Raw genomic sequence first — 57671 nt, 5'->3', positions numbered from 1 at the left:
CGCGGTAGGAATTTACTAAGTATCAGATTGCCTGCAAGAAATTTTTTGCTGACTTATATGAATAGTGAAGTGCGTTTTGTGCTCCCTCAGACTAAGAGTTTGAGGGATTTTTTATTATGGTTCAGCAGAAGTAAGTTAAAAAATAGTTTATAATGGTGTTTAGACTTTCCAGAAGGAGGGCTATTTTGGAAAAACAAGGAGTTATATCATTAGGAGAAGCTTTTATAGATTATATTTCAACTGATAGTACCAATACCAAATTTCGGCAGCTGTTAGGAGGTGCTACTGTTAACCTGGCAGTCGGTACCAGCAGACTTGTGCTCCCTACTTATTATTTGTGTAAATTGGGGACAGATTCAATCAGTCAATTTGTGGAACAAGAGTTTAATAAGGAAGGAGTCAATCTTGAGTTTTCTGTTCGTACTGATACGAAAAAAATTTGTGGGGTCTATGTTCATCTGACAGAAAGTGGCGAGCGAAACTTCCATTCTTATATAAACACTACTCCGGATGAAGTATTAAGAGATGATGAATTAAGAAGAGATGTTTTTGAAAAGACAAGAATTTTTTATTTTGGCTCCGGCACCCTTTTTCAACAAAAATCCAAAAAGACAACCGAGACCGCACTAAAATACGCAAAAGAATTTTCCAATCTGATCGCTTTTGATGCGAATCTTCGTTTAAAGCGGTGGGAAAGCGAAACACATTGCCGTCAAACAGTTGTTTCGTTCCTTAAACATGCTAATATCGTCAAGTTGGCTGAAGATGAGTTGAATTTTTTAATGGAAACAAATTCACTTGAGGGTGGATTGGAAAAAATATCAAAATGGGACATTCCTTATCTATTTATCACGATGGGAGGGAAAGGTGCTTGTGGAGTGATGAATGGAAACAAAGTTTTCATCCGCGCTCCGAAGGTAGATACAATTGATACAACCGGTGCAGGAGATGCTTTTATGTCCGGACTTTTGTATTGCTTCCACGAAAAGGGAATGCCTGCAGGGAAAACGGAATTAACGGAGTATCTTCAGTTTGCCAATCGTGTTGGTGCTGCAGCAACAACCGAAATTGGATCGTTAACTTCCAGCATGGATTTAATGGAGTTGAAAAAACATTTTAAGAAGTGGAGTTTTTAAAAGTGAACACCATTTCTTTGTTAATCTTTCATTGTGTCTCGGAACTCATTTTAAAGGAAGGCAAGCGGCAGATTCCCGATAAGGGATTCCTGCCGCTTTTTTTGTGCTCCAAGCATGGGTGCAGTCAATAGGGTGCAAGTCCCGAACTGTGAAGGCAGAAGTAACAGTAGCTCAACGCAAGGGTGTCCGCGGTGACACGGAATCTGAAGGAAGCGAGCGGTAAACCTCCGGTCTGAGGAACACGAACTTCATATAAGGCTAGAAATAAAATCATGTAAGGCTAAAAGCCTTTTAAAGACAATTTAAAACCCCTGAAGACATCGCTCCAAGGGTTAAATCCATTTTGAAAGTTAACAACAGTACCCGTGATGAAATCCATGATGATGGTGAAAAGGATAGCCACCGTATCCGTGATGGAAAGGATAGCCACCATATCCATGATGATGGAATGGATAACCTCCATAACCCATGCCGTAACCAGGATAGCCTCCATAACCCATGCCGTAACCAGGATAACCTCCATAACCCATACCGCTACCAAAGAATTGTCTTTCCATTATATATCTCCTCCTCAAATTGTTTCAAAAATAGTGTATGTGTCCATATTCAAAGAGGAATGGATATTTGCCTATTTGATAGTGTATTCTTGATTGTTATTTGTTGAAACAAACATATCTATAGCCACGGCTGTACCCATAACAGCCGTATCCGCCGAAAAATAAAAACAAATCTATTCTAGACTAATCATGTTAGTTATCTTTCCCTGGCTTGTAGTAAAAAGGATTACTTTTATAGTCCTTCTCTTCATTATTATCAATAAATAACTTTCCATCATCTAATAGAGTTGCCAAGGTAATATTTTCTACTAGTTCTCCCTTGTTTTCAAGCTCATTAATTAGCCATTCACGGTCTAATTGTAGATATTTTAAATTATGGTAAATGATCTGTCCGTCCATTATCAATGGTATTGGAATAAATTCTTTCTTTACTTGTAAATTTAAATCATTTGGTTGAACAGGACGATATTCCGACTTAGGGATAACACTAATATTTCCTGTTTCCTCCATCACTGCAATAGAAATACTTTGAATATCTGTATACCCTTTTACTCTTAATTGTGATAATAATTCATTCATAGGCATCCGTACCCTCTTTAAGCCTTTTCGATCAATATCACCATTATGAATTAACACTGTAGGACTTTCATATATAATCCATCTCAATTTATTATGTAACGATAATCGAATAAAAATTTTATATAAAATTACTGTTATTCCAGCATAGATAATGGCTTTACCAATATTATTATCTTCTACAGGAGCACTAATAATATTGGTAAGAATGAGGATATATAATATATCAAATGTGTGCATCTGAGCAACTGCTTTTTTCCCAGTAAATCTTATAAACAAATAACCTGCCACAAAAACCAAGAAAGTACGGTATAATGCTTCCAAATTTGCACTCCCTTAAAAGAATGTTCTAGAAATAATATATAGTATTTGACATTTAACTCGAGCCTAAACCACCATTGAATATAAAAACACACAGATGTTAAGAAAAAACTGTGTGTTTTCCTAGCTGCTTTTTTGAGATACTAGCTGTACCAACTCATCATTATTTATCTATTACCTGGGGCTGGCTGGTCAACCCCTCTTACATGATGCCTATGCCCATTATCTTCGGTAGTGTAAAAATCATAATAATGAACATGCATCCCATTCCCTACTGGTATAGCAGGACCTGAATACGCCTTATAATGATGGGTATGCCCATCTTCAAAAACAACATATCCCTCTGTGTAATGAATGTGATTTTGATCCTCCGTTGGTATTGGAGGTGAAGTGACATCTAAACACTGGTGGACATGACCCGCTTCCACCGAGGTATAATCAACAGAGCCATGATTATGATGTGGTACAAAGCCATTTACAAAATCATCTTTTCCTACCTTAGCCATAAACCACTCCCCCTTTAATACATTGCATTCATCTTTTTTGCATGTAACCTCTCTTCTAAGACATGGAGCAGGTATAAGAAATGATCAGCTTCTCTTAATACATGGTCGGCCAATTACGGATTAATAACATTCCTGATTTGGCATGACTTAATTAGGTCTAGTACCGTCTGCTTAAACGCACGAATTTCTAGTGCAGTATTTTCACTATCTTTATTCATTTTTCCGATTATTGACTTCCCCCTCCTTTATTCCCCTTCTTTACACATGATATTTTCTCAACTATTCAGTTATGTTATAGAAATGTTAAGTATTTATAAGAAAACTAAAGACAATTTATAGACATTCTATTTAGAATATAATGAAAATTGTGTAGAGATACTTTAAAGAAAGGGGTTTTTTTATGAAGAAAAAGAGATTTTCTCGTATTCTTTCAAGTCTACTAAGCTTGGTACTGATTGTGTCGTTACTACCAATCAATACCTATGCTGAATCTGAAGAGCAAGTTGTTGCGAAGTTAAATAACAGGGGCTTTAAGGAAGTAGTAGAATTGGGAGTGGGTGCGTCAGATGTTGCGTTAACTAGTGCTGTTTTTGGGAAAGAAAACGGTCGAGATGTTGTTTACTCAACAGCAAATGGCGGAAGATTTAATGTTGTAGATGTAAAGGATAATAAACTGATTTTTTCTGAGCAATTAGGAGATGTCAGTCAGGTCTGGTCTCATTCCATTGCACCAGATGGAACGGTGTATATAGCGGGACTTGGAGTCGGAAATGTAGGAGAATTATGGAGCTATTCTCCGAGTACAAAAAAGGTTGAGAAAATTGGTGTCCCCGCTGCTGGACATCAGCTTTGGAGCAGTACGACTGATGAACTAGGTAACGTCTACTTAGGTACCTTTGCTGACCGAGATGGAAGAGTCGTTAAATATGATGTGGCAACTGACAAATTTATTGACTATGGAAAAATTGATGATGGGAATGGCAGCTATGTACGTTCCTTAGCGTATCATGATGGCTATCTATATGCCGGCTTAGGTGTAGCAGGTAAGGTATATCGTATTAATGTAGAAACGAAAGAAAAGGAAGACATCACAAAAAATGTTCCGGATATTATTGGGAAACCCATCGACCAAGTGAAATTTGCTTATGATATGGCAGTTGTTGGTGATTATCTTTTCGTAAAGTTCGATGAAGGTGGGGAAAATGCTCTCCTATTTTATGATCTTATGACGCAAACGTGGGTGGATAAACAGCTAGGGAAAATAGGTGACGGTTCTGCCGATGACTTCGGTACATTTGGTTTCATCCAGCTCCCTATTAATGGTGACAAAGCATATGTTATATATAATCGCCATATCCTTGAAATCGATATCAATACCCTTGAAACAAGAGAAACTGGAATCCGATACGCAGGTGGATGGAGAGGTGGAGCGTTTGTTGATTTAGGCAGACAGGATCTACCTGGTCCATCTTTAGTTACAATGACGAGAGCTGGACAAGTTTTCGTAGCAAATTTAGAGACGAACAAGACGACGAACCTGCCAACCGTTATGGAAGCAAAACCACTTACCTTGCACAATCTTGGAAAGGGTCCAGATGGAAATCTGTATATGACCACTTATCCAGGGGGACCTAAAGGGGCAAAATTTAATCCGAAAACAGAGCAATTTGTTTCGTATTCTCAAGGACAAGCAGAGGGAATGGCAGCGGGAAATGGTTCAGATATGTATTTTGGAATTTATCCCGGTGCTGTTATTCAAAAAATGAACACTGACACCCTTGGAACAGAAACACTCTTTAACTTAAAAGATGAATATGAACAAGATCGTCCATACATTATGGAATTTGAAAATAATAAATTATTAATTGGTACAATTCCAGATTATAAAAAATTAGGTGGCTCTCTTACAATCTATGACACTAAGACAGGGGAGAGAGAAACGTACCGAAATGTTGTTCAAGATCAAAGTGTTGTTGGACTTGCCTACAAAGATGGTAAGATTTACGGCTCTACCTCCATTCGAGGTGGGTTGGACATCCAACCAACAGCTCAAAAGGCAAAAATGTTTGTTTGGGATGTTGAAGGGAAACAAAAGATAACTGAATTTGAACTCAATCTGCCAGGGCTTGATGCTCCTCCAATGATTAGTGGACTTACTTTTGATAAGGATGGTCTTTTATGGGGGGCAGTTGATGGGATCTTGTTTGCGATGAACCCAGAAACGTATGAGGTTGTTAAATATAAGAACTTTTATCCCAACGTGAAAAATAGAGGAATGTGGAGACCAGTCCACATCGAGTTTGGAAAAGATGGGCTTCTTTATACAGACCTTGCAGGCAAGCTAACCGTTGTTGATCCAAATTCTGAGAATCTCAACCATGTTACCTTAATCGATACTGCACCAGAGGTCGACTTTATGGTCCTAGCAGAGGATGCCAATGGAAATGAAAACATCTATTTCCTTGATAACAGCACTACTATATTAAAAATGGTACCTGTAATCGAAGGTGGAACGGTTGTAGATCCAGAAGAACCAGTAGTAGAGGTTGTTGAGGTACCAATTGCAAATGGAGGATTTGAAGAGGCTATAGTGGATAGTACCATTCCAGGCTGGTCATCCCTGTTTGGAAATTTCTCGGCTAATGTATCCTATGCTGTTAGCGGTGAACGAAGTAAGACTGGGGAAAATAGCTTAAAAATAGTAGACACAGCCGGAAATGAAACGGTATTTGCGCAATCTGATTTGATTCCGATTGAAGCAGGGATTGAATATACAGCATCGTCTCAACTCTTTTTAGAGGATGGAAGTGTGAGCTTCTTCTTACGTTATTTTGATGATGCAGGAAAACAGGTTGGCACTGATAAAGATGGTGTCAATATCATTCATGTCCGTGGTGGGCATAAAGAGTGGCAAACGGTAAAAGCGACCGTAACGGCCCCTGAGGGAGCAAAATATGCTCGTGTGTTTGCGGGAGCATCCAATTTTTTTACAACAAATGGCGCGTATTTTGATGACTTTACATTAACGTATGAAAAAGTAGTGGAAGAACCAGTAGATCCAACAAAGGAATATTTGCCGATAGCAAATAATAGTTTTGAAGATTCAACAGTGAATGGAACCATTCCAGGCTGGTCGTTCTTATACAAGGATACAACACCAGGTACTTCATTTGGAGTGAGCGAGGAACGAGCAAGGAAAGGTACACATAGCTTGAAAATCGTGGATACAGCAACAGCAGGTCCTGTGCATGTACAAAGTGCTGCCATTGAGATTGAGCCAGGAGTTGAATATACGGCTAATGCCGATATGTATTTAGTAGATGGTAGAGCGAGCTTTTTCTTGCGTTTCTTTAACGAAGCAGGTACTCAAGTAGGAACAGATGATGCCAATAGTCTGATCCATGTAACAGGCAATCACGGACAATGGCAAACAGTAACAGCAAAAGCAACTGCGCCAGAGGGTGCTTCATATGCAAAGCTGTTTGCGGGAGTATCGACTGCATGGACTACAAATGGCGTATATTATGATAATTTTACCCTGAGCTTTGTAAAAAAAGATGAACCAGAACCACCAATTGAAACGTGTGAACCAAGTGATGGAAAAAATAATGAAAAAGCAAAAACAATTGTGGTGAAACCAGTTATAGAAGGTGGCATTGCAACAATTTCAGACAGTGATGTAGAAAAGGCAGGGAATGGCGAGCGGTTAGTTATTGTCCTTAAAAAGACATCTTCCGTCACAGTAAAACTAACAAAAGAACAGATTCAGATGCTAGATGCCAAAGGAGCATCGTTCGGAATCAAAAATAAATATGTCGAGCTGTATATACCGTTATGTATATTACCTAAAGATAAAGTAATAACAATCGAACTAAACAAATTGGACGATTTAGCAAACTCAGTTAGTAGTGTATATGGATTTGCGATTTATGCAGATGAGGATGCAGTAACTTCGTTTGAAGAGCCAGTAAAAGTTGTGTTTGATATCGAGCGAAATGAGGTAAAAAACAGAGATACTCTTAATGTTCACTCTTTAAATGAAGAAACTAAGAAATGGGAGACTGTTTTGGACGCGGTGTTCACAAACGTGAAAGCAACCTTTGAAACAAACACCGCTGGTACATTTGCAGTATTTAAATGAAATCTCAAAAGCATCCCATGTGTGCCACATACTCTAGTGTTTTGAAGTAGATCATGAAAAGCCTATTCCATTTTGGATTAGGCTTTTTTGAATGATGTCCATTATGAATCTTACTCGTGAGTCTGCTAGGCACCTGTACCTTTCCTTGATAACCTTTGGGCGCCTACCCGATAACCTTCACGATTCTATTAATTATCGGATTGTATTTTAGAAGGAAAAAACTAACTTAATAGATTTCTAGTTCCTCCACTTTTTCTTAAGTGGAGGATTTTTTTAATAGATAGGGTCATCACCAGATTTTTGTCGGTTTGAAAACTCATCAGCATTCCAGGTGTTGCCACATATACGACTGGATACGTAAAACAGTTGCGAGGATGGTATTGAAAATTTTTAATTATAGGTAAAAAAGGAATCTGACCTAAAGATAGAGAAATACTTACATGATAGAAACTTCTTATGAGAATACTTAGATGATATATGGAAATAATGGGTTATTATTACTTGAAAAATAGGAGGAAATCATGGGAAGATTAGTTCATTTCGAAATTCATGTGAGTGACATGGATCGGGCAAAGAAATTTTATGGAGAGGTATTCGGATGGTCATTTCAAGATTGGAGTGATTATGCAGGAATGCCTTACTTTGGTGCAGTGACTGGCGATGAAAATGAACCAGGAATCAATGGTGCTTTGATGCAGCGTCAAAGTGCTCCGCCTGAACAAAACCATGCTTTAAATGGATTTGCTTGTACAATGGGAGTGGAAAATTACGATTTAACGGAAGCTAAAATTATTGAGAATGGCGGCAAGGTCGCAATGGCCAAATATGCCTTGCCTGGAATGGCGTGGCAAGGATACTATATTGATACCGAAGGAAACGTATTCGGAATTCATCAACCAGATGCGAATGCAAAATAGAATCCATGATAGGTGAATAAAAACATGAAATCACAAGGCACGGAGGCCATGCTTGAAAATGTACGCAAGATCTGTCATGTGCTGCCCGAAGCAGTTGAACTTATCGACGGTTTTGGTCACAATACTTTTAAAATCAATGGAAAATCGTTCGTGATATCAGGTGAAGGCGAGAAAGGGTTCAGCTTGTCATTCAAGTCAGACAGGGAAACCTAAGAATAATTTTGATGGCAAAGTTGATGCAGCGGATATGGTTTATGTAGTAAAGAACTTTGGTTTGCAAAACCCGACTGCATCAAATCCACCAAAAGCTAAAAAGACTTATAAAGAGACAAGTCTGGATGAGATTCTTAACCAATTAGGAATAAATTAATCTGCCCTCTGTGTTGAATAATTCTCATATAAGAAAATAGTAAAATTCTTTAATAATAATCATTAAAAAGAACAAAGAAGGTGTGAGATTTACCTTCTTTGTTCTTTTTTTGTTAACAGCATCTTGAAATCTTACCGTCTTTGGCGTTGTAACGGGCTTCTTGTGCCTCACAGAAAAATTCTTTCCTTGATTTAACAGAATCTCCGGGGTGGTGCTTTTTCATATGCTCGACGTATGTTTCGTAGCTGGGAACGCCGACAAGAAGACTGAGGAATTGCTTTCTGTACGAAATGATTTCCTTTAATTTGTTAAGCATAATGTTTCAAATCTCCTCCGTCACGAGGCACTGGTGGTGTCTCATGCAATGGTAATTTGTGGTTTTTAATAATTTTAAACCAAATCTTAATCGCAGAAATTAATACTACAATGACAACCGCCATAAAAATAGCACATAGCGTGGCATCAACATAATCATTGATTAGAACTTGTTTCATTTGTACCGGTGATGTTGCAGGTGCTAGAACTTTTCCATCATTATATGCCTCTTTAAAAATGTTAGCATGGGCAAGGAAGCCGATTTTTGGATTTTCATGGAATAGTTTTTGCCAGCCTGCAGTTAAAGTGACAATTAGCAGCCATGTTGTCGGAAGCAGTGTTACCCAAACAAATGCTTTTTTGCCCATTTTATAGAGAATAGTTGTACCGAGCAGGAGGGCAATCGCAGCCAACATTTGGTTTGCAATACCGAACAGCGGCCATAGTGTATTAATTCCTCCAAGCGGGTCAATTACACCTTGATATAAAAAGTAACCCCAAAACAGTACACATAGCGCCGTTGCAATAATATTTGGAAGTAAAGCATCCGTTCTAGCAAACGGCTTATAAGCAGTACCGATAAGATCCTGAATCATAAAACGTCCAACACGTGTTCCTGCATCAATCGTAGTTAAAATAAACAGTGCTTCAAATAGGATGGCGAAATGGTACCAAAATGCCATTAGCGCCTTTCCGCCAATTACATTCGAAAAAATGACAGCCATACCAATTGCAAGAGTCGGTGCACCGCCAGTTCGTGAGAGAATGGTTTGCTCCCCAACGTCGGATGCGAGTGTTTTTAAATCATCAGGTGTTATGGTAAAGCCCCAGCTAGAAACCGTAGTGTATGCTCACTCCGGTCTTCCTTTTTGGAAAAAACTATGGAATTACGTTAAGGATCAACCCAATATATTTGTTGACACATCAAGTGATTATCTTAATCCATTTATTGTAAAGAAGGCAGTGGAATCTTTAGGGTATCGTAAAGTTCTTTATGGCTGCGACGGACCATATGGTATGAAAAAATTTAATAAATATGACTATTCAGCTAAGAAAAGTTGGATTGATTCACTTCAAATTCCTGATATCCAAAAAGAATTTATACTTGGAAAAAACTTTTTAGGATTGATTAGGTAATAGGGGAAATATTCATGGAAACTAATAGGCACTGCAAAACACAAGCTATGATTCGAAAACACAACATGCAGGAAAACAGAAAAAGGATGAAACACTTGGCCAATTACCATTTATAGTTGTGATTTTACCGAACTAATGTTCTTGTATAAGTGAAAAAATAGCGCTCATGCATGAGCGCCATTTTAATTTGCTGAGCATTTAGTTAGATAGAAATCCCCTTCCTATGTATCGAAGGATCTCATTCTTTTCCATTTTTCCAATTAAATTTGTCTCTATTTCCTTTGTATTTAATGGTGTAAAAAATGGAGCATTATTTTTTAAAGTAGATGGCTGAAAAACGATTAGTTCCCCTTTTTCGGCTCCTTCTTTCACTTCTTGTACTTGGTTTACATGCATGCCTGTTTGAATGCTACGCTTTTCAATGGTTCCATTTTGTTGCAATACATAGATGTAGGATTTAGCCTCTTTGTTTTTGATAGATTTATATGGGACGGTCAATACGTTATTTACTTCTTGTTTAATTATTTTCAGATCGACATGGGCGCCGTTGACGATTTCTTCTTCAGAATCTTGGTTTAATTGGACAGAAAAGCGGTATTGACTTTTCCTATTTACTTTTGGTTGTTCAATAGGGTTAGAAGATATCTCCGTGATGGTACTTTCTTTTTTCTTTTTTAGTGCAGGTGAAGTCACAAAGACCTTCATTCCCTCCGTAATTTCAAGAACTTCTTCCTCTTCAAGGATTCCTTCGACCTGTTGTTGATCCGAAGAAATTGTGATGAGCGGATTTTTTAAATTACGACTTATTTCTTTGACGACTCCTGAAACATTGCTCTTTATCATGAGATTGTCCAAGCTTTTACCATTGCTGTCAATAAGGGTATTGTATTTTTCTATTTCGCTTTCAATTCTGCCCATTTGTAATTCTTTATCATATATTTCTGCTTCGATAAGCATCAGGTCATTAGAAGCAACTTCCTCTTCATTTTCTAAACCAGCTGAAAGATCGGTTTTTAATGATTCCAATTGAGTTATATTTTCTTCAATACTGCCTAATTCACTTTCTAATCTAGTGATTTCCGCCTCTAGATTTGCTTTGCTTGACTCAATATCGGTAGAGGAATATGCAAACAGCGGCGTTCCTTCTTGAACTTTTTCTCCTTTTTTTACAAGAAACTCTTGAAACTGCCCATTTTTGTCATCGAAGTAGACATATTGCTCTTCTGATGGGGTAATGACACCCGCTTTCTTTTTGGCTAGGATCAAATCTTGTTCCTTTACAGCTGTCCATTCATCTATGTAATTAGTTTTTATTATTTTGCTGTCTTTTTTGTAGGTCAGAAAAAAATTCACGGCCAAAAATAATGTGATGAAGATAGTAATGGTCCATTTCTTCCAATTCAATGGGGGGCACCTCCTTTAAAGTAATACTTTTATGTATGGAAAAAGAGCCATAATAATCCAAATAAATAGATTGATAGGGATGACAATGAGCAGACAAATCTGTGTACTTTTTTCAGAAAGAACTTTTATATAATGAGCTTGAAGAATAACCGACCAAATTTTAAAAAGAGTGATAGTTGAAAAAAAGTTTATGATCAGCTCGTTTTCCGTTAAATATTGAGCGATAACTCCAAACGAAAAAGGTAACGAAACCTGATCGATTCCAAGTAAATGAAAGGGTATACTCAAAGCTTGTTCGATTAGATAGATTGTCAAAATAAACAGCTGCATGATAACTAGTTTTTTATAAACCACAGCCGTAAATACCCAGAAATATAATGCTTGAAGATATAGTAATAGAATTGAAATGAATACCCCTTGGATTACTTGTCCTACTCCAAATAACACTTTGATGGTTTCAAACTCAATTGGTGATAATTCATAGATTGTCTTCGAAAGAGCTTCATTTCCGATTCCGAAAAAGGCGCTAATACTGAAAATAAGCAAGCTAGTAAACAATAAGAGTGCTAAGCGTTTCCAAATTCCCTTGATATGCTCTGCTTCCTTCATTTGATGAGAGCATATGTCCGGTTGAAAAAGCCCCCGAAGTAGCTGAACGCGAAAAAACATGTAAAATCCTCCAAGAATTTGTCGTAATTTTGTGAACATATACTATATTAACCGATAACAAATTTTTGGGAAACGTAAATTCTTCCTATCTTTTAACAAAGTTTGGTTTGGAGCAGCATTAGCGCTGAAGAACGCGATTCCAAATTTTAAAGGAAAATCGTTGTTCTCGGAACGCCAGCAGAAGAAGTTTCAAAATCATTATTCTTCTTGAAGGTTACCAATTCTGAAGCGGTACTTCATTTTTCTATGGAAAGCGGAGTCTACCAAACTAGTTGGGAGGGAGAGGTAGTTTTATATGTTGTAATTGGAAGGGGCTGATATCCCGTTTCCTTTTTTTGCTTTTTTTAAAATATGCAAAAGCTGACATTTTTATGAGATTATTCTACATTAAATTACAATTTAATTACAATTCCGACTCATTTATTGTTTTTAGTCCTTTTGGAATATAAACTAGGAATATATAAGAAATTTGATTAAATGATAGGTTACTAGAGGAGACTTTGTGATGATAAAAAAATTTATTAAATATACGGTAGCGGCTGCTATCCTCGCCACTACGATTCAAGTAACACCTGCTTTTGCAACTCCAGTGTCAAAAGAACAAATTGATGCTACTAAAGAACAAATCAATAACTTTGAAACAAAGATTCAACAATTGGACAACCGAATCACCCTATCGATGGAGAATAGTCAAAGACTTAACGAACAAATCATAAGTCAACAAGGAAAAATTGAAGAAACAAAAATTGAAATGGAAAAAGCTGAAAAGGATTTAGAAAATCATAAACAAGTCTATTCTGAACGACTGAAAAGCATTCAGTTAAAGGGAAATCAGTCAGTTGTTAATTACGCAGAACTTTTGCTTTCATCTGAAAGCATATCTGAGTTTTTTAATCGATTTACTGCTATTTCGCAAATTATTGAAAATGATACAGATTTACTAAACGGTTTAAATGAAAAAGAACAATCGTTAAAAGATGCAGAGGTACAATTACATACTCAGATCAACCAATTAAAACAGAGCCAAGTGGAATTAGCCTCTGAACAAAAACAGATTGAGGAAGATAAAAAACAAATTGAAAAAGATTTAGCCGATGCGCAAGGCACATTACAAAATCAACTGGCACAACAAGAGGCTGAACAACAGGCTCAAATAGCCCTTGCTCAACAAGCCCAACAACAGCCTCAACAGCAATCTTCTGTAAACATTTCAACACCATCAACACCATCAACACCATCAACACCATCAACACCAACTTCTGCAACGGCAAATATGGTTATTGCCAATGCTAAACAATATTTGGGTGTTCCTTATGCTTGGGGGGGAACTACGCCAAGCGGGTTTGATTGTTCAGGATTTGTTTCATATGTGTATCGTTCCGTTGGCATTAGTCTTCCAAGAACGTCTAGTGCTCAGCAAAATGTCGGAACAAGAATCTCACTGAATCAAGTACAACCAGGAGATTTAGTATTCAGGGGTTCCCCTGCCTATCATGTCGGCATATATATTGGTGGCGGGCAATATATACATGCTCCGCAAACGGGAGATGTTGTGAAAATTGCTCCATTTAATCCGTCTCAATTTTCTACTGCTTCTAGAATCTTACGTTAGGCTCAAGATTTTTGACAAAGCCTACTAATATAAAAAAAAGGCAACGAACCCTGATCTGCCCCGTAAATGTTAGACACTAATCTAACATTTACGGGGTGTTTTTTATGTAACCGCAATTATATAGATTTGGCTTTACTCGTGCCCTTAGAAGTGAGTATTCCTTTGCCAGGTCTTTGCGAAAGATGAAAAAGTATGATTATTTGACAGCTCCGTATGCGTTTACTTTTACGTTGACAGAAACATTGATATCGGATTCAGCCAGTGCTTTACCCCAGTCGTTATCCACTTTTTTAAATTGCTCATAATGGTAGGCACGTGCGTAAAGCCCAAATCCGATGGGATCAATTTTTTTCTTTTGAATTTTCTTAATGAGATCTGTAAATTGCTTTTGCAATTCTTTTTCAATTAACTTTACTAGCTCTGCTTTTTTGACCTTGTCCTCTGGAAATATACGTTCCATAATATTTACGGTCATATTGACTTTAACGTCAAAATGGAAAGCGTTCTTTTTATATCCTGTTTTTATCTTCGTTTTCACTCTACTGGCCTGGAAGCTCAGCTCGTTTTTATGGAAGATGTTGTTCTCTTTTTCGATTGGGAAAATCGGAATCGTCATGGTGACTTCATGCCTCTTTTCATTCTTTAACACAAGAAGTAATGTCGATTCAGGAACATCCAGGGAGGCAGCATATTTCCCTTTATTATAAAGGAGAGCCATGCCCGATAATTCCAGTTTTTTTTCCTTTTTCACTTCGGAAATAATGGGAGTCATTCCCTTCTCGTAGACCTCCCTGTGTAATTCTTGAAGAGTACCTTTTACTGCCCTCGTTCGATCATAACTTTTATCAATCACTGCTTTTAAGTGCAAAGATAATTCCGGTTTTTCACCAGGATTGTAAAAGACAACATCTGAAACAGGACCCTTAACCGCTACTACTCGTGTATTCATAGAAAAATTGGGATTCCGGTAGACGCTATCCAGAATAGAAAACCAGCCAGCATGTTCCAGGACACGTTCGCCAACTAGTAAGACTTGGATTTTTCCAGCGACAACTTCTCCAGTTGTTAATCCGTCAAATATTCTTCTGGAATCTCGAATCGTTTTCGCCCTTACTTCATATGCCTCCAATCCTTTCTTGGAACCTTTATGAAAAACTGGATTTAATTCATAAAAGGTCAGATTATTTTCATCATCTAAATCCACACCAAGGATAAAGGCAAGAGTCAAATCCTCTAATGGAGCTCTACCTCCACAACTAGAAAGAAGGAAAATGAGGAGGATGGAAACCAGCGCAAGTACCCAACGTTTCATAGATTGGCCCTCCCTTTAATACGGTCATGAATCGAAACATAAATTAATAAACAAATTGGAAAAGCGTAAGCAAGGAATAGACTTATTGGCTGAACTAGTTTTGAAAGCTGATCATTTCTATCAAACGTTTGAGTGATAAACATAATATATACAAGGTTTAAAAGGAGATACCAACCTACAAATTTACTGTGATTTTGTGCGCCAAATAATTGACTTAAACAGAAAACAGTTGAATACATTAAAGGCAAGACTGTCGTAGAGATGACAAATATATAGAAGGAGAGGAAGACAATTTCCACTCTTTCCAAAAACTTAAATTCAACGATTTTTAACACACTAATGGTTGGTTCTTTAAATTGAGTAATTTCGTCTGGACTAAAAAAAGCAAAGATGACTATTGTGATCGTCAATAGAATAAGGAGTGTAAGTGTATTCGCAATGATAAACCCTGCTGATGCCTTTTGTTTTTTCTGCAGTGAAGGATAGAGAAAAAAGGCGATTTCAAAGCCTATAAAGGAAAAAATCGTTACCTTAACTGCTGTGAAAATGGGTATCCAGCCTTCCTTTACAACAGGAAGGAGATGGAGCCAGTGGGCTTCCTTCAAAGGCGAAAAATAGAAGAAAATCATCCATGTCGTCATAAAAAAAACTAATTGGGAGTACCTGGCGATTACTTTAATATTATTCCGCACAATCAGGTAAGTAGGAATGGACAACAATAACATCAAGATAAACATGTCTGTTTGCGGTAGAATCCAAAATTGGATAAAGAGACATTCCCTAATAAAAATGATCGATGCTAAAAAGGCAAAATACAAGCCAAAAACGAGAGCAGCGATCTTTCCGACCCACTTTCCAAAATAATGGGTGATGAGATCAAGGATGGTTCCATTTGGGTGTTTTTTCATTACCTGAATGATGAGTAAACCAGCAACTGTTGATAAAAAATAGCCAATAATAATCGAGATCCATCCGTCCGTCCCTGCTATTTCTGCTAATTCACGTGGTAGTGTTAATAGTCCAACCCCTACTTGGACACCATGAATTAAAAAGATATATTGCATAAGCGTTATTTGATTTTTATTATGTTTCACCAATTTTCTTCACCTTCTGGAAGTTTGGGATTCGCTTTTTTCCTTTGAATGGCCCTAGTACTTTCAGGGCGTTTTACGGTAGACCACATCGGAAAACGAATAAATAGATCCTTCCAATCAGTGAATCGTAATGGAGCGATGGGACTGCCATAAGGGGTGCCTAATGATTCAAGGGCAACAAAATGGGCAATTAAGGTCATTAACCCCACTGTGAGTCCAACGAAACCAAATAATGAAGCAGCAATCATCATCGGAAAACGGAGCATACGTATCGCCGATCCCATATCATAATTAGGAATAATAAATGAAGCGATCGCTGTTAAAGCTACGACAATCACCATAATATTACTAACGATACCTGCTTGAACAGCTGCTTGGCCAATAACGATACCACCAACAATTCCCACTGTCTGGCCAATTTTGGCAGGAAGACGTACCCCTGCTTCGCGCAACATTTCTAACGTGATTTCCATGATGATGGCTTCAATAAATGGTGGAAATGGAACTTTCTCCCTTGAGGCACCAACAGATAAAAGTAGCTTTAAGGGTATGATTTCAAAATGAAAGGAAATGACAGCAATATAGGTAGCCGGCAGAAAGATCGCAGCAAAAAAGCCAAAATACCTCATGAATCGTAAAAATGAGGCAGCCATCCAGCGAACACTATAATCATCCATACTCTTAAAAAAAGTTTCAAATGTTACCGGTCCAATGAGGACGTTAGGCGATCGGTCTACAACGACAGCGATTCGCCCTTGAAAAATTTCCGACGCTGCAAAATCAGGACGTTCTGTTAGAAATAATTGCGGGAACGGAGAATACGGGTTGTCCTCAATATATTCTGCCAAGGCAGCCGTATTTATGATGAAATCGACCTTTAGTTTGTTGATTCGGTTAACAAGCTCTTGCAATACTTCAGGATTGGCAACATCGGCTAAGTACATAATAGAAATTTTGATTTTCCCTCTTTCACCAATCGTCATTTCTTTTATTTTCAGCTCACGGCTTGGAATATGCCTGCGAATCAACGCAATATTAGAGCTTCCTGTTTCTGTAAACCCTTCATGTGCCCCTCTTAAAGAAGACTCAATTGAAGTATCTTCTATTCCACGTTGAGGCCATCCTTGTGTATCAAATTGGTACGCCACAGTCCGTCCATCTATAAATAAGACACTATTTCCTTGTAGAATGGCATCTTCAATATTCTTCCATGTATTCGTTTCTTTTATTTGACCAAGTGCCACTTTTACTTCAAGGTCTGCATTCTCCTTATCAACTTCAAATAATAGTGGCTTTAACACATCATTATTAATAGCATTTTTATCCGTTAGTCCGCTTAAATAGACTAGTGTTGCAGGTCTATTTATTTGTTTGATTACGAAGTTTTTCACTACCAGGTCAGGGGTATCGCTAAAAATGTCCTGAATTTCTGCAATGTTCTCCACAATTTCCGAACTTATTAAATTTTGGGAGGGCATATTTTGCTGTTTTGGAATTGAAAGTTGGTTCTTCTTTTCTTTCTTGTATCTTCGAAAAAAAGGCATAGGAGAATCCCACCTATAATGGAATATGATAGGATAGTTTGTGTTTCAAAATGAATGGTTATGCAAGTCCTAAACAAATAAGGCCTTCAGGCATTTTTCTCCCATTCAATGGATAGACACGCGATTTAAATTTTATTCGTATTCCTAAATAACATGCGATAATAAAGACTGTTTTTATCCAAATTGATAGAAAGGTAAGGTTTATCCATATAATGTTTAAGAATAGTAATGCTTTCCTAAGCTTATTGTTAGTTTCTACATTGCTTGAAAATTATTGCTTTAGTTATCACAACCTTTTGATTTACAAAAATATGTAAAAGTGAGATAATAAAGAAAATTTTGAAGGAGGAAAGTAAGTTTATGGAACCAACAACTAATTGCTAATATTAATTTATTTTAAAATTAATATCGATTTTGTAATGAGTGTCAATTCACCTATAAAAGTTAGGTTTATTTGTTATGCTCTTATGGAATTAAGGCAATTTAGAAGGTAACTTACTTTACTGAAATCAAAATTATAATTTACTACCATACTACTAGTATGAGTTTATTGGCATAATAATGTGCTTTTTCTTACTCTACTTAAAGTAAATTATATTGACTGATTATTTAGACTGTGAGAAGAAACCATCTTCTTATGGTCTTTTTTATTTTACAAATAAATAAGGTAATGCAGGTTCTTCTTTGTCCTGTCCATAAAGTGCGTAACTTAGATTATGGAGGAAAGAAGGCGATTTTATGTTAGAAATGAAATTACATGGCGTGAAAAAATTTATGGAAGCTACCCTTGTGATTAAAAATATAACGTTTGAAGCTTATGAAGGAGATAAGGTTGGTATAGTCGGTGCCAATGGAAGCGGCAAAAGCACGATTCTTAAACTAATCGCAGGAATCGTGAAAATGCATTATTATCCAGGTTACCCGCAAACCTCAAGCCCTGGTTATGATGAAGGTCTGATTAACCTGCCAAGAGGAGCGACTAAGGCATATCTCGAACAATCCCCTGTGTATCCGGAAGGTCTAAAAGTTATAGATGTACTAAACCTTGCCTTTGAAGAGATTGTCATCATAGAAAACCAAATGCGGGAATTAGAAGAGCAAATGAAAACACTGGAAGACACTGCCCTAGAAAAAGCCTTAAATAAATATAGTGATCTGGTTCAATTATTTGAAGTAAAGGGAGGTTACGAACGTGAGGAAAAATTAAACAAGGTTTGCACTGGGCTAAATTTTGCAGAAAGGTTTTTAAACCAGGATTTTGATTTATTAAGCGGCGGGGAAAAAACGACTGTCGTACTTGGAAAGCTGTTGATTCATAACCCGGATATATTGCTGCTCGATGAACCGACCAATCATCTAGACATGAAGGCAATTGAATGGCTTGAAGGCTATCTTAAGAGCTATAAGGGAATTATCATTATTGTTTCCCATGATCGCTACTTTCTGGACAATGTAGTCAATAAAATTGTCGAAATTGAGGATATGGAATCAATCTCCTATAAGGGGAACTACTCCTCATTTGTTAGTCAAAAAGAAGAAAATATGCGGATTCAATATGAGCATTTTCGAGAACAGCAAAAAAAGATCAATAACATGGAAAAGACCGTTACGAGTCTGAGAGACTGGGCGATGAGGGCTGATAATAATAAGTTCTTTAGAAGAGCTGCCAGTATACAAAAAAAGCTCGATAAAATGGAGCGAATAGATAAGCCCGTTTTTGAAAGAAAGAATATGAGGTTGGACCTAAAAGTAACACAACGCTCGGGAAATGAAACCATCAAATCGATTGGACTCTCAAAAAGGTTTCACGAAAAGATTATATTTAAGGACACTAATTTAATGATTCATTATGGTGAGCGAGTAGTGATGGTTGGTCCTAATGGCAGTGGAAAAACAACCTTTTTAAAAATGCTTCTAGGTGAAGAACAGCCGGATAAAGGGTTAGTAGAATTAGGTTCTAATGTGATGGCAGCCTATTTACCTCAAAAGATTACTTTTAATAATGAAGAGCACACTGTGCTAGAGGCTTTTAGAGAAGATATATCAATTCTGGAGGGAAAAGCTAGGGAATATCTATCAAAATTCATGTTTTATAAAAAGAGCCCCTTCAAAAAAGTAAAGCATTTGTCAGGTGGGGAGCGAATCAGGCTAAAGTTAGCTATGCTATTATATCAAGACATAAATTTATTAATCCTGGATGAGCCGACGAATCATCTTGATATTGACTCAATAGAAACCCTTGAGGAAGCCCTCGAGGATTTTAAGGGTACGATTATCTTTATCTCTCATGACAGATATTTTATTAATAAAATCGCTGAAAGAGTAATTGCTTTGGAGGATTATGGCTTTAAAAGCTATCAGGGAAATTACGATTATTATAAAAGTCAGCAACCAAAGGAAGAACCCATCGTAAATAGTGAAAAAGGTAAGAAACAAAGAATTAAACCCGAAGGTATAAACCAAGAAGAAGTAAAGGCTAATGCTCTAGCAAGGATTGAAAGTCTGGAAAATGAAATAAAAACAATAGATTTAGCGATGGCTGATGATCAACTCGATTATGAGGAACTTAATAAGCTTTATTCTAAAAAAACACATTTAAGTCAAGAACTTGATTCAGTTATAGAATTGTGGATAAGCAAATGATGCAATTGAACAAGCAAATGCAGCTAGAGGCGAATAATAACATAATAAAGTAATATATAAGATAGAGGATAAGGCCAAGCAAACAGCATTATTCTCTATTCTACTTTAACCAAAGGAAGTGGTTATATGGAAAAGACTAAAATTTATGGTCATCGCGGCAGTATGGGGGATTTTCCTGAAAATACACTATTAAGTTTCCAACAAGCTATTGAACAAGGTGTGGAAGGTCTTGAGTTAGATGTTCATATGACAAAAGATTTGGAAATTGTTGTTATTCATGATGAAATGCTTGATAGAACGACCGACGGAACTGGGTATGTAAAGGATTTAAGTTTAGATGATATTAAGGGATTTAGCGCTGGAGTGAAGTTTTCTCATTTTCGGAACTACGAAGAATCTCTATGGAGATTAGAAAGTGTGCCGACTTTAAAGGAGGTACTAGAATTAATATGGCCATATGATATTGAATTAAATATAGAATTAAAGACAAATATCATTCCTTACGAAGGGATTGAAGAAAAAGTATTATCTTTAGTAAAAAAATATGGGAACGATAGAAAAGTGATTTATTCATCTTTTCATTTACCTACCTTGATTCGAATTAAAAGGATAGATTCATCAGCAAACATCGCTTGGCTGCTCGACCAACAGATTACACTTGCACAAGATTACATTCACAGTCTCGAATTGGAAGGATTACATCTATCTAAAGATATTGTATTGATGGATAATTGTAATTTGAAAGAGATAAGCAAAAATATACGGGTATGGACGGTTAATGATAGTAAAGAAATCAATCAACTTTTAGATTTTGGTGTCAATGCTATTATGACGAATTTTCCGGAGAAAGCATTGTTAATAAGAAATGAGCGGAAATAATTTGCATATAAAGTTAGCGGGAATTATTCTTTCTCGGTAATTGCCCGATAATAGGCATGGAATCAACGGATGTAACAATGAAAAATGTTAATGAATTACATCGACAAGGGAAAGAAGTGCATGTCTTTTCAATAATCCAGATACCCAAAAAGAGGAGCAGGAAAGAGTAAAAGCACTTCACGTAGATGGATATTTTACGGATCATATTCCTTTTACAAAAGAATTATTAATGGGTTTGTGACTGGCATACTTTAATATGGGTAAAGGATAAACTAGGTAGAAAGATAAAAGAAGAAAAGGGGATACGATGACAAAAGAAATAATCGAAACAGTATGGAACTATGATAACAGTTACGCACGTTTGCCGAACATATTTTTTAAAAGGACCAATCCAACCTCTGTACGTTCTCCAAAGGTGGCTATTTTCAATGAACCTTTGGCAACATCCCTTGGATTGAACATAGAGGCTTTGAGAAGTGAGAATGGTACTGCGGTCTTTGCCGGCAATAAAATACCAGAAGGAGCCTCACCTCTTGCACAAGCTTACGCGGGGCACCAGTTCGGGCATTTTACGATGTTAGGGGATGGCAGAGCAGTGCTGCTCGGCGAACAGGTAACACCTAATGGTGAGCGCTTTGATATTCAACTCAAGGGTCCTGGAAGAACGCCTTACTCCCGCGGGGGCGATGGCCGGGCGGCACTTGGACCAATGCTGCGTGAATATATTATCAGCGAAGCCATGCATGGTTTAGGTATTCCTACCACCCGGAGTCTTGCAGTGGTATCAACCGGGGAGCCTGTCATTCGCGAAACGGATCTGCCCGGTGCAATTTTAACTCGTGTAGCTGCTAGTCATCTGCGTGTTGGTACCTTTCAGTATGCGGCAAGATGGGGCAGCGAAGAGGAACTTCGGGAGCTGGCAGACTATGCAATAAAACGCCATTATCCTGAAATTGAAGATGATGAGAACCGATATCTCTCGTTTCTTCAGGAAGTGATTAAACGTCAAGCGATGCTGATTGCTAAATGGCAGTTGGTTGGCTTTATTCACGGGGTGATGAACACCGACAATATGACGATTAGTGGAGAAACTATTGATTATGGACCTTGCGCCTTCATGGATACCTATGATCCCGCTACTGTTTTTAGTTCCATTGACAGAGAAGGCCGGTATGCGTACGGTAATCAACCGAATATTGGTGTATGGAATTTAGCACGGTTAGCTGAGTCTCTGCTGCCGCTGCTGCATGAGGATCAGGAGCAGGCAGTTACGCTCGCACAAGATAAGCTCTCTGACTTTGCTGGGTTATTTGAATCGAATTGGCTCGAGGGAATGAGAGCGAAATTAGGATTATTTAATGAGGATGAAAAAGATAAACCCCTTATTAGAGACCTTCTAGAAATGATGCAGAAGCACCGTGCAGACTATACTAACACCTTCAGAGCATTAACCTTTGATAAACCAGAAGAAACAATTCTGCAAGGAACAACAGAATTCACTCAGTGGCATAAGCGATGGGAGGAAAGATTAGGAAGACAAGATGAATCGGTGGACGCCTCCAAAAAGTTAATGAGGAACAGTAATCCTGCTGTAATACCTCGGAACCACCGTGTAGAGGAAGCACTGGAAGCAGCGAATAATGGAGATTATAGTGTGATGGAGAGGCTTATTGAGGTCTTATCCAATCCATATGCGAACTCTCCAGAACAGATAGATTACACTACTCTGCCAGCGCCATCACCTCGTCCATATCGAACCTTCTGCGGAACTTGAGAATGCTAAATTACAAAGTAAAAGCCTTTCAGCTGAAAGGCTTTTTGTCTTTGTATGGAATCTATCGATTAAAAATAGAAAAATTCACCATTAAAAACTATTGAAAATATTTCCAGTACGTTTATAGTTGATAGTAGATGAATAATAGAATTGACGGGGGTATATAAGTGAAGAAAAAGGTATGGATTTGGGTAGCGACTATTATAGGAATACTTGTCATTGCGAGTACGGGTACATATTTATATGCAAAAACAGGTACACAATCAGTTAGTAATGATAACGGTGTAATGAGTATAAGCGTTCAAAAAGTAAGTGAACAAGAATTGGTAGAATCCATTCTTGTTACGGGTAAGATTGTCCCGGAAAGTGAGCAAAAAGTCTTTTTAGAGCCGGAAAAAGGGGAGATTAGTGAATTTAAAGTGGCAGAGAACCAAGCTGTTAAAGCTGGTGACCCGCTAGTAGTCTATGACTCTTCAAAAATAGATAGTGAACTTAAAAGAGCCGTCCGTGAAAAAGAATTGCTGCAGAGTAGAGGAAAAACAGAACAAAATCAAATTGCAGATCTAAACAAGCGATTGGCAGAAGCTAAAAAGAAGATAGAAACACAAACTCCAGAAACAGAAGGTGCCGCTGAAGGGCTTGTTACACAAGAAGACGTGAACCAGCTTTCGAACGACAAGATCCAACAAGAGATGCAATATGAAAATACAAAGTCGGAAATTACAACTGCCGAAGACCGAATAAAAGAATTAAATGCACAGAAAAATGAAATGACGATTGTAAGCAAAATGGATGGGATTATTGTTAAGGTTAATCAAAATGTAGCAAAAACAGAAGCAGGTGCAGCAGAACCTGTTATCCACATTATTTCAAGTCAACCCTATAAAGTTATTGGTACGATGAGTGAATTCGACACAGTCAAGATAAAGGAAGGACAACCGGTTATTATCCGCCCAAAAGTTTTTAAAGATCGTGAATGGAAGGGTGCGGTTGAATCTGTTTCACAATTCCCAAATGCTGAAGGCGGCGGTGGGGAAGGATTTGAAGGCGGTGCCGGAGCTGGTAACGTGACCATGTACCCTTTTAAGGTTGTGATTACAGATGATACCTCAGAGTTACGTCAAGGCTTCCATGTTTCTTTAGAAATAAAAGCTGGTGATTCCACCAAAAAGATTGCGATCCCACATCCTGCTCTAATCGATGAAGCTGGAATTAAAATTGTTTATATTTTAAAAGATGGGCTGCTAGAAAGACGTGAAGTTCAAACGGGAGTTATGAACGATGCTTTCATTGAAGTTACATCAGGAGTTACGCCGGGAGAACTTGTGGTTATTACACCAACTGAAGAGATGCATGATGGAATGGAAGTGACCTCCTATGATGAAGTTGAGTGATATTACAAAAGTATACGGCAAGGGTTCGTTAGAGGTTCCTGTGCTTCATGGCATTGATTTAACGATTGAAGACGGGGAATTTGTTGCTATAATGGGGCCATCTGGATCTGGTAAATCTACTTTGATGAATATAATTGGTTTTTTAGATTATCCGTCTTCGGGTACATATGAATTAAATGGGGAACAAATCGCTTCGGCAAAAGAGAGTATCCTAGCTAGGCTAAGAAATGAACACGTGGGTTTTGTTTTTCAACAATTCTTTATGTTTCCAAGAGACAATGCCATTAAAAATGTGGCCTCACCGCTTGTATATTCTGGGGTTTCCAAGCGTGAAAGAACAGCGAGAGCAAAGGACCTCCTAGAAAAAGTAGGTTTAGGAGACCGAATGAAGCATTTACCCAATCAATTGTCTGGAGGTCAGAAGCAGCGTGTTGCTATCGCTAGAGCACTTGTCAATAATCCTACTATACTCTTAGCAGATGAACCGACGGGTGCCCTTGATTCGAAGACGAGTGAACAAATAATGAAACTATTTACACAGCTCAATGAAGAAGGAAAAACGGTTATCATAGTCACGCATGAAGAAGAAATAGCAGCATACGCTAAGCGGATTATTACGATAAAAGATGGCCTGATAACCGAAGACCGGAGGGTAACTTCATGAATATATGGGAGAGTTTCAAAATTGCCCTTTCGTCTATCTGGAATCATAAGATAAGGTCGATTTTAACCATGCTTGGGATCATTATTGGTGTGGCAGCTGTAATCATTATTGTAGCAATTGGACAAGGGACTAAGAAACAAATGACGGATGAATTGTTCGCTACTGATAAGAATGCTATTCAAATTTATTATGAATACATACCACCCGAAGGTGAGGAAGGGATGTTCTGGGAGGAACCTGAATTAACCTCTGAAGATATCCAAACACTCTCGGAGGTTCCTGGTGTTAAGGCTGTTCTTGCAACCAATCAGGGCTGGGGAATGATGGTGCATGATGAAGAGCAAGGGGAAATGCAAATAACCGGAGTGGGTCCAGAATTTTTCTCTGCTCGGGATATTAAGGTCGTAGAGGGACGAGCTTTGTATGCTGCGGATAATGATGGTTTGAATCGTGTATTACTGATAGATACGATTGCCAGGGAAAAGTTTTTCAAGGAAACCGAAAATCCAATTGGTGAGATTATTGACCTAAATGATAATCCCTATAAGATTGTGGGCGTGTATGAATCACCACTGCCCGAGCAATTTCGAAATATGGAAAGTGGAGAAATGATCATGCCGCGTTCAGTCATTTCGATGATGTTCGGCAACCGTGAAATTGAACAATTATCGGTGATTGCAAGTGATCCTGAAAGCATTTCTGAAACAGGCAGGCTGGCTGCCGAGACATTAACAGCAGAAAAGGGTCTTGAAAACGGCAAGTATTCTACAAATGACTTCGAAGATTATGAAAGAGAATTAAACACAATGATATCTTTACTAACATTACTAATTGGAAGTATCGCAGGTATTTCTCTCTTAGTAGGTGGGATTGGCGTCATGAATATAATGCTTGTTTCGGTAACTGAAAGGACAAGAGAAATCGGACTTCGGAAAGCGATTGGTGCGACTAGAAGAAAGATCCTGCTACAGTTTCTTATTGAGTCCATCACGTTAACCTCATTAGGAGGAATGATTGGAATTGGCTTAGCGGTGATTGGAAGTATCATCGTTTCAAAATTTTCTCCGATTACAGCCACCATTAGTCCGTTAATCGTTCTCATTGGTGTGAGTTTTTCAGCCTTTATTGGCATTATATTTGGGTTACTTCCAGCAAACAAGGCATCTAAACTTAGTCCAATTGATGCATTAAGATATGAGTAACATAATAGTTTATGAAAGAATTAAATTTTCCCTCAGATGAAAGTTCTGAGGGAATTTTTCATTTTATTTCGAGTTTGGTAGTTATAAAGCTACTGGTTACGTGTATTATTAATATACATACATACTAAAGTGAACATGAAGTTGAGGTAATGTTTGAATGAATAAGGAGTTATTAATAAACGAAGATACCTGCTATTTAAAGGCTGAGCAGAAGGCAAGCGATTATTTTCAATCGCTTTATCTGCAGGTTAGGCAAAAAAATTATGTTCCTACTCTGACAAGAGATATACAATCCTGGAAGCAAAACCATATTCACCATCATTCATTATTCTCTTTTTTTTCTCGTGGTAAGAGAAAATCAGATCCCGGTGATTATTACAATTATATTAAATATCTGGATTACACTGGCAAACTAGATAATTACCTGGATAGAAGCATTTCTTATATTTTCATGCGTGATTTGGGAAAGGCATTGGATTCAAATGAGACCCAGACCAGGATTCAGCAAGTAGTCAGCAATTTGAAAAATCATCTGCTTACTTCAAAAGCAGCAGAAACGGATACATTTAGTATGGTCGGAATGTATAGGTGGGCTCAGAAAGAAGGAATTGAATCAACTATAATCTGGCTGCTAAACAAACTTAAGATTGTATCCTCCCATATTCCCCAAGGGATGGATCCTGACCATGCACAGCGAAAATTGATTAAAATCATTGCTGGCGTATTGATGCACGAGATTGAAGAGATGGGCATTGAAATATCTCCTGAAGAACGTTCTCAAAAACTTGATAGAGCTATTAAGCTTGGCTATTCCTATGGCTTGACCTATCCGTTTATTGACGATCTTCTCGATGCCAACGTCTTATCAGATAATGAGAAAAAACAATATTCCGAATTAATCCGTACCACGCTCATCACTGGGGATGTACCGGAAGTAGGTGAGTGGGCAGAAAAGAACAAGAATCTGATTACCTATGTCCATTCGGAACTCCGTGAAGCTTTTGAGTTTATTAAGGCAAAACAGAGTCCAGAGACATTGAAGTCCTTTTTTGAGCAATCTTATGTATTCTTTCATTCGCAAGAAGTGGATCGTGTAAAGGATCTATCCAATGAAAATTATACTAATGAAGACCTTTATATCCCAATTATATTAAAATCCTCTTCTTCACGATTGATTGTTCGATCTGTTATCAATGCAACTGATGATGAGGGCTTTGACAACAGAACATTTTTTTATGGTATCTACAACCAGCTGGCGGATGATTTTGCAGATATGTATGATGACATGAAAAACGGTGCCGTAACACCTTATACCTATTATTTGAAATATCATGATAAGCGCACAGATCTTATTAATCCTTTTGAATTATATTGGACAGTGATCTCCAATTTGATCCATAACGTGTATCACTCAAATTCCAAGGCCTGTGAGGTGATTTTGGATCGTGCGATAAACGGCCTAAAAAGATTTAAAGAACGAATGGGTACAAAAAAGTACAACGAAGTAATGGAGTTATTTGCTTCTGGAAATCCCAAATTTAATACTGTTATTCAAAAAATGGTAAGTAAAGCAGATGATGTAGATTTCTTTGATAAACTGCTTCGGGACCATATGATTACCAATCTAAAAAATGATCGCAGAGAACAGGAAGAATTTCAAGAAAGTATTGAAAGTGTACGGGAACAGATAAACGAACTCTTACCTATCCCTAATGATGAAACGGCATCTTTGTTGAAAGAGCCGATTACTGAGGCTGCAAACTATAGTCTTGAAGGAGATGGAAAACGGCTGAGGCCGATCATTACGTGGATTATGGGTATAAACGAATATAAATTAAGTCAGTCGGCTATTGTCCCGCTGCTAAGATCATTAGAATTTATGCATACTGCTTCACTAATTTTCGATGATCTGCCATCCCAAGATAATGCGTCCATCCGCAGAGGACGGTCCACTCTTCACATGGTTTACAACAATGCGATAGCCGAATTAACGGGACTCTTTCTTACACAGAAGGCCATTGAAGAACAAGCATCACTTGACCAATTTGATTCGAATTCGGTACTTAGCTTGATTCAATACTCTGCTCAAATGACAGCAGAAATGTGTAAAGGACAGGCGATGGACTTAGGTTCCAGAGGTAAACCATTATCATTGGAACAATTGAATATGTTGTGCTTTTATAAAACCGGAATTGCCTTCGAAGCTGCTCTCATTATGCCTGCTATTCTTGCAAATGCAACAGAATTGGAAAGGCAAGCTTTGAAAAAATATGCTTATCATGCCGGAATAGCATTTCAAATTAAAGACGACCTCCTGGATGTTGAAGGGGATTTGAATACTCTTGGAAAATCTATCGGAAAAGATGCAGAAAATAACAATTCAACCTTTGTATCAATCTTAGGTTCTGACGGTGCTAAGAAAGCAATGTGGGAACATTATTGTCTTGCGATGGAAACACTAAAAGAGGTTCCACGAAATACCGCTTTTCTAAAGCATTTATTGAATTATATTGTACACCGGAATCATTAAGAAGTTTATTCAAAAGGAAGGTAACAATCCAAGGGCTGTTACCTTTTTTGTGTTACTACTTGAGTATATAAAATTTAAATTTCAAATAGTAATGAATATTTCTAGAATTTGTAATAAAATAATATTTCGCGAGGGGGATTATTATGAATTTATTAAAAACTACAGTGGATCATTTTAAACCATACTGGAAAAAACTACTGCTCGCTCTTACTTTTTCATTAATAGGCGGAGCATTTACGATTTTGCCTCCAATACTGGCTGGAAAATTAGTGGACGAAGTAATTGGAGCAAGAGAGACAACCTTTTTGCTATGGATTGTCGGTGGTGTTCTTGTCGCATTCTTAGGCAAGTCACTGTTTGAAACCTTGCAGGAATATGTGCAGGTTAAAATCGGACTGGATGTTATAACGGACATGCAGATTCGTGCCTTTAAAAAGCTGCATCGGACACCGATGTCATTTTTTACTACAACACCAAGAGGTGACATGTTATACCGGTTAACCCATGATGTGGAGTCCGTTCAAAACTTGAATAACACGGTTGTCCCGCGTATTTTACAACAAGTGATCGGTGCGGTTGCCGCATTCACCGCAGTATTTGCTTTATACTGGCCGGCAGCTATAGTAATGTTTGCCGTATTTGCTATTTATATATATCCTTCATTTAAGCTAGGCAAAACTATGCGGAAAATGAGTGCCGTCCAAAGGGATATGAGTGCAGATATGTATCAGCATTTACAGGAAAGTATTGAAAGCACTAGGCTTGTGAGGACGTTTCAAACTCAAAACAGGGAAATTGAAACTCAGCAGAAAAAACAAACTGAATGGAAGAACTACTCAATTCGTGCAGCTTTAATTGGGAAGGTTAATTGGCGGCTGGGGAATTTATTTAATATAGCTACTCCCGGCGTTGTCATGTTAATTGGGGGCTTTTCCATCTGGGAAGGTACTCTGACCATTGGAACCTTGATTGCATGCCTTAGTTTCATTCCTATTATGTTTTTGCCGGTCCGATCGCTGGCTGAAAATGCCCTAACCATCCAACAAGCGATTCCGGCTTTACAGAGAATTTATGAATATTTTGATTTACCGGAAGAACATGAAGAAAATCTGCCATCCTTTGGAGTGGTAGAAGGAAAGATTGACTTAGATAATATCTGGTTCACTTATCCTAATAGCGATAAAAAAATCCTAAAAGGCGTTTCGCTCTCAATAGAACAAGGGAATCACATTGGTATTGTTGGTACAAGCGGCGGAGGGAAAAGTACACTAATACAAATTCTACTAGGATTATATGAACCTGAGGATGGGGCGGTCCTTATAGATGGAAAGAACCTTTTCTCCTACAATCGAAATAGTTTTAGGCAGCAGGTAGGAGTTGTATCTCAAGAAACGTTTCTCTTAAACAGTACACTGCGCAATAATCTTTTATATGGAAAGAAGGAAGCGACCCAAGAAGAATTGGATAAAGCTGTTGAAGCAGCGGGGTTGAAGGATTTAATCGAATCCTTAGAAGAGAAGTATGAAACCGTGGTCGGGGAACGCGGCTTGAAGCTCTCCGGAGGACAGAGACAACGTGTGGCACTTGCAAGAGCAATTTTGCGGCAACCACCTGTATTAATTTTTGATGAAGCTACTTCCTCCTTGGATGGAGAAACAGAAGAAAAAGTTCAAGAGGCACTTGAACAATTAATTCCAGGAAGAACTACCATCACCATTGCCCATAGACTTGTTACAGTTAGGAACGCCGATAAAATTCTCCTCTTAGACCAGGGCATGGTAGCAGAACAAGGAACACATGAAGAACTGCTCGCATTAAGAGGCCAGTATTATGAATTATACAAAGCCCAATATAGCGAGTTGGAAAAGGAGATGATTGGATGAGTATAAACACTGTCTCCCAACAAAAAAAGAATCGTGATGGCCGCAGAGTTCTCGCTTTTTTAAGGCCTTATAAAAAATGGGTAATTGCTGACTCAGTGGTTATCGCAATAAGTCAGGTTTTTTCAGCATTAATCCCAACATTAGCACTTAGCTGGCTTGTGGATACGATCATTCCGAATGAAAACCACTCCTGGCTGTGGGGGTTAATGTGGTTATTAATCTTCTCTGCCATCTTTGATTTAGTTATGATGGTTATTGATGAATATTTTTGCCATCAGACAGCCAAGACGGTAACCAATTGGCAAAAGCTGCGCCTTTTTAGTCATTTGCAGGTGCTTCCATATTCCTTTTATCATAACAATTCATCAGGGGAACTACTGGCAAGAGTTTCGGATGACCCTGATACGCTCCACAATTTTCTTGCATGGGAAGGTTCAACCTTCATGGCAAGCGTCCAGGGAGTTATCATTTATAGTCTGGTACTGCTTTGGATTCATCCTTATTTAATGATTACCAGTGTTATTCTAGGTGTTATCTTTTATTGGACCTCCAATTATGTGGGGGCCAGGACTAGAGCTGCCTCAGCTGACGCGAGACAAGAGGCTTCCAGGTATCTTGAAAGACTGAGAGAATCGGTCACGGGAATTCATTTATCACGGGTTATGGGAGTTTCCGAAAATGAGGTGGAAAGTGTCATTGCCATCAGGAATACCTTCGTTAAGCATTCGATTAAGGAACTAAAAGCAAGAATGCAATCGGTAGTGGTAATTGCCAGCTATAATGGTTTTGCTTTAGGCGTTGTCTACTTAATTAGTACTTTATTAATTTGGAACGATAATTTAACTAGTGGACAAATGCTTACTGCGGGCGGATTAGTTACGATTGCAGCCAACGAAATGCAAAGATTACTGCGTAACTGGCTTTCTGTCAGAAGAACAGGACCGGCACTAGATCGTTCAGACATTCTCCTTTCACACCAGCCAGCGGAGGCTGAAATAAAGGAAGGCATTCGTGGTAAAAGGGCAAGCGGCAGTATTAGACTAAAAGATGTGACGTTTGTATATCCAGAAAAAGAAGAAAATGTATTATCAGGTGTTACATTTGATATCCAGGCAGGTGAAAAAGTGGCTTTGGTTGGACCAAGTGGTTCAGGAAAATCTACCATCGTTGATTTGTTATTTAGATTATATGATACTAAAAATGGTCAGATTGAAGTCGATGGCAGAAATATTACTGAATGGGATACAACATGGCTGCGGTCACAAATGGCGATTGTAACCCAAGATGTCCAATTACGTAACGGTTCATTAGCGGATAATTTAAGAATCGGAAAGCCAGAAGCTACTGATGAAGAATTACTTAAAGCCTTGCATGATAGCGGTCTGGATGAACTGGTGGAAAGCTTGCCAGAAGGTTTGAATACAAAGGTCGGAGAACGAGGCAGTCTTCTTTCTGGGGGACAGAAGCAGCGATTATCGCTGGCAAGGGCCATTATAAAAGATGCACCAATCCTAATTCTTGACGAAGCAAGTTCAGCCCTCGATCCAATTACAGAAACGAAGATTAATGAGTCTGTTTTGAAAACCGGTAAGAAACAAACCATTCTCATTATATCTCACCGTCTTTCCACGGTTCTATCAGCAGATAAGATTATTGTTCTAGAAAATGGAACGATTGTCGAACAAGGCGGACACGCGGATTTGCTGGAAAATAACAATGGTGTCTATGCAAGACTGTTTGGAAGAGAAGCAGAAATCGGTGAAGAATCAATTAGCCATTCAATGTAATACAGTCATTTAAAAGAGTCTTTCGTTCCATAGAAAGACTCTTTTTTTAGAAATGGGCTATTTGGTAAAATTACCCCGAATTTTTATCAGCACAGCTATGGTAATATTTTAAATAAGGTATTATAGAAAGAGTAGGGGGGAACATAATGAAGAAGCATAAAATAGAAGCTATTCTCGAAAAAGAATTAGTCATTGCACTTGGCTGTACGGAGCCCGTGGCGATTGCATTGGCCGCAGCAAAGGCAAGAAGCTATGCCAAAGGGCAAATAGAAGAGATACGTTTAAAAGCGAGTGGAAATATAATAAAAAATGCTAAATCTGTTGGGATTCCAGGAATGACTTCCAGTGGTCTCGATTTCGCTGTGGCACTTGGAGCTGCAGCGGGAGATCCAGCGAAACAACTGGAAGTATTGGATGGACTTACTTTTGAAGATGAGCAGTCTGCGTTAAAACTAATAGAAGAAGGTAAAGTATCATCAGGTCAAGCCAATACGCCAAAAAGACTTTATATTGAAGTTATCCTAAAAACCAATCAACATACTTCTAGAGTGGTTATATCGGATAATCATAGTAATATTACGTTAATTGAGGTTGATGGCAAGGTTGTTTTTCAAGGTGGATGCGAAAATATCGGCATTCAATCAGATGAAGAGGAATTAATATCACTTACCATCGATGAAATTGTGGAATGGATTCAAACAGTTGATATAAGCAGCTTATCTCTCGTAAAAAAGAGTATTGAATTAAATAGAGTGATTGGCAAAGAAGGTCTTTCTGGAGATTATGGATTAAAAGTAGGAAAGACCATTAAGGAAAATGTAAAAAAGGGAATTCTATCCGATGATATAGCCACTGCAGCAATGTCTCTAGCTGCCGCTGGATCAGATGCGAGAATGGCAGGTTCCACACTCCCGGTAATGGCGAACACAGGAAGTGGTAATCAAGGAATAGCCGTGACACTTCCAGTTGTGGCAGTCGCAGAGAAACTACAGGTTTCAGAGGAAAAAATGATTCGAGCTGTTGCACTGAGCCATCTTATTACGATTCATATCAAATCAAAATTTGGGCGGCTTTCAGCATTATGCGGTGTAACTGCCGCCGGAATGGGAGCAAGTGGAGCCATTGTTTATTTACTTGATGGACATTTGGATCAAATTAAAGCAGCGATTCAAAACACCATCGGTAATGTTTCCGGAATGATTTGTGATGGTGCCAAGGCTGGCTGTGCGATGAAAGTATCCACTTGTTCGAATGTTGCAGTACAATCAGCACTTTTGGCACTCAACAATCAAGAAATTAAATCTACTGATGGGTTTATCCATGATGATGTAGAAAAAAGTATTGAAAGTTTTTGTAGGCTTGGAAATGAAGGAACAAGGCACACAGACGAACTAATTTTAAAATTAATGATGGAAAAGTGAATTAAGAACGTAGGGTGGGAAGTTGAGTGATTTCCTTCTATCTTTTCTATTGGAGAATACGACAGTGTCTTTAAGGAATACCCTTAATATTTTTGGAATATGTGCAGATACTATTTCTGAAATAATTAAGGAGGTGCACATATGCCAAAGGCTAAACAATACGTTGACCAAAGTATGTCATCGGTACAAAGTACGGTTGATACATTGCAACAAGCACTTAGTAACGCTGAAAAACCAGATAACAAAAACAAGATTCAACAAGCGATTAATTCCCTAAACGAAGTGCAGGAACAATTATCTGGATATCAAGATTAATAAGAATAGTGCCTGACACATAGATGTCAGGCCTTCTTTTGGTACTAATATTTGGGCTTCATCCATAGTTTCGATAAGTCAACATAACCGAAATGTTTCATTTTGATGTTCATTAAATTAATCGAGAATGGTATTTGCCGTTTTGAGTAATAGAGGGGAATACAAAGAGAATTTTCAATTAAATATTTTTCTATTTTCAAATGCTGTTCGATCCATTGTTTAAAGGGCAATTCATCATAGGCTTGAATAAACTCCTGTAAAAGAGGATCACTTTTTGTTAATTTACGCAGTGGTGAAATGTTGTTTTTTATAAAATTAAAATAGGAAAAGCTTTGGTTCAGCTCGAAAATTTCTCCATGAATAAATAAATCTGCCTCTGCTTTTAAATGATCATAATACACGGCATCATGAAACGAGACTTCTTCTAACTTTGTACTAATTCCAGCATGATCAAGGATGGATTTTAACCAATTTGATACATCCTTTGTATATCCTGTGTACTTCATTCGTAATGGCTTTAAAAGTGAGGGCTTTGCTATTTTTGGCAGCGAATAGGGCATTGAATAACCTATTAAACAACCAGAGTTGTTTTCTGAAGTACGTGAATCTATAGTAGAAATTTGTGAGCGATTTTCGTCTATCAGCATATGAATGTAATCTCTAACTTCTTTTCTTGCAATATCCGTTTGGCGATATGGATTCATCACCACAATGCCAAAGCCAGAATCACTTTTGACTTCGAATGTGCCTACCTCTCTTGATTCATGAGCGCCATAATAAACATTTCCAAACTCGCTCGAAACCTGAATGAATTCAACCGTATCCAATAGCGGACGCTTCCCATAATAATGTTTAAAAGCATGTAATACGGTTTTCTCCTCAGAATTTTCCCCCATATAGAAGCTGCCTGTTCCAATGACCTGGCCGTTGGATTCTTTGTAAATACTAGCAGGCATCATACTAAGCAGAGGTAAAATATAAGTACAGCCATTTGGAAACTCAAGCTCAACTACGAGTGAAGCAGGAGAACTTATTTTTGTAATTGGTTTCCAAAGTTCAGCATATATTTCATCTTGCTTCATTTGCATAAAAGATTGGACGACGTCCTCGGCTTTTAGGATGGATCCATCATGAAAAGCTACATCCTTTCGCAAATATAAGATTAACTTCTTATCGTTTACTTCCCAGCTATGTGCAAGCTCGGGGATTATCGTATCATCTTCCTCCAATGCTACTACTCTGTTATAAATGTTTGCAACCAGATTTGCGCTATGTACATCTGCAGCCTTTAATGGATGATATGTTAAGAAACGGTAAAATCGCGGAATAATTAATCTTTCCTGCTCCTCTTGATGAAATCCAAATTTGGATTGAAATCTGGTCATTAAGCGCTGTTTGGTTTCGGCTGACCATTTATATAATAAAAGTTTACTCACTTGCTCAATGGAGAATTTTTCTAGTTGAGCTATGAATTGTTGTTCATACTCTGTTTCTACGTCCTTATTCCAGTGCAGCTTTGAGTCATTTCCTCTTCCTCTGCCCGCCTGAAATGTCAGCCATCCCTCTTCTTGCCATTTATTAAGTTTACGGCGTGTTTGCTTTGAGCTAAGATTTAATATTTCAGCCAGCTGCTGTACTTTGACTTGCCCAGAAGAAGTTGAATTCCATAATGATAATAAATAGTGGTCCATATTCTCATTCCTTTAAAAGTAGACATTATTTTGAAAATTGGTCATTTTTTAACTGTTACGTCTAGTTTACTATAAATAGTAGGAAAGGTGCTGATTATATGGCTTGGAAGGAATATCCTCAAAATATTAAAGTAAGACTGATAACTTCGTTTTTTAACCGAGCAATTGGAAGCTCCGTTATGCCATTTATGGCTCTCTTCTTTGCTCAACATAAGGGTGCCATTTGGGCAGGGATTTTTTTAGTCATCAATGTGGTTATAAGCTTTTTTATAAACTTTATCGGCGGCTATATTTCTGACCGCTTCCCTCGAAAAAAAATAATCATACTATCTTCAACAGCTAGTGCACTCATGTTTGCTCTTATGACGGTAAGTTTATTACCAGATCAAAAATGGATCGTATTATTTGCTATCAGTTATGTAATTTTTACGATCACAAGCAGCCTCGGTCGTCCTGCTGTACATGCTGTGATTATTGATTCGACCACACCAGAAAATCGAAAGAGTGTGTATGCCCTCGATTACTGGCTTGTTAATTTAGCGATGGCAATTGGCGCAGCATTAGGGGGACTCCTTTATGTGAATCATCAATTAGAACTATTCATTGCTTTAACCGTTGTGTCTATTAGCTTGCCGATTGCATATGGCATATGGTTACAAGATACACGTGTGAAGCTGCTTGAGAAAAAACATAAAAACATTTTTGTAGATTTGCTTCAAAACTACAAGGTCGCGTTTCAGGATAAACCCTTTGTCATGGCAGTTGCAGGGTCAATGTTTATTTTTGCTGCCGAATTCTCACTAAATAGTTATATCGGAGTACGATTAGCGGAGGAATTCAAGTCTGTATTTGTAGGGGATTTTGAAGTTGCAGGCATTAGAATGCTTAGTTTTTTAAATATCGAAAATATGCTTACGGTTGTTGTACTTACGTTTTTTGTTACGAAAATAACCGATAAATTTTCAAAACGAAAGATGTTGCTGCTGGGGTTGTTTTTATATAGTGTGGGATATACAGTCGTTACTTCCGCGAATATTTGGTATGTTCTCGTATTATTTAATGGTTTAGCAACGATTGGTGAGCTAATCTATTCCCCAATTGCCAATGCTGAAAAAGCGAATATGATGCCGGAGGATAAACGAGGCTCTTACTCTGCCTTTTCTAACTTAAGTTTTAGCGGAGCTGATATAATCGCACGTGCAGCGATTATCTTAGGGGCTTTTTTAATACCAACCATGATGTCAGTGTATCTCGGTATGATCTTAATGGCAGGAACCTTCCTGCTTTATAGTGGACTTTTTTCAGCAAATAAAATCCAAAATAAAAAGAATCTATCAGCTTGAATCATTTTTAGAAGTGGGAGGCTTTTGGGAGTGCGCCATGTGGAGATAAGAAGACCAAGGTTTGAGGAAATAGGAGATTTACATGAATTCTTTAGAATTGTCATTACCGATACCTTTATTAGAGAAGGATTAGAGGAGTTGGTTAATGATATTGAAACGGAAATTGAAAGTAAGATCAATTTTTTAAAAAGTGACTTTGATAGTAATGGGGAGAAGCGGTTTTTCTTAATCGCTTTAGAGGAAGAGAAAATTATCGGAACAATTGAATACGGACCCTCTAGTGAATTAATTCATGTTTGTACAGATGGAGTATTGAAGGATCTGGTTGAAATAGGAACTGTATTTGTACTTCCAGACTATCAGAGACAGGGAGTAGGGAATCGGCTTCTAAACGAAATGGTTCGAACCTTACATAACCGGGAGATAGAAGAATTTTGTCTTGATAGCGGCTACGGAAATGCACAAAAGATATGGAAGAAGAAATTTGGAGAACCTGATTATTTACTAAAGGATTATTGGGGTAAAGGGCAGGACCATATGATTTGGAAAATATCGATACAATAACAAAATGGGAGCCATTCTTTGAAGGAATCGGCTCTTTTTATTATTTTATTATAGTTGTTGTGTTTTATTATATTATAGTGTTATAATGTGCTAGAGTGATAATACGGTAACGTACTAAAGTGAAATAAATTTATATAAAAGGTGGTACATACAAATGATGAAAAGATTAGCAACTATGTTTCTTATCTTAGCTGCAGTACTTGTGATTTTTACTGGATGCTCTAAATCAGCAGAAAAAGATGATAATAAGCTTGTCATTGGTATTGATGATAAATTTGCTCCAATGGGATTCCGCGATGAGGATAATAATATTGTTGGATTTGATATTGATTATGCTATAGCGGCAGCAGAAAAAATGGGAACTGAAGTTACCTTTCAGCCAATTGACTGGAAAACAAAAGAAGCTGAGCTTAGCAGTGGACGAATCGACCTTATTTGGAACGGATACACTATTACGGATGAGCGGAAAGAAAAAGTCCTTTTCACAAAACCATATTTAAAAAATGCACAGGTAATTGTTACTCTCTCTGATTCAAAGGTTACAGCACTAGCTGATTTAGAAGGTAAAGTGGTTGGGTTGCAGTCACTTTCTTCAGCTTCTGACGCCCTAAACGCTTCACCTATTAAAGAAAAAGTTAAGACGGTAACTGAGTTTGCTGACAATGTACAGGCTTTAACAGATTTAAAAAGTGGTCGTTTAGATGCTGTGGTTATTGATGAAGTTGTTATCAATTATTACATGGCTAAAGAGGAACAAACATTTAAGGTGCTTGAGGAGTCGCTTGCTCCTGAAGAATATGGTATTGGTGTTAAAAAAGGAAACGAGGAATTACTAGAAAAGCTCCAAAAGTCACTGGATGAAATGAATGAAGACGGAACAGCTGCAGATATCTCGAAAAAGTGGTTTGGTGAAGATAAAGTACTAAAGTAATAATGAATATAGGGCAAAACAGGATTTCCTAAAGGGAACCCTGTTTTGTTTTTGGAGGAGTTACCATGTCATTTGAATATTTCACATCAATACTTGTGCCTATGCTTGAAGGGGCACAGATGACGATTCTATTGTTTTTTATTGCGATTATCGTCTCTGTACCACTTGGTTTCCTGCTGACACTTGCTGTTAAAAGCAGCTTAAAGCCTTTATCATTACTTGCTCAGGGCTATATTTACGTTATGAGGGGTACTCCTCTATTACTACAATTGTTGTTAATATGCTTCGGACTTCCGATGCTTCCTGTGGTAGGGGAATATTTAGTATTTGATAGATTCGTGGCAGCATGTTTGGGGTTTGTATTAAACTATGCTGCATACTTTGCTGAAATTTTCCGCGGTGGTCTTTTGGCAATTGATAAAGGACAATATGAGGCGTCTCAGGTTCTTGGTTTAAGCAAGTGGCAGACAACAACAAGGATTATTTTACCGCAAATGTTTCGGGTCACACTCCCAGCTATTGCAAATGAATCGGTGACACTTGTTAAAGATACAGCGCTGCTCTATGCGGTTGCAGTGCCAGAGTTGCTGCACTACGCTCAAACCGCTGTGAACCGTGACTTTACGATTATCCCATTTTTCGTAGCTGGTTTGATTTATCTCATAATGACGCTCCTGTTAACTTTTATTTTTAAAGGAATTGAACGAAGATACAAATTTGAATAAGAGGGATTGGTAAATGTGGCTATCATAGAAGTATCCAACCTGAAAAAATCGTTTGGCGATTTGGATGTACTAAAACAGATAACTTTTGATGTTAATAAAAATGATGTTGTAGCCGTGATTGGCCCTTCTGGATCGGGGAAAAGCACGATGCTCCGAAGCTTAGTCTATCTAGAGGAAATAAATGCAGGAAGTATTACAATATCAGATGATCAACTTGTTAAGGATGGAATCTACACGAAACCACAAGAAATCAAAAGAATTACATCTAAAATGGGTATGGTTTTCCAGCATTTTAATCTATTCCCGCACCTGACCGTTAAGGAAAATTTAGAGCTGCCGCCCAAATTAGTAAAAAAAGAGCCTACTGAGGTAATTCAAAAACGGAGTACGGAGCTTTTAAAGAAAATTGGGCTCAGTGATCGGGCTCATTTCTACCCAGCCAATTTGTCAGGTGGTCAAAAACAAAGAGTAGCCATTGCGAGAGCACTGATGATGAATCCAGAGATTCTTTTGTTTGATGAGCCTACATCAGCATTGGACCCAGAATTAACGGGAGAAGTTCTGCAGGTTATGAAGGCTCTTGCTGAAGAGCAGATGACGATGATTGTGGTTACTCATGAAATGGGATTTGCTAAAGAGGTTGCAAATCGAGTTATTTTCATGGATAACGGGGAAATAATAGAAACTGGTAATCCTACGGAAGTGTTTACCAACCCTAAGAATGAACGTACAAAAGCTTTTCTAAACCGCAGTTTAAAGTAATAGAAAAGGGATACAGTCAAAAATACTGTATCCCTTTTTTATTAAATTACATCGCCATTTCACCATTGTCATAGTTGAGCTGCCAATGAATTCCGAATTTATCAGTTACTTGACCGTAAAGTTTGCTCCAGAAGGTTTCTTGTAGTTCCATACCGACAGTGCCGCCATCTTTTAATTGCTCAAACCAAGATTTTAAATCATCCATATTTTTACTTACTAAAGCAAGCGTTACGTTGTTGCCTTCTATAAAAGGCATTCCAGGAAAAGTATCAGAGAACATGACATTGCTTCCATCGATGTTAAGGCGTGTGTGCATAACTAAATTTTTAGCTTCTTCTGGAAGTGGATAATCTGGATGTTGCGGTGATTCCCCAAAGGTCATGATATTGGGTGCTTCTGTTTTAAAAACCTTTGCGTAAAAATCTACTGCTTCACGGGTGTTACCATTAAAATTAAGATAAACATCTACTGACATTCTCTTCACTCCTCTTTAGTGGATATGTACAAATTCTATTCTATCCGATTAATTCTATATTAGACTATATTTTCCTGCTATTTTTATTATAAAAATATTAAAGGTTTTAAACTGAAATAGTCCAAAGCCTGATTGACATGGTAAAAATCATATATTTTTTTCTCAAGACAGAACTGAATGACTAAATCAAAGGTATCACTATCTGACAAAGAGTAACCGGCAGAACTTAAGAGTTTATCAGTTTCTTTTTTATTTAGTTCAAGAGCTAAAGCCAGAGCGATTACGGTATTCTTACTTGGTCTGTAATCAGAGTTTGATCGAATTTTTGAAAAATGCCTGCGGTCCATTCCCGCCCGTTTGTAAATATTAGAGTCACTGGCACCTTTTTTATCTATAAAGCGAAACAACCTCTGGTTAAAGGCAGGCTGCCGTTTAATTTTAATAAAGTTCTCGATTTCGTTATTTTGGATTTCTTCGGATTTTTGATAGCTGTGGGATTCAAATGTTTGAAAGACTAGATTGCTTAAATGGTTTTTTACATATTCCTGTAATTCTATTAATATCTCTTTTTCAAGCATAATCTACCTCCAAAAATGTCGCTTAGCAAGCGACCAAATAATGGAGGGAAGGTTATTTTTGTCATCACAACAGATGGCTTTGAAAATGCCAGCCGTGAATTTACCTATAAAAAAGTGAAAGAGTTGATTAAACACCAGCAAGAGAAATATAGTTGGGAATTCATTTTCTTAGGTGCAAATATCGATGCACAAAAAGAAGCGGACAATCTTGGAATCGATAGTGAAAATGCTTAAAGCTTTGAAGCTTCAGAAGCTGGAGTAAAATGTATGTACAAGATGGTAAGTGAGGCAGTATCGGAAAAAAGACAAAGTGTTTAGTTACACAAATCAACTGATTATCTTAAAAATTTGTATTCAGTATTATTTTTTGGAATAATAATGGAGTCTAGTTAGGATTTTTTAGAAAGAAGGTATGATTAGTGCCCTATAGATTGAAAGATACGATGATTTCAGAAACAAAAATTAAACAAAGAGTGAAAGAATTAGCAGAGGAAATCGAAAGAGATTTTAACAATGAGGCAATTATGTTAATCGTTGTGCTCAAAGGATCGTTTGTGTTCGCAGCAGACTTGATACGTGAGATGAAAGGAGATATTAACGTTGATTTCATTTCAGTTTCTAGCTACAGCGATCAAACAGAATCATCTGGAAAAGTGAAGCTATTAAAGGATCTTGATGAGGATATCACGAATAAAAATGTTGTTGTGGTTGAAGATATCATAGACAGCGGATTGACTCTGCATTTTTTGAGAGACCATTTGAATATGCATAAACCGAAACAGATTAAAATTTGCACACTCCTAGACAAGCCTGAAAGAAGAAGAGTTGAATTACCAGTGGATTATGTTGGCTTTGTGATCCCAGATGAATTCATAGTTGGTTATGGAATCGACTACGCACAAAGGTATAGGAATTTACCTTATATTGCGACCGTGGAAGAGTATTAGTTTTTCCCAAACTTAGAGGAGGTTTTATACTTTGTCTGCAAATATTTTTAAAGGGAAGAATGAAGAAGAAAAAAATAACCTTGAAGAAATTCTTGAGCATTCGATTGAAGTAGAAGAAGATCTTATGAGGACTTATTTGATCACAGCCGAGCGGATTCACGATGATGATGAACTAAAAGATCGACTTGCAAACTTTGCAGAAGGAAATGCAAAAAGGACAAAACAGCTCATAGATGAATTGAATGAAAGTAAAGAGAAGTAACTCCGTAGCTGTGTGGATTCAATCAATCCGCACAGCTTTTCATATTTCGTATAGGAAGTGATACATACTATAAGAAAGGAGTGTGTCAAAATGAAAAAAGGATATATGGTGATAGGAATTATTATTGCGGTTATAGTTTTACTTGGGGTTATGTTAATGTCGAGCTATAACAATTTTGTTAACCTAGAAGAGAATGTAGACCAATCTTATGCACAGATTGAAAATCAGCTTCAACGAAGACTGGATTTAATACCAAACCTTGTCAATACCGTTAAAGGATATGCGTCACATGAAAAAGAAGTGATTGCCTCGATATCTGATGCACGTGCAAGATTAGCAGGAGCTGACACAGTGGAAGAAGAAGCAACAGCAAATGCTGAATTAACGGGTGCTTTAAGCAGATTACTTGTTGTAGTTGAGAATTATCCAAATCTTAAAGCCGACCTGCAGTTTACACAATTAATGGATGAGCTGTCTGGAACTGAAAATAGAATTTCTGTAGCACGGAAGGATTACAATGATCAGGTTGCTGTTTATAACAAAAGGGTAAAGCAATTTCCTGGTGCCATCATTGCAGGAATAACTGGTTTTGACGAAAAGGAATATTTCACAGCTGATCCTAAAGCCTCAGAAGCCCCAGAGGTTGACTTTGGAGACAATGGCGAATGAAACCGAAAGCGGTCTTCAGCCTTCTTTTTTTCCTTTTTTTCCTTTTTCAAGGTGGAGCATTTGCTGAGGATATCCAAATGCCAGCTCCCATTGGCGATATTTATGTACAAGATTTTGCTAAGGTATTAACTCCGGATGAAATAGCGGAAATAAGAAGTTTAGGAAGAAAGATTGAAGACCAAACAACCGCACAAATTTCTGTCTTAACGGTGGATACCATTGGCGAAAACACGATTGAGGAATACGCGAATGAAGCCTTCAGGCAATATGGTATTGGAAATGAAAAAGAAAACAATGGAGTATTGTTAGTTATTGCCGTTACTGAACGTTTAATTAGAATCGAAGTAGGCTATGGACTAGAAGGAAGAATCCCTGATGGAAAAGCAGGGCGCATTCTTGATGAACATGCCATTCCATACCTTCAAAATAATCAGCACAACAAAGCAATAATAGAAACCTACAAGGCACTGGCAAATGAGGTATTAGCCGAATATGGAAAAGCGGGAGGGCTGCCGACCACTGATAAGCAAGCTCAACCTTCTACTGGTGACGAAGGGCTAGGGATACCCTCATGGCTATTGATCATTATTGTCGTCGTTGTTGTGATTCTTGATTTTAAGTTTTTTGGAGGGACTCTTACCTATCTTCTACTTTCCATCATCTCACGTGGAAGAGGCGGAGGCGGTGGTGGCGGCGGCGGCTCCAGAGGAGGAGGAGGAGGTTCTTCAGGAGGCGGTGGTGCAGGAAGAGGATGGTAAGTGTTTAAAACCTAAAAGTGATACATATCATGCTAAATGCAGTAAAAGTATGTTTTAATGAAGGTAGAGGAATGGTTAGGAGGTATAATAAATGGGTATAAACGAAATACCTTCTAGTGAAAAAGGGGAAACACCTTTATTAAATATTTCAACCTTAATCAGAGATTTAAAGGCACTTTTTAAGGCAGGTGTATTGCTTGCAAATGTCTTGCCGGTCTTTACAGGATTGTGGTTAGCGTTACATTTTACTGGTAAATCATTTGTTGATTACTGGGAAATAGCCCTGCTAACCATTATCGGAAGTACAATGGTTATGGCGGGAGCCCTTATCCTAAATAACTGGTATGATGTCGATATAGATACAGTAATGGAAAGGACTAAAAATCGTCCAACAGTAACAGGAAATATTCCTCTAAAAGTGGTCTTGTCAATGGGGATCGCCTTTACCATTATTGGGTTTATTCTTTTACTTTTTACGACCGTCGAAACTACAGTTTATGGATTCGTGGGTTGGTTTACTTATGTATTTTTGTATACGATATGGTCAAAACGAAGATATACGTTTAATACGATCATCGGGAGTGTATCCGGGGCTGTTACTCCGTTAATCGGTTGGGCAGCAGTTGAGTCAAGTCTGCATATTGTTCCCATTATATTATTTCTGATCTTATTTATTTTTCAAATGCCTCATACTTTCGCGATTGCTATGAAAAAATGTAAAGAATATACGGCTGCAGGAGTAGCGATGCTGCCAGTGGTCCGTGGGTTTAAAGTAACAAAAGTTCAAATTATAGTTTATGTATCCTGTTTACTGCCTTTTCCGTTTTTTTTAGCACCTCTTGGTACAACATTTGTTGTGATTGCCACTATTTTCAATGTGGGCTGGTTAGCTGTTAGTATCAGTGGACTTTTTACCAAAAACGATTTAAAGTGGGCACACGTAATTTTTCTGTATTCTGTAAATTATATAACAATCCTGTTTTTGTTGATGGTTATTGTTACTATCTTTTAAAAAAAGAGAGCACTGTCTCTGAGCTGCATTAATTTAGCAGATCAGGGGCAGTTTTTTTATTTTTAAGGCTTTGTTAAAGAATAATGTTGATTTTAACCACTTGTTGATTGGAGTGGAAGGCACGAAGACTCCTGCGGGAGAAGCGAGACAGGCGAGACCCCGCAGACACGCAGTGTCGAGGAGGCTCGGCGGTCGCCCGCGGAAAGCGAAGTGCCTGGAACGAAAATCAACAACCAAGTTTAACAGAGCAATTTTTAAAAAAATTTTCGTGCCCGTGATGCAGTTCACTACACTGAGAATCCCTCGCAATTATGATAGAGGTAAGAACAAATTAAGGGGGTTGAATTTTCAATGGGAGCTGCAAAAGTGAATCACAAAAGTAATAAAGAACACGAAGCACCATTAAAAGGAACATGGATTTCCGTAACAGTGGTTGGAGTCGTGATTGTTGCTACGTATCTAGTACTATACGGGCTTTATATGGCCAGAATATAAGGGGTGAAAAAAATGAAAATGCATCTTGATGAAAAAATATGGCTTACGATAAGTTTTGGTATCATTATGGGATTCATGTTAATCACTGGTTACCAGGCTTTTGCACTTGAAATGGGACCACCAAGTAATATGGAAACCATTGATCCTCAGAAGGTGGATGAAATAGCTCCGTTCAATGAACCTGGGGTAAAACAAATAGGCGACAATGAATATGAAGTTGTTATGACCCTACAAGCATTTGGTTTTACTCCAAACAACATTGAAATACCTGCTGGGGCAAAGGTTACATTTATTTTAACTTCAAAAGATGTTGTACATGGATTTGAAGTGGCAGGCACAAACATTAATGCAATGGTTATGCCAGGTCATATCCAAAAAATCACACAAACATTTGATAAACCGGGTAATTATTTAGTTATCTGTAATGAATATTGTGGTGCAGGTCACCAAGTAATGAGTACAACGATTACGGTTAAATAAGGGGGGATATTAGATGAAAATGGAAGCAGATTTAAAAACAGGTTTTAAAGATAAAACAAATAAAATGCTGGGATTTTACCCAGAGGATGCAAAAATATCGAAATCATATATAGCTGTAGCATTTATCGCATTATTAGTTGGAGGATTTTTAGGATTATTACAAGGTTTAAACAGAGCAGGATTGTTAGAGTTACCAACTTGGTTTAATTATTATCAAGTATTGACTGCACATGGATTATTGCTAATCCTCGTGTTAACGGCATTCTTTACCATTGGATACTTTTATGCAGCACTTTCTCATAATTTAGGGGGGCTTCTTCCAAAAGTAAGGAAGTTCGCTTGGTCTGGTTTCGTAATAAAGTTGATTGGATTTGTATTAGCTGTCATTCCTATCTTAATGAATGAAGCATCTGTTATGTACACATTCTATCCGCCGATGGCTGCACATCCTGTATTTTATATTGGTTTAGCATTAATCGTAGTTGGTGTTTGGATGTGCTGTATTGGGGCATTTATCCAAGTAGCGAATTGGAGAAAAAATCATAAAGGACAACACGTTCCAATTCTTTCTTACTTTGCAACTGGTGTATTCGTTCTATTATTTTTCGCTCTAATGTTTGTAGCAGTTGAAGTATTATTTATGATTATTCCATGGGTATTTGGCTGGGTTGAAACGATCAATGTAATGGTCGCTCGTACACTGTTCTGGGCTTTTGGACACACATTGGTTAATATCTGGTATTTAACAGCTGTTTCTGCATGGTACGTAGTTGTACCAAAAATTATCGGCGGAAAGCGATGGAGTGATTTATTAACGCGAGTGGTTATTATCGCTCTAGTCATTATGAACATCACTGGTGGATTCCATCACCAAATCATTGACCCAGGTATTAATGAAGTTGTTAAATTCATGCACGTATTTATGAGTTTGGCAATTGGATTCCCATCACTCATGACAGCCTTTGCACTGTTCGCAGTATTTGAACGTACAGCAAGAAGAAAGGGCGGCAAAGGTTTAGTTGGCTGGTGGAAGAAAATGCCATGGGGCGATGTTCGATTCCTAGCACCATTCATTGCAATGGTTGCCTTCATTCCAGCTGGAGCTGGCGGTATTGCACAAAGCACAAACCAATTAGACCAAGTTGTTCATAATACAATGTGGATTGTTGGGCATTTCCACTTAACATTAGGTATGTCAGTCGTTATGACATTCTTTGGAATCAGTTATTGGTTAGTTCCTTATATTTCAAACCGCGTATTAACGCCGCAAATCAATCGATTAGGTGTTATCCAAACATGGATTTGGACAATTGGTATGATCTTTATGTCTGGTTCTATGCACTACGTTGGTTTGCTTGGTTCACCAAGAAGAACTTCTTACTCAACTTATGGAGATCATGCAACAGCATTAGGCTGGGATCCATACTTGATGTTATTAGCAGTTGGCGGTACGTTACTAATTATCGGTGTTATTCTTCAAGTGTACGCCGTATTCAATATGATGTTCTTTGCACCAAAAGGTGAAACAGAATTCCCAATTGCTGAGGAAGAAGATAACGCAACAAAAACTCCTTATTTGACAGAGCGCTGGGGCCTTTGGATTGTTATCATGTTAATCGTCGTAGCAATGGCATATGTAATCCCGCTTACAGAATTTATCGTAAACGCACCTCCAGGATCACCACCGTTTAAGACTTGGTAAAACGAAAAGCGGAAGCGCCTTGACCAGGGGCGACAGGCATAAGACGAGCCGGCGGGAAGGTTGCTCTTTAACCTTCCTGACGGATTGGCTTATGACCCCGAGCCCCTAGGCGCTGGAGCTGGACAGAATGGACTGATAAAGAGATAGCTCGAAGTTTCTGGGCTGTCTCTTTATGCTTATTTGAATGACTTTTTAAATATAGAAAACAGAGATGGATGTGGTCTCTATGATCAAAAATAGACATAATACAATCTCGTTATTTTTAGTTCTCGTGTTTGGGTTCGTATTATTTTTTATAGGAACGGATGGATTCAGTGCATTTACTGCCGAAACTGCAAGAGTGAAGCAGCTGATTGATGATAAACCAAAATTCCCAGAAGTTACGCTTGAAGATAACAAGGGACGAAAATATTCGATTTCTGAATTTGAAGACAAATATGTATTTATTACATTTTTATATACTTCCTGTACAACGGTTTGCCCTGAATTAGAATACAACATGGCGCAAGTGTATGATAAGGTGCCAAGCAAGTATCTCGGTGAAGACATTGTTTTTTTAAGTATCAGCTTTGATCCCGAGAGAGATGATCCTGCTACCTTAAACAAATATAAAGACTTTTTTAACAGTGATGGGGAAACCTGGAGGATGGCTAGAATTAGCGATCAAGCCGAATTGAAATCTTTGTTAGATCGATTTGGTGTCATTGTTATTCCTGATGAGTATGGCAATTTTGCACATAACTCTGCCTTTTATTTAGTTGATAAAAAAGGTAGTTTGATAAATGTTTTGGATTACAAAGAAATAGATGAAGCTGCTAAAACAGTTATTAACCTTCTTGAAAATGGAACGGAGGAGTGAACTATGAATCAGTCATTTTATGGCTTATTATTATTTATTTTCTTAGTTATACCTCCGGTTGCAAATTTCATGGAATCAGTAATGGTTATTCATATGCATATGCAAATGCCGATGCTGGTGATTGCGGGATTCTTAATGGCACGATTTTTCCAAAAAAGATTTCCGGGATTTTTCGTAAAGTGGAATAGTAATGGACTTCCAGGAATTCTTTTATTTGTCATTATCATGGTATACTGGATGTTACCCCGAACAATGGATGAAGCATTGACTACACAGACCGTTGAAGCATTTAAATTTTTTAGTTTGCCATTTTTAGCAGGAGTTTCTTTACGAAATAGTTGGAAAAAACTCAGTTCATTAGGAAAAAATGTTGTTATTATTAGTTTCACAGTTATGTTTATTGGATTGGGATGGTTATATATTTGGTCCCCTGTGCAATTATGTAATAACTATCTTCTAATTGAGCAAGTAACTCTTGGCTGGGCATTTTTAACGACAGCAATAGGTTTGGTAATCTATTTGGGGTACAATTTTTTTATCGACCCTTCGGCTTATGAATGAATAAGAGTTTATGGGGTGGGCAGGAGTATACTAATGAAGGAACAGAATTATGATGAATTGCTGAACATAAGTACTGGAGGAGACCAAAAAGGATACACGAAGTCTTTCCATTATCACAGGTATGAGCCGACGCCCTATAGTGCACTTGAAAAATTATTTGCTCAATATGAATTGACTAGTAACGATCATATTGTTGATTTTGGTTGTGGAAAAGGAAGATTAAATTTCTTTATTCATTACTTATTTCATGCTTCTGTTGTAGGGATCGAAATGAATGAGACTTTATACCAAGAGGCAGTTGAAAACCAAACTAGTTATTTGAAAAAATTTAAAAATGCTAAAGATAAAATTCAATTTCATTGCTGCTTGGCTGAAAAATATGAAATTAATCCTTTAGATAATCGTTTTTATTTTTTTAACCCTTTTACGATTCCGATATTTTGGAAAATCATTAATAATATTTTGGTTTCAGTGGAAAAATTCAAACGTGAGGTAGACGTGATTTTATATTATCCCTCTGAAGATTATATCTACTTTTTAGAAAATAACACCTTATTTGAATTAAGGAAGGAAGTCCAACTTCCGGGTTTATATGAGCATAATCAGAATGAACGATTTTTAATTTATCATTTGGCTTATTAGAATCAATCCCTCGGTGTCATTGTGACAATCGAGGGATTTTTATATAAAGTAATTTATTTAGTGCCTTTTCTATGTTCACAGTAGTCTTATTGTGGAGCCATTTTTCAGAGATCGTTATATAACGGCAATTGTTGCTTTTTACATAATTATAGATAATTTGCGCTTCATCAATTTCATCTCTGGTCACTTCATTTGAGGAATGAAGGGCAGTATTTTTAAAATAAGTCTTTGTTAATGTACAGAGTTGTTCCAATGTTAGGCACTCCGCGTTATAGTTTTCACTAAAGACAATTTTATTTCGTTTAATAAGGAAAAGTTTAAAGGTATCTTCACTTAAATATTCAAGAACTACAATATTTTTATTTTCCTCGGTGAATTCTATTACTTTTTCTTTATTAATCAGAAAGTTAATGGCCTCAATTTTATCCCTATACTTAGCGGCGGCTTCGAAATCAAATGCTTCAGCAGCTTCTGCCATTCGTTGTTTCAATTCTTCCAGAATGCTCAGGTTAGTGTTCTCAAGTAATGCGATAATGTTATCGACTATTTTATTATATTCCTGTAAGGCTGAACCCCCAAGACACATGCCAATACACAATCCTAAAGAATAGTTTAAACATGGTGTATTTTTTGTCCCTAGGTTGCTGCAAAGAATTTTAAAGGATTCTTTTAATCCAAGAATGGCACTTTCAACTCTACGTTTACTTTGGTATGGTCCAAAGTATAGCCTGCCATCCTGTTTTCTGTTGTGTGATAATTCAATAGAACGGAACCCTTTATTCTCTTGAATGACAATATAGGTATAGGACTCTGGGCTCTTCATCATTTTATTAAAAAGTGGTTTGATTTTCCTTATTAATTTGCATTCAAGCATAAACGCTTCAAATTCTGTATCGGTTAGGATATAATCAAAATCTTTTATGTTACTAACAAGCTTTTTTATTTTTTGAGGATGAGCTTTAGAATTTTGAAAGTAAGACTGAACTCTTCGTTTTAAATTTTTTGCTTTTCCCACGTAAATGATTGTTCCGTTGGAATCTTTCATTAAATATACACCAGGAGTAGCAGGAAGGTTTTTTACCTTTTCTTTTAAAAAAATAATAACGCCCCCCTTCCTCTCTTTTTTTCTATTTTATCATAATGCTGTGGTAAATTAGCCTGTTGATTTGTGCTCCAGACGCTTCGCTTTCCGCGGGCGGTTCGGGGAGCCTCCTCGGCGCTTAAGCGCCTGCGGGGTCTCCCCTGCCCCGACCTCCCGCAGGAGTCTCGCGCCTTCCGCACAAATCAACATAGTTACAAATTAACAATAACCTTTAACACAGCCTAGCATAAAGATAAAAACCAGATTGCGGTAAACAATCTGGTGACAAGTTAGTTAGGTGATCTCAAGTATAAGATAAACAGCAGTACTATCATGACAACGTCTAATCTTGCATTAAAGGCAAATTGTAAGATTCCAGTGTTTATCGATGGAAGCTTTGTTAAGAGAATGGCTGCAATCATGATTCCAATTAAGGGAATGACTGCATTTTTCACACTACGATTTAGTAAAATCAGAAAGCCGCAGGTAATTTCCAAAAAGGCTGTAACATATAACATCATCTCTGGAAAAGGCAGTCCTAAATTGATAAAAACCTCAGCTAGATGTGAACTGAATACTTTCATAACCCCTGAAGTAATAAATACATATGCCACCACGTAACGAACTGCTGAAAATGAATTAGTAATGTTCAATCCCCCCTTTATTAAACTGTATGCAAAGGGTAGGACAAACAATGATAATTTCTAGGGTACTGAAAAAATGTAAAAATTAAAGGGTTAATAATTACTTAGATTGCAAAAAATAATCTTGCCCAAAAGGGGAGGAGAGGCTCGGAGTTGAGCTTCTCCTCTCTTGCGTAATGGAGGGAATATGACATTTATCATGTTTGGCATATGACAGCTATATCTACAAAGGGTGAATTACTAGGGCAATACTTTTGATAACAAATGAAAGAAGGGAATAAAGTAATGATGGAACAAAATCAGAGGAATTTACGGAAGCAAGTTGCGCCTTATGAAAAATCAAATCTACGAGCAAGCATTTGGCAGATGATAAATACCCTTGTACCTTTCTTTTTATTGTGGATTCTTGCTTATCAAAGCCTTACCATTTCATACATACTTACATTGGGTATCTCGGTAGTTGCAGCAGGGTTTTTGGTGAGGACTTTCATTATTTTTCATGATTGCTGCCATCACTCCTTTTTTAAAAATCGGAAAGCAAATACGATTCTCGGAACGATTACCGGAATATTGACGGTTTTTCCATATCATCAATGGCAGCACGATCATTCTGTCCATCACGCAACGAGCAGTAATTTAGATAAGCGAGGAACAGGTGATATCTGGGTATTGACAATGGATGAATACCTAACTGCATCAACTAGGGAAAGATTAAAATACAGGTTGTATCGTAATCCTCTCGTTATGTTTGGATTAGGTCCGATTTACGTTTTCCTGCTAAAAAATCGCTTTAATAGAAAAGGTGCAAGGTTAAATGAACGTATTAATACTTATATAACTAATGCAGGGATTGTTGCTATAGCTGTTATACTCGGTTTGACATTAGGCTGGGGGCAATTCCTATTAGTACAAGCTCCGATCTTTTTAATATCAGGTTCACTAGGAATATGGTTATTTTATGTACAGCATACTTTTGAAGATTCATACTTTGAGGAAGATAAGCACTGGAAATACGTGAAAGCAGCGGTTGAAGGCAGTTCTTTCTATAAGCTTCCAAAAATTTTACAATGGCTGACGGGGAATATTGGTTACCACCATGTTCACCATTTAAGCCCGAGGGTTCCAAATTATAAGCTGGAAGCTGCACATAATAATACACTGCCATTGCAAAACGTTCCAACCATCACGTTAGCAACAAGCTTAAGCTCACTCAAATTTCGACTATGGGATGAGCAGGGGAAAAAGTTTGTTGGCTTTAAAGAAATAAAGGTACTAGTTAAAAAACAGAAAGAGTTTCTTCGACTAGAGAAAGCTTAGACACGACAGGCCCTTTTGGGGCTTGTCGTTATTTGTGTTCTAAATGAAGGTATTGGTCGGATAAATAGTAGTAAATGAAGATAAAGGGTAATTGTGGTAAAATTAAGATGATAAACTATTTTATGCTGAAAATGAGGTTCTCTTATGATAAAAAGGTATATGAAATTCCAGAAAAATAGCGGTATATCACCTTATATTTGGACAATTCTTTGCATATTGCCATTTTATTTTATATTTCAAACATCCTCACCTATTAAAATTATCGTTGGAATTATCCTAACGGTTCTCTTTTTTATCTTCTATCGAATTGCATTTTTTTCAAAAGGTTGGCCGGTATACCTTTGGACCTTCATCTTAATCGGTATTTCAATCACATCAACCAGTCTTTTCAGCTATGTTTATTTTGCCTTTTTTCTCGCTTATTTTATCGGTAATATTAAGGAACGTATAACCTTCCTAACTTTATATTTCATTCATTTGATTAGTACTTCCGCCTCAATTAACTTCAGCATTGTACAGCAGGATGGATTTTTTCTTAAGCAATTGCCATTTGTCATCATTATTTGGATAAGTGTTATTTTACTCCCATTTAATATTCACAACAGGAATGAAAGGGGACAGCTTGAAGAAAAACTTGAGGATGCAAACAAACGGATTTCTGAGCTGGTTAAATTAGAAGAGCGCCAAAGGATTGCCAGGGACCTTCATGATACATTAGGTCAAAAGCTATCACTCATCGGTTTGAAAAGTGATTTAGCCAGAAGATTAATTACCAAAGACCCGGAACAAGCGCGTAATGAATTAAAGGATGTGCAGCAAACGGCAAGAACAGCGTTAAGTGAAGTAAGAAAAATGGTGTCTTCGATGAGAGGAATCCGTTTAAAGGATGAGATTGTACGTGTGAAACAAATCCTGAAGGCCGCCGAAATAAATTTCGAGGGAAACCAGGATATTTCAATAAAAAATGTTCCCTTATTGACCGAGAACATTCTTAGCATGTGCTTAAAAGAGGCAGTAAACAATATAGTCAAACATAGTGGTGCCAGCTCTTGTTCCATTTCAATTGAGCAATCGTGGAAGGAAATGGTGATGACCATCCATGATAATGGTGTGTTTAAAAGTGAAGGAGAGAAGGACACGAGGGGAAGCGGTCTTTTAGGAATGAAAGAGCGCCTTGAGTTTATTAATGGCAGCTTAGAGCTCCTAACAAAAGAAGGAACAACCTTAGTAATCAGAGTGCCCAATGACGTAAAGCCATCTGATAAGGAGGAGGCGTAGAATAATGATTAGAATCGTAATAGCGGAAGATCAGCAAATGCTGCTGGGCGCCTTCGGTTCACTTCTTAATTTGGAAGAAGATATGGAAGTGGTTGGCAAGGCATCAAATGGGGAAGAAGCAGTATCTTTAGTACGTAAGCATCAGCCTGATATTTGCATTATGGACATTGAAATGCCAGGAAAAACAGGACTTGAAGCCGCAGAAGAGCTAAAAGGCTTAAACTGCAAAGTGATTATATTAACAACCTTTGCGCGAACCGGTTATTTCCAACGTGCCCTAAAAGCAGGAGTTCGAGGCTATCTATTAAAGGATAGTCCAAGTGAAGAGTTAGCAAGCTCCATCCGTAGGGTAATGGAAGGAAAACGGATTTACGCCCCAGAACTTATGGACGATGTTTACTCCGAAGAAAATCCACTTACAGACCGAGAAAAAGAAGTACTCGAACTTGTTGCAGATGGCAAAAACACACAAGAAATCGCAGAACAACTCAGCATCAAAACAGGAACCGTCCGTAATTATATCTCAACCATACTAGACAAACTAGACGTCAAAAACCGAATCGAAGCCATCAAACAATCCAAAGAAAAAGGCTGGTTCAAATAAAAGCAGTGACACTTCAGCGGTGACATTCAACGGTGACAGGCACCACTCGTGGACAGTTTCCACCCCATATGGACACTTAGGCAAATTATTGAAACAGGACGCAGGTCCTGTTTCTTTTTTGAGGAGTGCTCATGTTATAATTAGACTGAATATTATGATTAATTAAATGAAAAAGGAGTGAGCTTTGGATGAGTTTAACTTCGCATGAAACGGAGACGAGGGGTAAGAATACTTATAGTTTTGATGAATTTGTTTCAAGACGTGAGAATTTGGATTGGTATCGTGATGAACCATTTTTGCAGCAGGCAGTGAAGCATTTTACTGGTTCGTATTTTGAACAGGTTCAGGAGCAAATCCAATCATTTTCTCCTAGGGTGTCTTCAAAATGGAATAAGTGGGCAGAACAAAATGCCAGGCCGGAGGCTCGTCCATACATGCTTCATTATGATGCCTTTAATCATCGGATTGACCGAATTGTCCGCCCGCATGAGGTACATCAGTTAGAGAACGACGTTTTTGGCGAAGGTCTTTTTTTGAGTAAAATGCCGCCATGGGAAAGCTTTGTTAAACGAATGCTAACGCACCAAATCGGTGAAGGTGGCGTTACATGCCCCTTAACCTGTACGCATGGATTAATTGCGCTTCTTGATCAATTCCCCAATCATGAAATTCCAGAACTCCAAGACATCTTACTACATACAAGAGAAGGGATAAGTGGTGAATTTGCAATAGGTGCCCAGTTTATGACAGAGATTCAAGGCGGCTCTGATCTGCCTGCTAATGTTATTGAAGCCGTACCAGACGGGAAAAACTATCGATTATATGGAAATAAATTTTTCTGCTCAGCTGCCCATGCAGATTATTCAGTTGTAACTGCAAAGATCACGGGTACCAACAAGGTATCAACTTTTGTTGTCCCAGCATGGCTTCCTGGTGATAAAGAAAAGGAAAAACGAAACGGTTATCAAATCAATCGGATAAAATGGAAACTTGGAACGGCCGAATTACCAACTGCCGAAATTCAATATAACGGTGCACTAGCATATCCAATTGGGCCAAAGGATAAAGGTATTGCCGTCGCAGTTGGAATTGTGCTTACCTTATCCAGGCTGGAGATTGGAATCGCATGTGCAGGATTTATGCTTCGGGCATCAAGAGAAGCAAATCTTTATGGAGACTTCCGGACAGTCTTTGGAAAAAAGGTAAATGATTATCCTTTAGCGGCAAGTAAGCTGAGGAAAATTGAAAACGCTGCTAAACGAACAACTGCAGGCGCCTTTAAAATTTATGACCTTTTCTTACGCTTAGAGAAGCCTTTAAATCCAGGGATTAATTCTGATCATCCAATCGAAGTTCGCAAGCAGCTATTTAACTTACGAGAACTCGTTTTACTTCAAAAAATATGTGCAACAAATGAGGGAGCAGAAGTTCTTCGGGAGGCAATTTCAGTCTTTGCGGGTCATGGGGTAATGGAGGAATTCTCAGCATTGCCAAGAATTTTCCGGGATGTTGTCGTCAATGAACAATGGGAAGGACCTCGTAATCTGCTTCTCACACAAATTTATCGTGATCTTCAGAGAGTTGCAGACTGGTATTCACCATCTGATTTTGTTGGTAATGTATTAAAAGGGGCTTCACAAGAATCCATTAAGCAATTCTCAGAGCAACTGGAAGATTTACTCCAAAGACCAGTTCTAGGAGAAGTAAATGAAGCTTCAATGGAAGCTGCTGCGGAATGGGACACATTTTGTGATTCCTTCTTTAAAGCGTATCAGGAAGCTGCATTAGCAGAAATCGAATAATAAAAAGGAGGCAATTCCCTGGTGTTGACAAACACTTTGGATATGCCTCTTATTAATTACTTTTGTTGAGTGTTAAAGTCATCATAAACGTTTCATGGTTACTACAATTTTGATTTTCCTAAGATACCGGTCACCAATAGCCCCCATAGGTGACCACTTTCTCTATTCCAACTAAGGTTCTGGTCTCCAATAGTCTTCATAGGTGACCACTTTCTCTAATCCAGCTAAGATTACAGTCACCAATAGCCCCCATAGGTGACCACTTTCTCTATTCCAACTAAGATTCTGGTCTCCAATAGTCTTCATAGGTGACCACTTTCTCTCATCCAACTAAGATGTCGGTCACCAATAGCCCTCATTAATGACCGGATCTTATTCGCAATATATCAACAAAGTAAATTAACAAAGCCATTTTTTATAAAAATAGGCAAACTAGTTATTGACCTTGACGTTGCGTAAAGGTGTATCGTTAGTTTATGAGGAGATGATCACATGGAATATACAATACAAAAGCTAGCTAATCTCGCAGGTGTTAGCACCCGAACACTCAGGTATTATGATGAAATTGGAATTCTTAAGCCGGCAAGAATCAATTCATCAGGATATCGGATCTATGGTCAGACGGAGGTGAATCGCCTGCAGCAAATCCTATTCTATAGAGAATTAGGAGTGGGTTTAGACAGCATCAAGGATATTGTAACTGCTCCTACTTTTGATGGTGCAAAAGCACTGCGGGAGCATCGTGAAAAACTCCTCGAAAAAAGAGAACAACTAGATTTATTAATCGCAAATGTCGATAAAACAATAGCCGTTACGGAAGGGAGAATTAGCATGTCAAATAAAGAGAAATTTGAAGGTTTTAAGAAAAAGATGATTGAAGATAACGAGAAAAAGTATGGAAAAGAAATTCGTGAGAAATATGGAAAGGATACTGTTGAAGCGTCTAATGCAAAAGTAATGAATATGACGCAGGAACAATATGAAGAAGTAACAGTATTAGCTGAACAAATCCACACTACACTAGCTGAAGCATTTAAAACGGGAGACCCTGCTGGTGAATTAGCACAAAAAGCGGCCGATCTACACAAGCAATGGCTATCCTATTATTGGAACCAATACAGCAAGGAAGCCCATGCAGGTCTAGGACAAATGTATGTGGATGACGAAAGGTTTACAGCTTATTATGATAAGGAACAACCAGGAACAGCAGAGTTCTTAAGAGACGCGATTCATATTTACACAGGGCAAAAAAAATAATGGTAAAAACTCACCCAGGATTGTTAGAGGGCACTGAAAAACTTACGTTTTTTATCCCTATTCTTTATTCTTTTTCTTTAAGAAGAGTGAGAATTCTCTTGAGATTGACAGCGAATATTGTTGTGGCGC

At 37.8% G+C, this 57671-nt stretch carries 54 protein-coding genes and 2 pseudogenes (1 of these 56 running past the window's edge); 39 read left to right on the top strand and 17 right to left on the bottom strand.

Features of this window, described 5'->3' with window-relative positions:
• Both TR08_RS23785 and TR08_RS23780 read left to right on the top strand, forming a co-directional pair.
• Positions 1 to 19, top strand: the 3' end of a protein-coding gene (locus TR08_RS23785) for a M4 family metallopeptidase (RefSeq protein WP_045522469.1). 1658 nt of this gene lie to the left of the window's left edge; 19 of the gene's 1677 nt are visible here — the last part of the coding sequence; its start codon lies beyond the left edge, outside the window; it ends in the stop codon at positions 17 to 19.
• A 166-nt stretch (positions 20 to 185) separates the two neighbouring features.
• Positions 186 to 1136 carry a carbohydrate kinase family protein gene (locus TR08_RS23780; protein ID WP_052427606.1) on the top strand — a complete coding sequence of 317 codons (951 nt, stop codon included), beginning with the start codon at positions 186 to 188 and terminating at the stop codon, positions 1134 to 1136.
• A 280-nt stretch (positions 1137 to 1416) separates the two neighbouring features.
• On the opposite strand, the gene TR08_RS23775 is transcribed toward TR08_RS23780, so the two are convergent.
• The 4 genes and pseudogenes from TR08_RS23775 to TR08_RS31455 all read right to left on the bottom strand — a co-directional run.
• A complete protein-coding gene (locus TR08_RS23775; protein WP_193747836.1) occupies positions 1417 to 1659 on the bottom strand; it encodes a hypothetical protein in 243 nt (80 codons plus the stop codon).
• Positions 1660 to 1885: 226 nt separating this feature from the next.
• Positions 1886 to 2593 carry a DUF421 domain-containing protein gene (locus TR08_RS23770; RefSeq protein WP_045522464.1) on the bottom strand — a complete coding sequence of 236 codons (708 nt, stop codon included), beginning with the start codon at positions 2591 to 2593 and terminating at the stop codon, positions 1886 to 1888.
• 164 nt (positions 2594 to 2757) lie between these two features.
• The gene (locus TR08_RS23765) at positions 2758 to 3096 is read right to left on the bottom strand and encodes a YmaF family protein (protein WP_045522462.1); all 339 of its coding nucleotides are present in this window, start codon (positions 3094 to 3096) and stop codon (positions 2758 to 2760) included.
• Between the two features lie 14 nt (positions 3097 to 3110).
• Positions 3111 to 3326: pseudogene (locus TR08_RS31455) on the bottom strand (DUF2935 domain-containing protein); the annotation flags it as partial.
• Positions 3327 to 3496: 170 nt separating this feature from the next.
• Between TR08_RS31455 and TR08_RS30515 the strand changes: the two are divergent.
• The 3 genes from TR08_RS30515 (at position 3497) to TR08_RS23750 (ending at position 8367) form a co-directional block, all read left to right on the top strand.
• Positions 3497 to 7237, top strand: a complete 3741-nt coding sequence (locus tag TR08_RS30515; protein WP_052427605.1) for a WD40 repeat domain-containing protein — start codon at positions 3497 to 3499, stop codon at positions 7235 to 7237.
• A 521-nt stretch (positions 7238 to 7758) separates the two neighbouring features.
• On the top strand, positions 7759 to 8154 hold the full coding sequence (locus TR08_RS23755; protein WP_045522460.1) for a VOC family protein: 396 nt from the start codon (positions 7759 to 7761) through the stop codon (positions 8152 to 8154).
• Positions 8155 to 8178: 24 nt separating this feature from the next.
• Complete coding sequence (locus TR08_RS23750; protein WP_045522540.1) at positions 8179 to 8367, top strand: MmcQ/YjbR family DNA-binding protein; 189 nt, start codon at positions 8179 to 8181, stop codon at positions 8365 to 8367.
• 269 nt (positions 8368 to 8636) lie between these two features.
• On the opposite strand, the gene TR08_RS23745 is transcribed toward TR08_RS23750, so the two are convergent.
• From TR08_RS23745 to TR08_RS23725, 4 genes and pseudogenes are all read right to left on the bottom strand, one after another.
• Complete coding sequence (locus tag TR08_RS23745; RefSeq protein WP_045522458.1) at positions 8637 to 8840, bottom strand: YbdD/YjiX family protein; 204 nt, start codon at positions 8838 to 8840, stop codon at positions 8637 to 8639.
• A pseudogene (locus TR08_RS23740) lies at positions 8833 to 9690 on the bottom strand (carbon starvation CstA family protein); the annotation flags it as partial. The gene TR08_RS23745 and the pseudogene TR08_RS23740, both read right to left, overlap by 8 nt.
• Before the next feature lie 484 nt (positions 9691 to 10174).
• Complete coding sequence (locus tag TR08_RS23730) at positions 10175 to 11380, bottom strand: efflux RND transporter periplasmic adaptor subunit (protein WP_045522455.1); 1206 nt, start codon at positions 11378 to 11380, stop codon at positions 10175 to 10177.
• A gap of 15 nt (positions 11381 to 11395) precedes the next feature.
• A complete protein-coding gene (locus TR08_RS23725) occupies positions 11396 to 12049 on the bottom strand; it encodes a hypothetical protein (RefSeq protein WP_045522453.1) in 654 nt (217 codons plus the stop codon).
• A 505-nt stretch (positions 12050 to 12554) separates the two neighbouring features.
• Between TR08_RS23725 and TR08_RS30510 the strand changes: the two genes are divergently transcribed.
• The gene (locus TR08_RS30510) at positions 12555 to 13661 is read left to right on the top strand and encodes a C40 family peptidase (RefSeq protein ID WP_052427604.1); all 1107 of its coding nucleotides are present in this window, start codon (positions 12555 to 12557) and stop codon (positions 13659 to 13661) included.
• Positions 13662 to 13857: 196 nt separating this feature from the next.
• Here the strand turns inward: TR08_RS30510 and TR08_RS23715 are convergent, their stop codons facing one another.
• Genes TR08_RS23715 through TR08_RS23705 form a run of 3 tightly spaced genes read right to left on the bottom strand, consistent with a single transcriptional unit; the run spans position 13858 to position 17611 of the window.
• Positions 13858 to 14973 carry a Ger(x)C family spore germination protein gene (locus tag TR08_RS23715; protein ID WP_045522451.1) on the bottom strand — a complete coding sequence of 372 codons (1116 nt, stop codon included), beginning with the start codon at positions 14971 to 14973 and terminating at the stop codon, positions 13858 to 13860.
• On the bottom strand, positions 14970 to 16067 hold the full coding sequence (locus TR08_RS23710; RefSeq protein ID WP_238579229.1) for a GerAB/ArcD/ProY family transporter: 1098 nt from the start codon (positions 16065 to 16067) through the stop codon (positions 14970 to 14972). Before TR08_RS23710 ends, TR08_RS23715 begins: the two co-directional genes overlap by 4 nt.
• On the bottom strand, positions 16064 to 17611 hold the full coding sequence (locus TR08_RS23705; protein ID WP_045522448.1) for a spore germination protein: 1548 nt from the start codon (positions 17609 to 17611) through the stop codon (positions 16064 to 16066). The genes TR08_RS23710 and TR08_RS23705 overlap by 4 nt, the downstream gene beginning before the upstream one ends.
• A 738-nt stretch (positions 17612 to 18349) precedes the next feature.
• On the opposite strand from TR08_RS23705, the gene abc-f reads away from it, so the two are divergent.
• The 11 genes from abc-f (at position 18350) to TR08_RS32785 (ending at position 34103) form a co-directional block, all read left to right on the top strand.
• Positions 18350 to 20254 (top strand): ribosomal protection-like ABC-F family protein, encoded by a 1905-nt coding sequence (gene abc-f / locus TR08_RS23700; protein ID WP_045522446.1) that lies wholly within the window; start codon positions 18350 to 18352, stop codon positions 20252 to 20254.
• Positions 20255 to 20380: 126 nt separating this feature from the next.
• Positions 20381 to 21133, top strand: coding sequence for a glycerophosphodiester phosphodiesterase (locus tag TR08_RS23695; RefSeq protein ID WP_045522444.1), 753 nt, complete (start codon positions 20381 to 20383; stop codon positions 21131 to 21133).
• A 307-nt stretch (positions 21134 to 21440) separates the two neighbouring features.
• Positions 21441 to 22907, top strand: a complete 1467-nt coding sequence (locus TR08_RS23690) for a protein adenylyltransferase SelO (protein WP_045522442.1) — start codon at positions 21441 to 21443, stop codon at positions 22905 to 22907.
• 167 nt (positions 22908 to 23074) lie between these two features.
• Positions 23075 to 24301 (top strand): efflux RND transporter periplasmic adaptor subunit, encoded by a 1227-nt coding sequence (locus TR08_RS23685; RefSeq protein WP_045522441.1) that lies wholly within the window; start codon positions 23075 to 23077, stop codon positions 24299 to 24301.
• On the top strand, positions 24285 to 24965 hold the full coding sequence (locus TR08_RS23680; RefSeq protein WP_045522439.1) for an ABC transporter ATP-binding protein: 681 nt from the start codon (positions 24285 to 24287) through the stop codon (positions 24963 to 24965). Before TR08_RS23685 ends, TR08_RS23680 begins: the two co-directional genes overlap by 17 nt.
• Positions 24962 to 26167 carry an ABC transporter permease gene (locus TR08_RS23675; RefSeq protein WP_045522437.1) on the top strand — a complete coding sequence of 402 codons (1206 nt, stop codon included), beginning with the start codon at positions 24962 to 24964 and terminating at the stop codon, positions 26165 to 26167. The genes TR08_RS23680 and TR08_RS23675 overlap by 4 nt, the downstream gene beginning before the upstream one ends.
• Before the next feature lie 157 nt (positions 26168 to 26324).
• A complete protein-coding gene (locus TR08_RS23670; protein WP_045522435.1) occupies positions 26325 to 28697 on the top strand; it encodes a polyprenyl synthetase family protein in 2373 nt (790 codons plus the stop codon).
• 143 nt (positions 28698 to 28840) lie between these two features.
• Positions 28841 to 30580: an ABC transporter ATP-binding protein gene (locus TR08_RS23665; protein WP_045522433.1), complete on the top strand. Its 1740-nt coding sequence runs from the start codon at positions 28841 to 28843 to the stop codon at positions 30578 to 30580.
• A complete protein-coding gene (locus TR08_RS23660; protein ID WP_045522431.1) occupies positions 30577 to 32367 on the top strand; it encodes an ABC transporter ATP-binding protein in 1791 nt (596 codons plus the stop codon). The genes TR08_RS23665 and TR08_RS23660 overlap by 4 nt, the downstream gene beginning before the upstream one ends.
• Positions 32368 to 32513: 146 nt before the next feature.
• On the top strand, positions 32514 to 33788 hold the full coding sequence (locus TR08_RS23655; protein WP_045522429.1) for an L-cysteine desulfidase family protein: 1275 nt from the start codon (positions 32514 to 32516) through the stop codon (positions 33786 to 33788).
• Between the two features lie 141 nt (positions 33789 to 33929).
• Positions 33930 to 34103 carry a hypothetical protein gene (locus tag TR08_RS32785; protein WP_193747835.1) on the top strand — a complete coding sequence of 58 codons (174 nt, stop codon included), beginning with the start codon at positions 33930 to 33932 and terminating at the stop codon, positions 34101 to 34103.
• A gap of 44 nt (positions 34104 to 34147) precedes the next feature.
• Here the strand turns inward: TR08_RS32785 and TR08_RS23650 are convergent, their stop codons facing one another.
• The gene (locus TR08_RS23650) at positions 34148 to 35794 is read right to left on the bottom strand and encodes an ABC transporter substrate-binding protein (RefSeq protein WP_045522427.1); all 1647 of its coding nucleotides are present in this window, start codon (positions 35792 to 35794) and stop codon (positions 34148 to 34150) included.
• Between the two features lie 98 nt (positions 35795 to 35892).
• Between TR08_RS23650 and TR08_RS23645 the strand changes: the two genes are divergently transcribed.
• The 5 genes from TR08_RS23645 (at position 35893) to TR08_RS23625 (ending at position 40119) form a co-directional block, all read left to right on the top strand.
• Positions 35893 to 37137 (top strand): MDR family MFS transporter, encoded by a 1245-nt coding sequence (locus tag TR08_RS23645; protein WP_045522425.1) that lies wholly within the window; start codon positions 35893 to 35895, stop codon positions 37135 to 37137.
• A gap of 30 nt (positions 37138 to 37167) precedes the next feature.
• Positions 37168 to 37701, top strand: coding sequence for a GNAT family N-acetyltransferase (locus TR08_RS23640; protein ID WP_045522423.1), 534 nt, complete (start codon positions 37168 to 37170; stop codon positions 37699 to 37701).
• Between the two features lie 157 nt (positions 37702 to 37858).
• On the top strand, positions 37859 to 38632 hold the full coding sequence (locus TR08_RS23635; RefSeq protein ID WP_193747841.1) for an amino acid ABC transporter substrate-binding protein: 774 nt from the start codon (positions 37859 to 37861) through the stop codon (positions 38630 to 38632).
• Between the two features lie 65 nt (positions 38633 to 38697).
• A complete protein-coding gene (locus tag TR08_RS23630) occupies positions 38698 to 39357 on the top strand; it encodes an amino acid ABC transporter permease (RefSeq protein ID WP_045522421.1) in 660 nt (219 codons plus the stop codon).
• 15 nt (positions 39358 to 39372) lie between these two features.
• Positions 39373 to 40119 carry an amino acid ABC transporter ATP-binding protein gene (locus TR08_RS23625; RefSeq protein WP_045522419.1) on the top strand — a complete coding sequence of 249 codons (747 nt, stop codon included), beginning with the start codon at positions 39373 to 39375 and terminating at the stop codon, positions 40117 to 40119.
• A gap of 46 nt (positions 40120 to 40165) precedes the next feature.
• Here TR08_RS23625 and TR08_RS23620 read toward each other — a convergent pair whose 3' ends face one another.
• Both TR08_RS23620 and TR08_RS23615 read right to left on the bottom strand, forming a co-directional pair.
• Positions 40166 to 40594 carry a VOC family protein gene (locus TR08_RS23620; protein ID WP_045522417.1) on the bottom strand — a complete coding sequence of 143 codons (429 nt, stop codon included), beginning with the start codon at positions 40592 to 40594 and terminating at the stop codon, positions 40166 to 40168.
• An 86-nt stretch (positions 40595 to 40680) separates the two neighbouring features.
• On the bottom strand, positions 40681 to 41172 hold the full coding sequence (locus TR08_RS23615) for a hypothetical protein (RefSeq protein ID WP_045522416.1): 492 nt from the start codon (positions 41170 to 41172) through the stop codon (positions 40681 to 40683).
• Positions 41173 to 41187: 15 nt separating this feature from the next.
• On the opposite strand from TR08_RS23615, the gene TR08_RS23610 reads away from it, so the two are divergent.
• The 12 genes from TR08_RS23610 to TR08_RS23560 all read left to right on the top strand — a co-directional run bounded on the left by TR08_RS23610 (position 41188) and on the right by TR08_RS23560 (position 49559).
• A complete protein-coding gene (locus tag TR08_RS23610; RefSeq protein WP_052427603.1) occupies positions 41188 to 41406 on the top strand; it encodes a hypothetical protein in 219 nt (72 codons plus the stop codon).
• A 209-nt stretch (positions 41407 to 41615) separates the two neighbouring features.
• A complete protein-coding gene (gene hpt, locus TR08_RS23605; protein ID WP_045522535.1) occupies positions 41616 to 42119 on the top strand; it encodes a hypoxanthine phosphoribosyltransferase in 504 nt (167 codons plus the stop codon).
• Positions 42120 to 42150: 31 nt separating this feature from the next.
• On the top strand, positions 42151 to 42381 hold the full coding sequence (locus TR08_RS23600) for a hypothetical protein (RefSeq protein ID WP_081954636.1): 231 nt from the start codon (positions 42151 to 42153) through the stop codon (positions 42379 to 42381).
• 90 nt (positions 42382 to 42471) lie between these two features.
• On the top strand, positions 42472 to 43050 hold the full coding sequence (locus tag TR08_RS23595; protein WP_045522415.1) for a LemA family protein: 579 nt from the start codon (positions 42472 to 42474) through the stop codon (positions 43048 to 43050).
• A complete protein-coding gene (locus tag TR08_RS23590; RefSeq protein WP_045522413.1) occupies positions 43047 to 43808 on the top strand; it encodes a TPM domain-containing protein in 762 nt (253 codons plus the stop codon). The genes TR08_RS23595 and TR08_RS23590 overlap by 4 nt, the downstream gene beginning before the upstream one ends.
• A 91-nt stretch (positions 43809 to 43899) precedes the next feature.
• Positions 43900 to 44820, top strand: coding sequence for a heme o synthase (cyoE, locus tag TR08_RS23585; protein WP_045522411.1), 921 nt, complete (start codon positions 43900 to 43902; stop codon positions 44818 to 44820).
• A gap of 351 nt (positions 44821 to 45171) precedes the next feature.
• Positions 45172 to 45315, top strand: a complete 144-nt coding sequence (locus tag TR08_RS32780) for a hypothetical protein (RefSeq protein WP_193747834.1) — start codon at positions 45172 to 45174, stop codon at positions 45313 to 45315.
• A gap of 12 nt (positions 45316 to 45327) precedes the next feature.
• Positions 45328 to 45795 carry a cytochrome c oxidase subunit II gene (locus TR08_RS23580; protein WP_045522410.1) on the top strand — a complete coding sequence of 156 codons (468 nt, stop codon included), beginning with the start codon at positions 45328 to 45330 and terminating at the stop codon, positions 45793 to 45795.
• 19 nt (positions 45796 to 45814) lie between these two features.
• Positions 45815 to 47497 (top strand): cbb3-type cytochrome c oxidase subunit I, encoded by a 1683-nt coding sequence (locus TR08_RS23575; RefSeq protein ID WP_045522531.1) that lies wholly within the window; start codon positions 45815 to 45817, stop codon positions 47495 to 47497.
• A 226-nt stretch (positions 47498 to 47723) separates the two neighbouring features.
• Positions 47724 to 48356, top strand: a complete 633-nt coding sequence (locus tag TR08_RS23570) for an SCO family protein (protein ID WP_045522409.1) — start codon at positions 47724 to 47726, stop codon at positions 48354 to 48356.
• A gap of 3 nt (positions 48357 to 48359) precedes the next feature.
• Positions 48360 to 48917 carry a hypothetical protein gene (locus TR08_RS23565; protein WP_045522407.1) on the top strand — a complete coding sequence of 186 codons (558 nt, stop codon included), beginning with the start codon at positions 48360 to 48362 and terminating at the stop codon, positions 48915 to 48917.
• A 33-nt stretch (positions 48918 to 48950) separates the two neighbouring features.
• Positions 48951 to 49559 carry a methyltransferase gene (locus TR08_RS23560; protein WP_045522405.1) on the top strand — a complete coding sequence of 203 codons (609 nt, stop codon included), beginning with the start codon at positions 48951 to 48953 and terminating at the stop codon, positions 49557 to 49559.
• A gap of 16 nt (positions 49560 to 49575) precedes the next feature.
• Here the strand turns inward: TR08_RS23560 and TR08_RS23555 are convergent, their stop codons facing one another.
• Together TR08_RS23555 and TR08_RS23550 are read right to left on the bottom strand one after the other, a co-directional pair.
• Complete coding sequence (locus TR08_RS23555) at positions 49576 to 50604, bottom strand: UvrB/UvrC motif-containing protein (protein ID WP_238579228.1); 1029 nt, start codon at positions 50602 to 50604, stop codon at positions 49576 to 49578.
• 326 nt (positions 50605 to 50930) lie between these two features.
• A complete protein-coding gene (locus TR08_RS23550; protein ID WP_045522402.1) occupies positions 50931 to 51293 on the bottom strand; it encodes a DoxX family protein in 363 nt (120 codons plus the stop codon).
• A gap of 276 nt (positions 51294 to 51569) precedes the next feature.
• Between TR08_RS23550 and TR08_RS23545 the strand changes: the two genes are divergently transcribed.
• The 4 genes from TR08_RS23545 (at position 51570) to TR08_RS23530 (ending at position 56285) form a co-directional block, all read left to right on the top strand.
• Positions 51570 to 52601, top strand: a complete 1032-nt coding sequence (locus TR08_RS23545; RefSeq protein ID WP_045522530.1) for a fatty acid desaturase — start codon at positions 51570 to 51572, stop codon at positions 52599 to 52601.
• Positions 52602 to 52745: 144 nt separating this feature from the next.
• Positions 52746 to 53879, top strand: a complete 1134-nt coding sequence (locus TR08_RS23540; RefSeq protein WP_045522400.1) for a sensor histidine kinase — start codon at positions 52746 to 52748, stop codon at positions 53877 to 53879.
• A gap of 4 nt (positions 53880 to 53883) precedes the next feature.
• Positions 53884 to 54483 (top strand): response regulator transcription factor, encoded by a 600-nt coding sequence (locus TR08_RS23535; RefSeq protein ID WP_045522398.1) that lies wholly within the window; start codon positions 53884 to 53886, stop codon positions 54481 to 54483.
• A 188-nt stretch (positions 54484 to 54671) separates the two neighbouring features.
• Positions 54672 to 56285 carry an acyl-CoA dehydrogenase family protein gene (locus tag TR08_RS23530; protein WP_045522396.1) on the top strand — a complete coding sequence of 538 codons (1614 nt, stop codon included), beginning with the start codon at positions 54672 to 54674 and terminating at the stop codon, positions 56283 to 56285.
• Between the two features lie 171 nt (positions 56286 to 56456).
• On the opposite strand, the gene TR08_RS33730 is transcribed toward TR08_RS23530, so the two are convergent.
• Positions 56457 to 56591 (bottom strand): hypothetical protein, encoded by a 135-nt coding sequence (locus TR08_RS33730; RefSeq protein WP_274521053.1) that lies wholly within the window; start codon positions 56589 to 56591, stop codon positions 56457 to 56459.
• Positions 56592 to 56777: 186 nt separating this feature from the next.
• On the opposite strand from TR08_RS33730, the gene TR08_RS23525 reads away from it, so the two are divergent.
• Positions 56778 to 57542, top strand: coding sequence for a MerR family transcriptional regulator (locus TR08_RS23525; protein WP_045522394.1), 765 nt, complete (start codon positions 56778 to 56780; stop codon positions 57540 to 57542).
• The last annotated feature ends 129 nt before the right edge of the window (positions 57543 to 57671 follow it).

Origin of the sequence: Neobacillus niacini, assembly GCF_000759675.1 — a bacterium.
GTDB classification, from domain to species: Bacteria; Bacillota; Bacilli; order Bacillales; family Cytobacillaceae; genus Neobacillus; species Neobacillus niacini_A.
This window is presented reverse-complemented; position numbering and strand designations above follow the sequence as displayed.

Coding starts and splice junctions, on each gene's coding strand:
- TR08_RS23775 (WP_193747836.1), bottom strand. CDS start 1,659: ATGGAGGTTATCCTGGTTACGGCATGGGTTATGGAGGCTATCCTGGTT.
- TR08_RS23765 (WP_045522462.1), bottom strand. CDS start 3,096: ATGGCTAAGGTAGGAAAAGATGATTTTGTAAATGGCTTTGTACCACAT.
- TR08_RS30515 (WP_052427605.1), top strand. CDS start 3,497: ATGAAGAAAAAGAGATTTTCTCGTATTCTTTCAAGTCTACTAAGCTTG.
- TR08_RS23755 (WP_045522460.1), top strand. CDS start 7,759: ATGGGAAGATTAGTTCATTTCGAAATTCATGTGAGTGACATGGATCGG.
- TR08_RS23750 (WP_045522540.1), top strand. CDS start 8,179: ATGAAATCACAAGGCACGGAGGCCATGCTTGAAAATGTACGCAAGATC.
- TR08_RS23745 (WP_045522458.1), bottom strand. CDS start 8,840: ATGCTTAACAAATTAAAGGAAATCATTTCGTACAGAAAGCAATTCCTC.
- TR08_RS23725 (WP_045522453.1), bottom strand. CDS start 12,049: ATGTTTTTTCGCGTTCAGCTACTTCGGGGGCTTTTTCAACCGGACATA.
- TR08_RS30510 (WP_052427604.1), top strand. CDS start 12,555: ATGATAAAAAAATTTATTAAATATACGGTAGCGGCTGCTATCCTCGCC.
- TR08_RS23715 (WP_045522451.1), bottom strand. CDS start 14,973: ATGAAACGTTGGGTACTTGCGCTGGTTTCCATCCTCCTCATTTTCCTT.
- TR08_RS23705 (WP_045522448.1), bottom strand. CDS start 17,611: ATGCCTTTTTTTCGAAGATACAAGAAAGAAAAGAAGAACCAACTTTCA.
- abc-f (WP_045522446.1), top strand. CDS start 18,350: ATGTTAGAAATGAAATTACATGGCGTGAAAAAATTTATGGAAGCTACC.
- TR08_RS23695 (WP_045522444.1), top strand. CDS start 20,381: ATGGAAAAGACTAAAATTTATGGTCATCGCGGCAGTATGGGGGATTTT.
- TR08_RS23690 (WP_045522442.1), top strand. CDS start 21,441: ATGACAAAAGAAATAATCGAAACAGTATGGAACTATGATAACAGTTAC.
- TR08_RS23680 (WP_045522439.1), top strand. CDS start 24,285: ATGATGAAGTTGAGTGATATTACAAAAGTATACGGCAAGGGTTCGTTA.
- TR08_RS23675 (WP_045522437.1), top strand. CDS start 24,962: ATGAATATATGGGAGAGTTTCAAAATTGCCCTTTCGTCTATCTGGAAT.
- TR08_RS23670 (WP_045522435.1), top strand. CDS start 26,325: ATGAATAAGGAGTTATTAATAAACGAAGATACCTGCTATTTAAAGGCT.
- TR08_RS23665 (WP_045522433.1), top strand. CDS start 28,841: ATGAATTTATTAAAAACTACAGTGGATCATTTTAAACCATACTGGAAA.
- TR08_RS23660 (WP_045522431.1), top strand. CDS start 30,577: ATGAGTATAAACACTGTCTCCCAACAAAAAAAGAATCGTGATGGCCGC.
- TR08_RS23655 (WP_045522429.1), top strand. CDS start 32,514: ATGAAGAAGCATAAAATAGAAGCTATTCTCGAAAAAGAATTAGTCATT.
- TR08_RS32785 (WP_193747835.1), top strand. CDS start 33,930: ATGCCAAAGGCTAAACAATACGTTGACCAAAGTATGTCATCGGTACAA.
- TR08_RS23650 (WP_045522427.1), bottom strand. CDS start 35,794: ATGGACCACTATTTATTATCATTATGGAATTCAACTTCTTCTGGGCAA.
- TR08_RS23645 (WP_045522425.1), top strand. CDS start 35,893: ATGGCTTGGAAGGAATATCCTCAAAATATTAAAGTAAGACTGATAACT.
- TR08_RS23635 (WP_193747841.1), top strand. CDS start 37,859: ATGAAAAGATTAGCAACTATGTTTCTTATCTTAGCTGCAGTACTTGTG.
- TR08_RS23630 (WP_045522421.1), top strand. CDS start 38,698: ATGTCATTTGAATATTTCACATCAATACTTGTGCCTATGCTTGAAGGG.
- TR08_RS23620 (WP_045522417.1), bottom strand. CDS start 40,594: ATGTCAGTAGATGTTTATCTTAATTTTAATGGTAACACCCGTGAAGCA.
- TR08_RS23615 (WP_045522416.1), bottom strand. CDS start 41,172: ATGCTTGAAAAAGAGATATTAATAGAATTACAGGAATATGTAAAAAAC.
- TR08_RS23610 (WP_052427603.1), top strand. CDS start 41,188: ATGTCGCTTAGCAAGCGACCAAATAATGGAGGGAAGGTTATTTTTGTC.
- hpt (WP_045522535.1), top strand. CDS start 41,616: ATGATTTCAGAAACAAAAATTAAACAAAGAGTGAAAGAATTAGCAGAG.
- TR08_RS23595 (WP_045522415.1), top strand. CDS start 42,472: ATGAAAAAAGGATATATGGTGATAGGAATTATTATTGCGGTTATAGTT.
- TR08_RS23590 (WP_045522413.1), top strand. CDS start 43,047: ATGAAACCGAAAGCGGTCTTCAGCCTTCTTTTTTTCCTTTTTTTCCTT.
- cyoE (WP_045522411.1), top strand. CDS start 43,900: ATGGGTATAAACGAAATACCTTCTAGTGAAAAAGGGGAAACACCTTTA.
- TR08_RS32780 (WP_193747834.1), top strand. CDS start 45,172: ATGGGAGCTGCAAAAGTGAATCACAAAAGTAATAAAGAACACGAAGCA.
- TR08_RS23580 (WP_045522410.1), top strand. CDS start 45,328: ATGAAAATGCATCTTGATGAAAAAATATGGCTTACGATAAGTTTTGGT.
- TR08_RS23575 (WP_045522531.1), top strand. CDS start 45,815: ATGGAAGCAGATTTAAAAACAGGTTTTAAAGATAAAACAAATAAAATG.
- TR08_RS23570 (WP_045522409.1), top strand. CDS start 47,724: ATGATCAAAAATAGACATAATACAATCTCGTTATTTTTAGTTCTCGTG.
- TR08_RS23565 (WP_045522407.1), top strand. CDS start 48,360: ATGAATCAGTCATTTTATGGCTTATTATTATTTATTTTCTTAGTTATA.
- TR08_RS23560 (WP_045522405.1), top strand. CDS start 48,951: ATGAAGGAACAGAATTATGATGAATTGCTGAACATAAGTACTGGAGGA.
- TR08_RS23555 (WP_238579228.1), bottom strand. CDS start 50,604: ATGAAAGATTCCAACGGAACAATCATTTACGTGGGAAAAGCAAAAAAT.
- TR08_RS23545 (WP_045522530.1), top strand. CDS start 51,570: ATGATGGAACAAAATCAGAGGAATTTACGGAAGCAAGTTGCGCCTTAT.
- TR08_RS23540 (WP_045522400.1), top strand. CDS start 52,746: ATGATAAAAAGGTATATGAAATTCCAGAAAAATAGCGGTATATCACCT.
- TR08_RS23535 (WP_045522398.1), top strand. CDS start 53,884: ATGATTAGAATCGTAATAGCGGAAGATCAGCAAATGCTGCTGGGCGCC.
- TR08_RS23530 (WP_045522396.1), top strand. CDS start 54,672: ATGAGTTTAACTTCGCATGAAACGGAGACGAGGGGTAAGAATACTTAT.
- TR08_RS33730 (WP_274521053.1), bottom strand. CDS start 56,591: ATGAAGACTATTGGAGACCAGAATCTTAGTTGGAATAGAGAAAGTGGT.
- TR08_RS23525 (WP_045522394.1), top strand. CDS start 56,778: ATGGAATATACAATACAAAAGCTAGCTAATCTCGCAGGTGTTAGCACC.